We start from the raw sequence: 57671 nt of genomic DNA on the forward strand, positions 1-57671 counted from the left end.
GCGCTGGTGCGACGCCCACCACATCCACCACTGGGCCAACGGCGGCACCACCAATCTCGACAACGCCGTCCTGCTCTGCGGCCACCACCACCGACACCTCCACCACAGCGACTGGACCGTGCGACTGGCAGGCGACGGCCACCCCGAGTTCGTACCACCGGCCTGGCTCGACCCCGAACAACTCCCCCGCCGCAACCACTACCACCGACGAACATAAGAGCAGCCAGCCGAGAACGATCACCGCCTGCCAGGTCGGCACGCCAGAAGCGAGCGGAAAGACCGAAGCGCCGACCGACACCCGCCTGTACGCCTGCCGACCGGGCCGAACAAAGAGCTGCCGGTGGTGACTCACGAGGGGCGGAAAGACCGAACCGCCGAGCGACACCCGCCCGTACGCCTATCGACCGGGCCGAACAAAGAGCTGCCAGTGGTGACTCACGAAGGTTTGCCGTGCCGGTGCGCGACCGGCTCGCGGGCGGACCTCCATGCACCAGTCCTCCGCGAACGCTAACGCGAGGGCGTGGCGGTTGGACGCGGTGCCGGAGGTCATCGACGGCACCGATGCGTACCTGACATGACGGCTACTGTCGGTAATCCAGTTGACCTCAAGCTTGGGTGAGGTCCTAGCCTCCGGTATCGGAGGTAATGCATGAGCATGGAAGTTACCGCGTGGATGTCTCTGCACCACGCGATGAACGCGCAGGATGAGCGACCGCTGTCCCGCGCGACCTTGAAACGGATCGCGGAGTTCGCGCGGCCACACCGCGCTCTGATCATCAGGTTCCTGCTGCTGAGTGTGGTGACGGCGGTTCTCACCGTGGCGGCGCCGGTCCTCGCGGGTCGGGTGGTCGACGCGATCGTCGACGGCGCCGAGAGTGGCGTCGTGATCCGGTTGGCGGTACTGATCGCGGTGATCGCCCTCGCCGAGGCCGGGCTGGGTCTGGTGACGCGGTTCCTCTCCGCCAGCATCGGTGAGGGGTTGATCGTCCAACTGCGGACGGCTGTCTTCGACCACGTTCAGCGCATGCCGGTGGCGTTCTTCACGCGGACCCGTACGGGTGCGCTGGTCAGCCGCCTGAACAACGACGTGATCGGTGCGCAGCGGGCCTTCAGCGACACCCTGTCGAGTGTGGTCGGCAACGCGGTCACGCTGATGCTGACGTTGGGCGTGATGCTCACCTTCTCCTGGCAGATCACGTTGCTGGCGCTGGTCCTGCTGCCCATCTTCGTTCTCCCGGCCCGCCGGATGGGTTCGCGGCTCGCCCGGTTGCAGCGGGAGGCCGCCGAGCACAACGCGGCGATGAGCACCCGGATGACGGAACGCTTCTCCGCACCCGGGGCCACCCTGGTCAAGCTGTACGGGCGGCCGGCCGAGGAGTCCGCGGAGTTCGCGGCGCGGGCACGTCGGGTCCGGGACATCGGCATCCGCGCCGCGATGCTGCAGTGGGTCTTCATCACCGCCCTCACCGTCGTCGGCTCGCTGGCGCTGGCCCTGGTCTACGGGTTGGGCGGTCTGTACGCGTTACGGGGCAGCCTCGACGCCGGAACGGTGGTCGCCCTCGCGCTGCTGCTGTCCCGCCTGTACGCCCCGCTGACCTCGCTGGCCAGTGCCCGCGTCGAGGTGATGAGCGCGCTGGTGAGCTTCGAGCGGGTGTTCGAGGTGCTCGACCTCAAGCCGCTGATCCTCGACAGGCCCCATGCCCAACCCCTCCCGGAAGGGCCGGTCGCTGTCGAGTTCGACGACGTCCGGTTCGGCTACCCCGCAGCGGACAAGGTGTCGCTCGCGTCCCTGGAGGACGTGGCGAAGCTGGACACGCGCGGCGGTGAGGAGGTGCTGCACGGGGTGTCGTTCCGCGCCGAAGCGGGGCAGATGGTGGCGCTCGTCGGCTCCTCCGGGGCGGGCAAGTCGACGATCGCGCAACTCGTGCCTCGCCTGTACGACGTCGAGGACGGTGCGGTGAAGCTCGCCGACGTCGACGTACGCGAACTGTCGGCCGAGTCGATCCGGACGGCACTGGGCGTGGTGACCCAGGACGGGCACCTCTTCCACGAGAGCATCCGCGCCAACCTGGCGTTCGCCCGGCCGGACGCGACCGAGGACGAGATGTGGGAGGTGCTCCGGCGCGCCCGACTCGACGACCTGATCCGCTCCCTTCCCGACGGGCTCGACACCGTTGTCGGCGAGCGCGGATACCGGCTGTCCGGCGGGGAACGGCAACGGCTCACCATCGCGCGACTGCTGCTGGCCCGTCCGCGCGTGGTCATCCTCGACGAAGCCACCGCGCACCTCGACTCCACCTCGGAGGCGGCGGTTCAGGAAGCCCTCGCCGAGGCCCTGACCGGCCGGACCAGCGTGGTCATCGCGCACCGGCTCTCCACCATCCGGGCAGCCGATCAGATCCTCGTCGTGGAAGCCGGGCGCATCGTCGAACGCGGGCGACACAGTGACCTGCTCGCGGCCGGCGGTCGCTACCACGAGTTGTATCGCACCCAGTTCGCGGACCAAACGACGGCCCAGGAGGACCCGCCGGCCTCGCAGCACCCCCCGGCCCAGGAAACGCCGGCCCTGGAGCAACCGACGGCCCCGAACCAACCGACGGTCCAGGAGCAGCGCGTCGGGCTCTGACGGCCCTCGCCCACCTGAAACAGCCGCGGCAGCCCGCCCCTCAAGGACGGTCTGAAACAGCCGCGGCGGTCCGCCTTTCAAGGACGGCCTGAAACAGCCGCGACAGCCGGCCATCCGTCACGGACAGGCCGGAACGCCTGGGTCGCGAGGCGCCGGGTGAATCGGCAGCGCCGCCCGACCCGGAAGGCACTCCGGGTCGGGCGGCGGCCGATCGACCGTCGTCTCAGTCGTTGTCGTTGCCGTCATCGTCGTCGTTGTCGTCATCGTCGTCGGCGTCGTCGTCGGCGTCGTTGTCGTCGTCGTCGGCGTCGTTGTCGTCGTCGTCGGCGTCGTTGTCGTCGACCGGCTCCTGCTCGGCCTTGATCACCGACCCGTTGTCCCGGTCGACGTCCACCTCGTGCTCGGTGTCGCCCGCGACGATCTCGACGCTCCACACCGGCCGGCCGTTCTCCTGTTCGGCTTCGACCTCGACGATCTGGCCGCCGCCGGCCTTGGCGAGCGCGATCTCACCGGCACGCGTCTCGTCGACCGCGCTGCCCGCCGGCGCGCTACCGGTCGACGGCGTACCGGCCGACGGCGTACCGGATGGGGTACCGGACGACGGCGTGCCGCTCGACGGCGTACCCGACGGGGCCGACGGGGTGTCGGTGGTCCCCGGCGCGTCGGTGGTGCTGGGTGCGACGGTGCCCGTGGGGGCGACGGTTGCCGCGGCGAGCGCCGTGCCGCCGGTCCGCGAGTCGTTCGCGGCGGTGACGCCGAGCGCGACCCCGGCCACCGCCAGCACCGCCGACCCGCCGACCGACGCCAGAAGCAGATTGGTGCGCTTCATCGTGGTGTCCACCTTTCCTCGGTTGTCGACTCCGAGGATCGGTCAGGTTGGGATAGCACCGCGCTGTCCGGACGCTAAGGCCGGGTTAAGCCGAGGATCCCGTACCGCCCTCTCGGGACTGCGCGTCGGCTTCGAGCGGTCAGAGCGCCATCCGCATGAAAACGTCGGCGCGGGCGTACGGCGGCAGCGGGATCTGTTCCGGATCGACGTGCTGGAAGCCGACACTTTCGTAGAGGTGCACGGCGTTCGCAAGCTTGGTGTTGCTGCCCAGGAACAGGGTGGCCGCGCCGAGCTGGCGGGCGCGCGCGATCGCCAGCTCGATGAGCTGACGGCCGATGCCCCGGCCGCGGGCCGCCGGGGCCACCGCCATCTTCGACAGTTCGAAGACCTCCGCCGAGCTGCGGATCAGTGCGACACAGCCGACGATCTCCCGGCCGTCCCGGACGATCAGCACGTCACCACCCGGGTCGACGATGGCCGAGAACGGGTCGTCGAGCGTCTTGCGGTCAGGCTCCTCAAGGGCGGCGAAGAAGTGGGAGATCCATTCTTCGTTCAACGTCCGGAAGGCCGCGGCCTCCTCGGCGGTCGTCATGGACGTGACGGTCAGCGTGCTCGGATTCATGGTTCGATTCTCTGAGCCCGCTATCCGAACGTCCAATATCTTGTTCCGAACAATCTATATCCTTGGCATATGGATCCTGAACTGCGCCATCTGCGGTACTTCGTCGCGGTCGCCGAGGAGCTGCACTTCGGTCGGGCCGCGGCACGGCTGCGGATGGCCCAACCGCCGCTGTCGCAGCAGATCCGCCAGCTGGAGGCGATGATCGGTACGCCGCTGTTCGCTCGTACCTCCCGGTCGGTGACGCTGACGCCGGCGGGTGAGGCGTACCTGATCCGGTGCCGGCGGGTGCTGGCCGCCGTCGCCGACGATGTGCACGAGGCGGGCCGCATCGGCCGTGGCGAGCAGGGACGCTTCGACATCGGCTTCGTCAGTTCGGCGATCCAGCTCGGACTGGCCGGGCCGATCCGTCGGTTCCGGGAACACCATCCGGCCGTTCACCTGCGTCTGCACGAGGCGTTCACGGCGCAGATCGTCGACCGGCTGTTGACCGGCGAGATCGATGTCGGCGTGGTCCGGGACGCGGACGACCACGACGACCTGGTCGGCACCACATTCGCCACCGAGACCTTCGTCGCCGTCCTGCCGGCCGACCACCCGCGCGCGAAAGACCCCAGCATCGACGCCGCGCTGCTGCGCGACGACCTGTTCGTCTTCTTCCCCCGGGTGGCCGGCGAGCGGGCCTACCAGCGCAACCTTCGACCGTGCCTGGACGCCGGCTACACACCGCGCGTCGTCCAGGTCGCCAGCAGTTGGAACACTCTGGCGCACCTGGTCGCAGCCGGCCTCGGGGTCACGATCGCGCCGGCGAGCATCTCCGCAGTGGTGCCCCCGCCGGTGGCGGTACTGCCGTTGACCGGCACCGGGGCCACCACGGAGATGCGGATCCTGCGCCGCCGGGATGACGACCGGATCACTTCGACGAGCTTCGGGGCCGTAGGGCAGGTGCCCTGACCTCGACGGCACAAGAGCAGCGTCGACGGCACGGCAGGGGCGGATCCGCCCCTGCCCGGCTACCCTCGCCGGTTGAGCTCCGCCTCCAGTCGCTGGACGAGCGTCTTGCGGTCCTTGCTGGCGCGCTCGTTACGCAGCGCGGTCTTCAGCTGTCGCGTGTCGAGGCCCCGGACCAGCTTGGTCGCTTCCGCGACCGACATCTCCGACATCCGGCCGGCCGTGGTGGCGTCCCGACGGGCGCGTTTCGCCGGCCCGGTGTTGGCGACGTACTGCCTGCCGGATCGGGACGCCTCGCGCTTCTTCGTGTCGGTCGCGCGTCGCTGGCTCTCCGACATCTCCTCCCAGGCCTTCTTGGGCAGGTAGCGACTCGTCGTGCCGTCCTTGCGCGCCCGGGTGTCGCCCTCCTTCGTCTGCCATTTCTCGTTGCCCCAGCGCTGGAGCGACTTCTGCCGCTCGTCCTTTTCGCCCAGGAATCCGCCGCCGCGTTTCTTGTACTCCTGAGTGACCAGCTGCGACTTGCGCGCCGACCACTGCCCCGGCCGGCCGCCCTTGTCGGAGGCCTTGATCTCTTCTTTGATCTGCTCTCGGAGCTCGGGTTTCGTGTACCGCGCCATGACTGGCAGCTACCCGGCGCCGCACCGGCTATGCGTCCCGCGGCGACGCCGGAGGCCCGAGTCGGAGGAGCACCTGGGCGCCGCCCGTCGGTCCGGTGCGCACCTCCAGCCGACCGCCGGCGGTCTGCGCGGCACGCCGGGCGATGTCCAGGCCGAGGCCGGTGGACCCGGCGGCGCTCGCGCCCCGCCGGATCGCCCCGGCGGGCATGCCCGGGCCCTCGTCGGCGACGGTGAGCACCACCTCGCCCGCCTCGCGCGCGAGCCGGACGGCGAACGGCGTGCCGTCGGGGGTGTGCGCGAAGACGTTGCCGAGCAGGGCGTCCACGGCCGCCGTCAGGTTGTCGGCGGCCACACCGACGGGAAGCGGGCCGGGCGTCAGGTCGAGGGTGACGGCCCGGCCGGTGTCCTCGGCCAGCACCGACCAGAACGCGACCCGGTCGGCGACGATCGCCGCCGCGTCCGAGGCGGCCGGCTGCGCCGCCGGGTTGTGCCGCCACCGGGCCTGCCGGATCAGCCCGGTCACCGCGCGTTCGAGCCCGTCGGCGGCGGCGGTGATCCGGGCGGCGTCGTCCGGGTCACGCAACGACTCCGCCTCCAGGCGCAACGCCGTCAGCGGCGTCCGCAGCTGGTGCGACAGGTCGGCGACCTGTTCGCGTTCCTGCACCAGGAGCACCTGGATCCGGCTGGCGAGATGGTTGAGCGCGCCGGCCACCTCACGCAGTTCGGGGGGACCGGCCGGCGTGACCCGGGCGTCCAACTCGGCGTTGGCGAGCCGGTGGGAGACGGCCGAGAGGTCGCTGATCGGCCGGACCAGGGTGCGCGCCAGCCGGTCGGCGACCGCCAACCCGATCAGCACGAGGATCACGCCGAGCAGCGCCAGCACCAACCAGGCCCGGGTCACTCCGGCGGTCAGCTCGTGCTGCGGTACCGCGATCCGGATCACCCCGGTGCCGTCCGCCCGCCCCTGCACGGCGATGACCACCTCCCGGCCGGCCGCCGACTCCCCGGTGAGGCTCTGTCCGCGCGCGGCGAGGGCCACCGCCGGGGTACGCGGTGTCTGGGCGCCGAGCACCGTGCCGTCGGGCAGGAAGACGCTCACCGGTCGCCCGGACTCGGCGGCGAGCTGCTCGACGGTGAGCCGGATGGTCGCCGCGTCGGCGGTGCCGACCACCGGCACCAGGCTCTGCGCGTCGGCGGTGGCCCGAACGGTGGCCCGGTCCTCGGCGACGGTGCGGACCAGCAGCGCCAACGGCACCAGGAACGCGATGAGGGTGAGGACGCTGACCGCGGCGACCAGCAGCGCGAGGCGGGCCCTCACGGCTGCGCCGCCGGGGCTTCCAGACGCACCCCGACACCCCGCACAGTGTGCAGGTAGCGAGGCTGCTGGGCGTTCTCCCCCAACTTGCGACGCAACCAGGACAGGTGCACGTCGACGGTCTTGTCGGCGCCGCCGTACGGGATCTGCCAGACCTCGGTGAGCAGTTCGCGTTTGGTGACCACCTGGCCGGGTCGGCCGGCGAGGTGGTGCAACAGGTCGAACTCGCGGGGTGTCAGCTCGACAGCGGTCCCGTCCAGTGTGACCTGCCGGGCGCGGGGGTCGACGCGGAGCCCGCCGACGACCAGCGTCGGGTCCTGCCCGTCGGCGCCGGAGGGGCCCCGGCGCAGCACCGCGCGGGCGCGGGCGTCGAGCTGCGCCGCCGTGAACGGCTTGACCACGTAGTCGTCGGCGCCGGCGTCGAGCACCCGGACGATCTCGGCCTCGTCGTCGCGGGCGGTGGCCACGATGACCGGCACCGAGCTGACCGCGCGCAGCATCCGCAGCAACTCGCGGCCGTCCAGGTCGGGCAGGCCCAGGTCGAGGACGACGAGGTCGGGTCGGTCCTCCAGCGCGTCGCGGAGCCCGGCCATCGCGGTCGAGGCCGCGGCCACCGCGTGGCCGCGTTCGCGCAGGGCCCGGATCAGCGGGGTACGGATCGTCAGGTCGTCCTCGATGAGCAACAGGCGGGCCACAGCTGGCAGGCTAACCGCTGTCAGTGGCAGCGAGGCGCACGTTAACCGTGCCTTAGCGTTCGGATGTGCCAACCACAAGGCCGGATCGGGGATAGTCAGGCAATGGGCCGTCGTTCGATCCTCATCGCCACCGGGTGGGTGGCCACCGCCGCCGTGGCCACAGTGATCGGGTTGGGCGCGATCCGGTTGGTGGGTGAGAGCATCACCGGCACCCCGGGTGGGGTGCGCAGCGCGGCGGAGATCGAACGGGCGCTCGCCTCACCAGAGCCGGCGCCCACCGGCGCGACGGGCAGCGCCTCGGCCGCGCCAGGCACGACAGGCCCCACGCCCAGCGCCAACTCCGGGGCCCGTCGGGGGTTCGCCACCGACGGGGGCACGGCCGTGGCCGAGTGCGGCCCCGGCGGCGTACGCCTCGTCTCCTGGGCGCCCGCTCAGGGTTACCGGGTCCGCGACGTGGACCGGGGCCCGGACGACGACGTCGAGGTCACGTTCCAGGGGGCGGCCCGGGAGTACGAGTTGAAGGTGCGCTGCATCGGCTCGGAACCGGTGGCTGTCGCCGACGAATGACGACCGGCGAGCAGTCATGGTGCGGGGCACGGCGGGCTCACCGGCGTTGCAGGGCGTCCACCAACCGTCGGAGGGTCGCGCGGGCGTCCTCGAGATCACTGAGGCTGAGGCCGGCCCGGTCCACGGCGTCCCGGCGGTCAGCGTCCGAGCGTTCCAGTAGGCCGGTGAGTGTGGCCCGGCCCGCTTCCGTGAGTGTCACGAGTGGCGCTCGGCGGTGATCCGGGTTGTCGTGCAACTCCACCATTGCGGCACGGGCCAGGTCGTCGACCACCCGCTGCACGCTCTGTCGGGCCAGGCCAAGTCTGCGCGCCGCGCTGGCGACGGTGCGGGAGCCGTCGGAGAGCACGCTCATCACGTGCCATCGCGCGGCAGTTTGCCCCTCTGCTCGGGCGAGCTGCTCGCTTGAGCGCCGAGACTCGCCCGCCAGTTCGTACACGTCCGCCATCAGCAGCCGGTACGCGTCGACCCGTTCCCGATCCGTCACGGACGGCATAGTACCAAACATTGACAGCCTACTACCCGAATGACAGCATGCTGTCATGATTCTTCGACTGTGGAGCGGATGGACCGAGCCCGCTCACGCCGACGCCTACGAGCGGTTGCTGACACAGGACATCGCGCCCGCGATCCTCGCCCGGGGCGTGGACGGGCTTCGGGAGCTTCGGGTTCTGCGTCGCTCGCCGCAGGAGCTGGACCCCGCCACGGGCAGCGAGTTCCTCACCGCCATGACATTTTCCGACTTCGCCGCGGTGTCAGCCTTCACCGGTGGCGATCCGTCAACGTCCGTCGTCCCGCCAGCCGCCCGCGACCTGCTCGGGCGCTTCGATCGGCGGTCCCGGCACTATCTGAGTCGTGCGGTCTTCCGCGACGGCGCCGGGAGCACCACGCTCGGATGAGCTGTCCGTCGCCTCACTGACCCGTTGGCTGCTCGCGGTCGGCGTCTCGGCCGAGGGCGACCATGCGCAGGGTCTCCTCTCGGCGACGCACGAGCAGCACCCCGGCCAGGAAGGTCACCGGCCCGACCAGCACCAGCATCGCCCACTGCGCCGGCACCAGGGGGATGGCATGTCCCATGTGCATGGTCGAGGTGACCCAACCGGCGAGGGTGCTGTCGATCACCAGGGCGAGGGCCGCCACCGGCAGGAGCATGACGACGATCCGCCGGCGCACCCCCGGGCTGAGCGTGGCCACCGCGACCACCATGGCCAACGCGGCGAGCGCCAGGCCCGCGACGTAGAGCCAGAGCACCAGCTCACTGCTCGACTCAAGGTCGTAGAAGACCTGGTAGGACACCCCGCCGACGACGCTGAACGCGGGACTGGTCACCCGGTTCGTCACCAACAGGGCGACCACCGCGACTGGCGCGAGCAGCAGCGCCAGCAGTCGGCGTACGCCCAGCACCGCGATCGCCCGGCGACGCGGCACCGGGACGGTGAGCGCTGCGGCAGCCACCACGGCGAGGGCGAACTGCGGCAGCGTGTCCACCACGTACGTCGGGTTGTCAGCCGTCTGCGGGGCGACGAGCGCGCCCCAGCCGACCACGCCGGCCCAGGCCAGACCGGCGGCGACCCAGCGCCACCCGATCAGCACCGCCGCGCAGACGCCCGCCCAGCCGGCGACGCGCAGCCAGTCGACGAGATCCGGGCGTGCCGACCCGAACCCGGGCGGCAGGCTCCGGGTGAGGACGAGCTGGTCGAGCAGCGCCTTTGCGGCGAGGGCCAGCAGCACGACCCCGACCAGCAGGCCGGTCACCGTCGCCGCGTCCGCCCAGCTCGGCTCGGTGAACCCCCGTGCGCCCACCCGCAGCCGCGCCCGCAACCCCGCCCCGACCAGATTCCGCGCCTCGGCGGCGGCGGGTCGCCGCTGGCCCGGCCGCGCGCCGGCGAGGAGCACGGCCAGCATCTCGTCCTCGTACAGCCGGCGGTGTTCCCATGGGTAGACGGCCAGCAGCCGCCGGTAGCGGCGCTCCAGATCGTCGCCGCTCACGCCGCGCCCCCGTCGGTGAGCAGGCCGCCGCGGCGCAGCCGCACCCGGGCGGCGTCCGCGTTGTGTCGCAGCCGGGACGCCTCTTCGCTGAGCCGCCGCGCGCCCAGCGCGGTGAGGCGGTAGTAGCGGCGCAGTCGTGACTGGACCACCTCTTCGCGCTCGACCTCGATGAGACCGTCGGCGCGGAGCCGATCGAGGACGGCGTAGAGGGTGCCGGCGCGCAGCCGCACCCGGCCGTCGGAGATGCGCAGCACGTCCTCGGTGACGGCGTACCCGTGCAGGGGCGCCTCGGCGAGCGCGGTGAGCACCAGGAACGTCGGTTCCCGCAGTGGAGCCTCAGCCATGCCAGGAGCATATACAGATTGCCGGTATATACAAAAGGGAGACAGGACGTGGCCGGCACGGATCACCGTGCCGGCCACGTCACCGATGGTGGTTCAGCTGGTGTACGCCTCCACCTCCCAGAGCGAGTGGCCGTAGCCGGTGCCCCGGGCGGTGCCGTAGATCCGCAGGTAGCGGCCGTTGGCACCGAGACCCGCGTGCTCGTCCACCCCGCCGTCGGCCCCGGTCACCGTCTTCACAGTGGTCCAGGTGGTGCCGTCGTTCGAGGTCTGGATCTGGTACGCGCTGCTGTACGCGGCCTCCCAGCTCAGCTTGACCCGGCCGATCGCGGTGGCGCTGCCGAGGTCCACCCGGATCCACTGCGGGTCGGAGAACGTGCTCGACCAGCGGGTGCTGAGGCTGCCGTCGACGGCCTGGGCGCCGGAGACGTCGGCCCCCTCGTTGCTGGACGTCGTCGTCGGCTTGTTGCGCAGCAGGTTGCCGCCGGTCGGGCTGCCGGTGCCGCCGTACACCTCGAACTCGAACAGCGAGTAGCCCCAGGCGGTGCCCCTCGTGGTGCCGAGCAGGCGGACGTACCGGCCGGACCCGCTGAGCCCGGTCAGGTCGTCCACCCCGCCATCGCCACCGGTCACCGTACGGATCGTGGTGAAGGTGACACCGTCCGGCGAGGTCTGGATCTGGTATCCGCTGCCGTACGCCGCCTCCCAGGTCAGCTTGACCCGGTTGATGGCGTACGTGGCACCGAGGTCCACGTCGATCCACTGCGGGTCGCCGAAGGCGCTGCCCCACCGGGTGCCGGCCACGCCGTCGAACGCGTTGCCCGCGACGAACGCGCCCTCGAAGCTGGACGCTCGCGCCGGCTTGCCCCGGGCCAGGTTGGTGCCCGGCTCAGGGTCCGGATCCGGGTCGGGGTCCGGGTCCGGCCCGGGACCGCCGGGGCTGGTGGACAGGGTGAACTCGTCGATGTCGAAGTACGGGCCGGTGCCCTTGAAGACCAGGAACAGGGTCCGGGTGCCGGTCACGGCAGTGATCCCACCGGTGACAGTGGCGAAGGTGGCGTACCCGCCGGTGGGTGTGACGGTGGCCGAACCGACCAGCGGGCCGGTGGGCGAGTCGACCCGCAACTCCAACGTGCCGCCACCGCCGGCCGGTGCGCCGACCCGGGCGCTGAACGACTGGACGCCGGTCAGGTTGTACGGGCGGAACGAGATCCAGTCGTTGTTGTCGACGTAGCCGACCGCCGCCCCGCCGTGCCCGGCCGCCCCGGCGACGATCTGGACGCCGGACGAGTCACCGAAGTGTTCCGCCTGGCGGACCCGGGGTTGCAGCACCGCCTGGGTGTGCGTGGTCAGCGCCGGCTGGCCGCCCCCGCCCAGGTCGGTGTATTCGGCGTCGATGATGCCGAAGATGTTCGCCGCTGTGTCGTGCTCGCCGTCGGCCGAGGTCTGGATGACCCCGGTGCAGCCCTGCACACTGCCCAGTTGGTGGCCGTGCGAGTCGTGGCCGAGCACGTAGTTCACCTTCACCCGGGCGCAGTTGACCGCGCCGTCCTGGGCGTCGGTGACGGTGACGGAGAACGGCACCGCGTCGCCGAAGGTGAAGGTCTGCCCGTTCAACGGGGTGTTCACGGTGACCACCGGGGCGCTGTTGCCGACCGTGACGACCACGCTCGCGGTGGCCGTCTTGCCGGTGGTGTCCCGGACCGTCAGCGTCGGGCTGCGGGTCCCGTTGGTGGTGTACGTGAAGCTCGGGTTCGCGGCGGTCGAGTCGGTGGTGCCGTTGTTGTCGAAGTCCCAGGCGTAGGTGAACGGGTCGCCGTCCGGGTCGAGGGTGCCGGCCGAGGAGAACGCCACCGTCAGCGGCGCGGTGCCGCTGGTCGGGGTCGCGGACACCTTCGCGACGGGCGCTCTGCCCTCACGGGCGTACTCGATGCGGTAGAGCGCCGAGTTGGCGTCGCCGTTGAACCAGCCGGTGCCGTAGTCGAGCACGTAGAGCGCGCCGTCCGGGCCGAACTCCATGTCCATGACCTGCGTGCCGGTCCACGGGAACGGATTGATCTTCAGCGGTTGGCCGGACGCGTCGAGCTTGATGTTCTTGATCCAGCGCCGGCCGAACTCACCGGCGAAGTAGGTCCCGTCGTAGTACTGCGGGAACGCCACGGGCGAGGTGTTGTTCGGGTCGTACCGGTAGACCGGCCCGCCCATCGGCGACAGGCCACCGCCGGTGAACTCCGGCGGCGACCCGGAGCCGCCGTACGGCAGCCAGGCCGGGATGGCCGGCGGCAGCTGGGTGATGCCGGTGTTGTTGGGTGAGTTGTTCACCGGCCCGCCGGCGCAGTCGAACTTCGGCCCGGACGGCCCGGACGGGAAGGTGTAGTCGTTGTAGGCGTCGTTGCGGGCGGTGCAGTACGGCCAGCCGTAGAAGCCGGGTCGGTCGATGCGGGCGAACTCGACGTTGCCGGCCGGTCCCCGGTTGGGGTCGGCGGTGCCCGCGTCGGGGCCGTAGTCACCGAGGTAGACGATCCCGGTGGCCTTGTCCACGCTCATCCGGAACGGGTTGCGGAAGCCCATCGCGTAGATCTCCGGGCGGGTCCGCGCGGTGCCCGGGGCGAACATGTTGCCGGCCGGGATGGTGTACCCGCCGGCCGCGCTCGGCTTGATCCGGAGGACCTTGCCGCGCAGGTCGTTGCTGTTGGCCGAGGTGCGCTGCGCGTCGAACGCCGGGTTGCGCCCGGCCCGCTCGTCGATCGGGGTGAAGCCGGCCGAGTCGAACGGGTTGGTGTCGTCTCCGGTGGACAGGTAGAGGTTGCCGGCCGCGTCGAAGTCCATGTCACCGCCGACGTGGCAGCACATCCCCCGGCTGGTCGGCACGTTGAGGATCAGCGTCTCGCTGGCCAGGTTGATGGTGTTGTCGGCGTTCACGGTGAACCGGGCCAACCGGTTGACGCCGTCCCAGGCGGCGAACTGGGCCGGGGTGCCCTCGGCGGGCGCGCCGCCGCCGGGGGTGCTCAGTGGTGGCGCGAAGTAGGCGTACACCCAGCGGTTGGTGGCGAAGTTGGGGTCGGCCTTGATGCCCTGCAGGCCCTCCTCGTCCCCGGTGTAGACCGGCAGGGTGGCGGCGATCTTGGTGTTGCCGGCGGCGTCGGTGTGCCGGATCACGCCGTTGCGGCTGGTGTGCAGCACGCCCCGGTCCGGTAGGACGGTGAGACTCATCGGCTCACCGGTCTCGGCCGCCCCCTTGGCCAGCTCCACCTGCTGGAAGCTGCTGGTGACGGTGGGGCCGCAGTCGGCGTCGACAGCGCCGGCGGCGGTCCGGATGCCGCCGAGCAGGTGCTGACGGAAGGCCGCCTCGGTGTACGACGCGTCGGTATGCCCCAGGCCGGTGTACCAGGCCCGACCGCCGGAGTAGTTCTGGCACCAGGAGATCGGGTGGTCGGCGCCCATGCTCCCGCCCGAGTAGGTGCTCTCGTCCAGGGTGGCCAGCACGTGCGCGTTGCCCCGGGGGTTGGTGCGGTAGTTGTACAGCTCGTCGAACCGGCTCCACCGCTGCGGCAGCGTGGCGGTCGACGGGTGCACCTGGTCGGCGACCTTCACGGTGACGGTCTGCTCGGCCGGGTGCGAGGCGAAGTACGCCCCGACCAGCCCCCCGTACCACTGCCAGTCGTACTCGGTGTCGGCGGCGGAGTGCACGCCCACGTACCCGCCGCCGCCGGTGATGTAACGCTCGAACGCGGCCTGCTGGGCGGCGTTGAGCACGTCGCCGGTGGTGGACAGCCAGATCACCGCGGCGAACCGGTCCAGGTTGGCGTCGGTGAACTGACCGGCGTCCTCGGTGGCCTCGACGGTGAAGCCGTTGGCGGCGCCGAGTTGCTGGATCGCCGCGATGCCGGGGGTGATGGATCCGTGCCGGAAGCCGGCGGTCTTGCTGAAGACCAGCACGGTGAAGGGCGCGGCGCTGGCCGTGGGTGGCGCGGCGACGATGCCGCCCGCCACGAGGATCGCGCTCAGCGCGAGGCCGAGCCACGATCTCAGGGATCTGCGCACGGTGGGGTCCTTTCGCGGTGCGGGGACGGCGTGCGCCGATCACGCCTGGCGGTGGTGGGACGAGACATGCGAATGCATCGTTGCGTCCGGATCACTGGCGCGTCAAGCACTTCAGCAGCATCCGTGAGAGCGTTATCTCCGCAGGTCAGCCGCGACCGTACGGAGTGAGATCGAATAACGGTTTTCCGGCCGCGAACCGCACCCCGGCTCGTCGGCGACGGTCGCGATGGAGGCCGCAACAGTGCTGTGGTCACGCGGTTTAGGCAAGGCTGGCCTATCCAGAACATCCCGAAAAGGGACAGCTGACAGGGAGTTGTCATGTCGAGGCCGGGTATGGGGATGACCACCGACGAAAGGGACGCCGCCATGACCGACATGCTGGAGATGCCGCGGGTACACGAGTGCACGGTCACCGACTGCGGTTACAACCACGACGGCTGCCACGCGTTCGCCATCACCATCGGGCAGCAGAACGCCAGTTGCGCCACCTTCATCGACACCTCGGCCAAGGGTGGGCTGGACCGCGTCATCGCCCAGGTCGGCGCCTGCAAGCGGGCCGACTGCCAGCACAACGCCGAGCTGGAGTGCCACGCACCGTCCATCCGGGTGGGTCCGGGCCAGGACATCGCGGACTGTCAGACGTACCAACCGCGCTGAGACGACCACCACCGCGGGCGGGGGCGGCCGGCGAGACTCAGCGGCCGCCCGCCACCAGCTCGGCGATCATCCCCTCGCAACTGCGGACGACGACCTGAGCCCCGCGCCGTTGCGCCAGCGGGAGCAGCGGATCCTCCGCGCGGTCCCGCCATCGCCACTGTGCCTCCGAAGCGACCTCCCAGAGCCGGCGCACATCGGCCTCATGCTCGACACCGAGCCGGGCCGCGAGGCCCACCCCGTCCCCGCCGACCAGCCGCTGCGCCTCGGCGGCCAGCTCCGCGTCGAACCCCAGCCGGGTGTTGCGCAGCGCCACCAGCAGGCGCAGCTCCCGGAACTCGTGCGCACCGGCGAGGATCTGCTCCACCGCGCCGACCAGCTCGGCGGATCCCCGGGTGGGCTCGGACCGCAGCAGCGCCTCCACCGCGGCCAGCGCGGACCGGGCCTTCAGCGCGTCGCGGCGATCGATGAAACACCGGGTCACCGACTCGCGCAGCTCGGTCAGACCACTACGCCGAATCAGTTCGGCGGACAGCTTGACCCGGCTGTCGAACCCGCTGCGCACCAACGTGGCCGCCAGCCGGACCCCGAAGACCCCGAACCGACCCAGCAGCGCGGCGCGCACCTCGGTGTCCAGCCGTACCGGCAGCTCGCCGTGGAGAAAGCGGTCGGCGGAGATGAGGTGGACGTCCAACTCCGCCCGGGGCACCTGGGCCACTGTCGCGAGCGCGGCGAAGTCCGACTCACCGAGCATCCGGCCCGCCAGGCCGATCATCGCGCTGCATGCCACGACGTTGACGCTGAGCGCGTTGACCCTCGGGTCACGGTGGTGCCGCCGGGCCAGCTGCCGGGCCGTGAGCAGGCCGTCGATGCGGCCCCCGCCGGTCTCGTCGGCCCGGGACAACACCATGATCACATTGACCGGGGCGGACTGACCGACAGCACTGTCGCGTGCGGACTCCAGCACCCGCAGATCGCTGTCGCGACAGTCGCGGGTCAGGTACAACACCGCGTCCGAATCCCGCAGCACCCGCTCCAACACCGGCGACCGGTCCTGCTCGGCGCCGCTGCTGACCGCCGGGGTGTCGATCAACGTGATCTGTCGCAGCGCCCGCGTCGGCCACCGCACCACGATGTCCCGGACCTCGCCCGTACCCCAGCCCAGATCCACCCGCAGCCCGGTCGCCGACTTCACCACCGCCAACTCCTGCGGTGGCTGCCCGACCGGGTACGCGATCGCCCGCGGCGCTTCGCCGTCCTCGTACCAGGTGAAGGCGCCGTCCGCCCGCTCGACCGGCGCGACCTCCTCGCCCATCAACGCGTTCAGCACCGTTGACTTGCCCGATCGCCACGGGCCAACGACGGCGATCCGCAGCGGTTGCTCCAACCGGGCCACCTGATGCCGAAGCTCCGCCACGGCCCGGGGATTGTCCTGGTACAGCTCGATGGCCTGGTGCAGCAACCCCCACGCCGCCTCGTCCAGGCGCACCCCCACCGTCATGCCTGCGGCTCCAGCAGCAGCGGGGCCGAGCGGGCGCCGGTCAACTGCTGGGCCTGCTCGTAGAGCGCGGCCAACCGGGTCATCTTCAGCCGGATCTCGCGTTGCCGCTGCTCGCGCACTGAGGCATCGGTGTCGGCCTCCTGCTTCGCGCTGCGGAACGACTGCACGATGGCCTCCTGGAGTTCCTCGGTCAGCCCCGTGAAGTGATCCCGCAACATCCGCTGCACCTGCCGGGCGGCGTCACGGCAGTCCCGGACGATCCGGACGAAGAAGTCGTCGACATGCCGCTGGATGGCCGTCTTGACGGTGGCCTGCCGCCGACGCAGCAACTGCTTGCTCTCGTCGCGGATGCTCTTGCCACCGAAGAGCGCCCCGATGCCGACCGAGACCGGGTTGATCATCGGCATCCCGGCCAGGGTGGTCGCCAGCCCGAACATCAGCATGCCGCCGTACGAGCCCTTCATGCCGGTGAACAGCTTCTGGCCGGTGGTGAACCGGTCGATCATCGGCCGTTGCAGCTCGGGCAGTCGCTCGCCCATGTCCTCCGGCATCGTCATCGACCAGGGCGGCAGCACGTCGTAGCCGTACCTGTCGAAGTTGGCGGCCACCCGCCGGGCGATCCAGTCGCAGCGCTGGATCAGCCACTCGTGGTTCGTCTCCGCCGCCTCCACCAGACTTCGCTCCAGCCACTCCTGGAACGTGTCCCAGGCGACCAACGGGTCCGCGGTGTCGAACGCCTCGTCCACCGCGCGCAGGATCTGACGGGTCCGGTCGCGCAGGTCGTACTCGAGGTCGGCGAGCAGGTCGGTGATCTCGTCGGTCAGTGTGTTCTGCCACCGGGTGGAGCACCGGCGCAGTTCGTCGACCTCGCGCTGCGCCGCGTGCAGCCGGGCGATCGGCCCGGACTGCTCCTCTTCCTCCTGGGTCGCCAACTCGGCGCGCAGCGGCGCGGCCAACTGTTCCACCACCGTGCGGGCCACCGTCTGCACCGCCGCTCGGGCCAGGTGGTCGGCCTTGCCGGCCCGGTCGCGTTGCAGGCGGGCGATCAGCGCCGGGAAACCGGACTCGGCGTTGAGCGCGTGGTCCTCGGCCGCGGCGGCGCGCAGTCGCAGCGCCGCGGACACCGGGATCAGCGTTGCCGGCACCCCCGCCTCGGCCAGGTGCTGCCGGTTGCGCTCAGCGACCGTACGCCAGTCCGCCACCAGGTCGGTCTTGCTCTGCACCACCACCACGTTCGGATGGGACCGCATGATGTGCAGCAGCATGTTCAGCTCGGCGACGGACAACTCCCGGGTCGAGTCGGACACCAGCAGCACGGTGTCCGCGCGGTTGAACGCGGCGACCGGGGCGGCGGCGCCGAGACCGGCGACCTCGTCGGTGCCGGGAGTGTCCACCAGCACCACCCCGGCCCCGAGCAGGGCTCGCGGCAGCCCGATCTCGACGTAGGCCGGGCCGCCGCCGGGCCGACGCCCGACCAGGCCGGCCACGCTCGCCGCGACCTGGTTGAGCGCCACCGGGGTCCGCTCGATGGTGACCGTGGCGGCGCCGGTGGCCTGGCCCGGGGTCGGTGGCGGCGCCTGGGCCACCGCCGCGGCGGGGGCCTCGGCGTGCCGCACCACTGTCGGCAGGACGGTGGTCCGGCCGTCGCCGACCGGGCAGGCCGGAGCGTTGATGATCGCGTTGATCAGCTGACTCTTACCCTGGTTCGGCTCGCCGATGACCAGGACACGCAGTGTCGGATCCAGCAGTTGCGCACGCTTCTGCCGCACCGTCTGGAGCAGGTCACCGCGACCGTGTGCAGTGCACGTGCGGGCGATCTCGTCCAGCACGTCCAACCAGATCCCGGCCATCACCGCACCAAGTGTGCGGATTTCGGCTCAATTATCAAGAGGGACCGGATGTGGAACCGGAAGGGGCCGGATCGCCCGAGACGATCCGGCCCCTCGCTCCGCCCGGAGATCCGGGTCAGAGCAGACCGCCGGTGATACCCAGCAGCCCGTGATCGGACGAGGCGTGCGAGTCGCCGCCGAGCACACCATCGGTGACCCCACCGGTCACGTCACCGACCGTGTCGGTGACACCGGGGAGGAGGCTGTCCACCTGGTGCGTCACGCCGCCCACCGTCGACGGCACGTCAAGCGGCGGGACCCCGCCGACGACACCGTCGCCGTGCCCGAGGCCCAGCCCGTTGAGGGTGTCGTCGACACCCAGCGAGCTGACGACCCCGCCGAGCTGACCGTGGGTGCCGGAGAGGGCACCACCGGTCAGGTCGCCGCCGATCAGGTTCGAGTCGGTGACGTCGAGCAGACCGGTCGGGTCACCGACGGTGCTGGTGACGTCCCCGAGCACCGGGTCCGCGATGGCGTCCACCGGCTGCACCACGTCCGCGTCGAGCGTGTGCGCCACGTCGGAGACACCCGCCAGGTCGGTGTCCAGGCCGGACGGACCGACGCCCAGACCGATGCCGGGCAGCACGGTGACCCCGGCGGCGGCGGTCGACGGGTCGACAGCGATGGCGCCGAGCACGCCGGCCTTGACGTCCACGCCACTGGGCGAGCTGGTGACGCTGATCTGCTGCGCCACGCTCTGCAACTGACCCACCACGTCGGTGGTGTCGGTGAGCAGCGGGTCCAGCCCGAGCTGCCCCACCGGCGAGGCCAGCGGCGCGAGGCCCGCCCCCGGCGCGTAGTCGACGACCAGCGGTACGACGTCCTGCACGTCAGCAGCGGTGATGTCGGTGAGCCCGGCGCCCCGCAACGCACCCTCCGGGTCGAGGTCGAAGGCCGACCGCGCGTCCGGGTTCGTCAGTAGGTCGAGCACGAAGTCGTGGAGCGTCTGCTGCGAGTCCATGTGCCGGTTCTCCTCGGATCTGGCGTTGGGCGGGGTGTCGTACGTCGACAGTGACGACGCTATTGCCGGGGGTGGCCCCCGGGCATCGGGGCTCAGCCCGCATCCGGGCCGGTTGAACTAGGGGCTCCGCCACCTCGTACGTTAGGGGGACAGGGGGAAACCGTCCCGACGAGATTAGGGTCCCGACCAGGGACTGATCTCTGGTACGAACGTAGGAGCCCGCGGGGTTCGCCGGGGGTGCGTCGTCGGGCAGCCGGCGCCATCGCCACCGACCGGCCGACTCACGGGGAGAGACAGAGACGATGCCGTACGTCCTGGGGATAGACATCGGAAGCAGCAACACCGCCGCGGCCGTCGCACGACGACGCGGCGCGACCTGGACCCGCCCCGAGGCAGTCCCGCTCAGTGCCGGCTCACCTCTCATGCCCTCGGTGCTGTGCCTGGCGGAGGACGGTTCGCTGCGGGTCGGTGAGCCGGCGACCGACGACGGCAGCCGCACCACCCGGGACTTCGTCCACCGGATCGGCGACGACGTGCCGGTGCTGCTCGGCGGCGAGCCGTGCGCGCCGCAGACGCTGACCGCCGAGTTGGCGGCGTGGGTGGTGGAGCGGGTGCACGCCCTGGAGGGCGGGGCGGCCGAGGCGATCGTGCTCAGCCACCCGGCCGGCTGGCGCCCCTACCGGCGGGAGGTGCTGCACCGGGCGTTGTCGGACCTCGGCCTGCGGCACGTGACACTGCTGCCCCGCACCGTCACGGTGGCCGAGAGCCACGCCGCTCGCGGGTTCGCGGGCAGCACGGCTGTGGTCTACGCCCTGGGCGGCAACAGCTTCGAGGCGGCCCTGGTGCGCCGCACCCCGCGCGGCACGTACGAGACGTTCGGCACCCCGCAGGGTCTCGACTCGATCGGTGGCGCCGACTTCGACGAGGCGCTGGCCGAGCACGCTCGTACCGTGCTGGCCCGGGAGTTGGCAGCGACCGGACGTCGCGGGGCCCAGGCCGCGCTGCGCGGGCTGCGCGCGGAGTGCGACCGGGTCAAGCGGGTGCTGACCGTCGACCTCACGGCCGACGTGGTGCTGACCCTGCCCAACGGCCCGGTCCGGGTGCCGGTGACCCGGGCGCAGTTCGAGGCCATGATCCGCCCGACGGTGCAGGCCACCGTCGACCTGCTGCTGCGGGCCGTGCGCAGCGCCGACCTGACTGCGGCGCAGCTCGACGGCGTCCTGCTGGCCGGCGGCTCGACCCGGGTCCCGCTGGTGACCGAGCTGATCGGCGCGGCCCTGCCGGTGCCGGTCGAGGTGGAGCCGGACGCACAGTTGACCGCCGCCACCGGCGCCGCGATGGCCGCCTGTCAGGTGGTGTCGCCACGCCCCCGCCAGCCGGCGCCGGCCCGCGTCCCGGCCCCGGTCAGCGGTGCCGGGCGGGCCACCATCCCGGCACAACGCCGCCCCCAGCACACCGTTCCGGGCGATCCGCCACCGCGGCCCCCGGTCCGACTCCTCCCACTGGAACTGCCGAAGCCGTCCCGCCTGGCGCTGGCCCGCGCCCGGGGGCGCGAAGGATGACCCCGATGATCATGAATGACCTCGCCGTACCAGGACTGACAGTGGACAAGGGGTTGCAGGCCCTGTTGGACACCGTCGCCCAGAATCCGGTCGGCCCGCTCGCCGTCGGCATCGCCGGCCCGGCGGGCCACGGTAAGACAGCGCTCCTCGCCGAGCTGGAGCGCGTTCACCGGCGCGCCGGCATCGCCGTCCAGACGGCCGCACCGGAGCCGGGCGCGCCGGTCGACCCCGACACGGTGCTGCTGGTCGACGACGCGCACCTGCTCGACGACGCCCGGATCGGGGCGCTGCTGCGTCTGGTCGCCGGCCGTCGACACCGGCTGGTGGTCGCCCACCGCCCGTGGCCGCGGTCGGCGGCGTTCAGCGAGCTGGTCGACGCCCTGCGACGCGACGGGCAGGCCGTTCTGCTCACGCCGTTCACCCGGGAGCAGACCGCCGCCCACCTCGCCGCCACACCCGAGCTGGGTCGCCCCGCCGACCTGGTCGACTTCGTCCACACGCAGACCGCCGGAGTCCCAAGGGACGTCGAGCGGCTGGCCCGAGGTCTGGCCGGCGCGGAGATTCGGACCGGCGCGATGGTCGACCCACCCCGGTCCGTCGTCCTCGAATTCGCCCCGGACCTGGACGTCCAGCCCACCGAGGTACGACGACTGCTGCTCGCCGTGGCCGCCGGCGGCACGCTGCCGGTCAGCATGCTCGGCGCGCTGCTCGGCCGGGACCCGGCCGGGGTCGACGAGCTGATCGCCACCACCAGGGCGGCCGGGCTGCTCGGCGCGGACGGCCGGCTCGCGCCGATCGTTCGGCGGGCCGTCGCCACGCTCAGCCCCACCACCGAGCGCACCGCCGTCTGGCGTCGGCTCACCGAGTTGCAGCTCGCCCGGGGCGGCGCCGTGCTGCCACTGGTCCGCTCCCTGCTCGCGGTCGGCGCGCTCGGCGACTGCCCGGCCGCGACGCTGGCCGCCGCCGCCGGCGAGGCGCTGGCCGACGAACCGGCGTTCGCCGCCGAGCTGTACGCGGCGGCCACCGCCGCCGGACGACCGCCCAACGCCCAGCAGGCGCTCGCCGCCGCGCTCGCCGGTGACCTCGACGACGCGCTTCGGCTGGCGGACCGGCTGCTGGCCACGACCGCTCCCCCGGACCGCTCCGAGGCGGCCATGGTCGCCGCCACCGCACTGGCCCACCGTGGGCACGTCGGTCGCAGCGTCGAACTGTTCCGGTGGTCGGGCACCGCCTCGGCGAGGGCGTTCGCCATCGTCGGCGGGATCGCCACCGGCGACCCGGCCGCCGGCACCGAGTCACCGGCGGGTGACCCGGCTGGCGAACCACCCACTCTGCACGCCAGCGCCGCCCGACTGATGGCCGACGGCGTACGGGAGAGCGTGACCGGCCCACCGACCGCCGCGCTCTCCGCGCTCGTGCAGGCCGCCGCGCTGCTGGAGCCGGACGGCCGGGCGGTGCTCCTGCCGGACAGCCCGGCCGCCCTCGCCGCGTTGACCGCGATGCACTGCGGCGAGCTGGAGATCGCCGAGCGGGTGCTGCACCGCGCCCTGGCCGCTGGTGTCGGCGGCCCGCTGATGGCCCGCCGGCACCGGCTGTTGCAGGCCTGGATCCTGATGGTCCGTGGCGAGATCCACGCGGCCGGCGAGCGCCTCGCCACGGTGACCCTCGACGGGCGGCACCTGGAGTCGCGCGACCAGCTCTTCGCCGCCGCCATCCGGATGGGCATCGGCCGGCGCAACAGTGACCTCGGGGCGCTCAAACGGGGTTGGGGGCAGGCGCTGGAGGCCGTGGTGCGCCACCCCGTCGACCTGTTCACCCTGCTGCCGCTGGGTGAGCTGGCCATCGCGGGCGCGCGGCTGGGTGACCTGGCCCGGCTGGAGCCGTACCTGCAGCAGGGGCGTTCACTGCTCGCGGGCCTCGGCGACCCACCACTGTGGAGTGTGCCGTTGCACTGGAGCGGCCTGCACGCCGCCATCCTGACCGGTGAGCCGACGGTCGCCGACGACCACGTCGCGGCGCTGCTCGCCGCCGCCGGCCACAGCCGGTACGCGGCAGTGGTCGCCGCCGCCGCGGAGAGCTGGGTGGAGGTGCTCCGGGGAGTCGTCGACCCGACCCGGGTGGAGGCCGCCGCGCGCGGGCTGCACGACACCGGGCTGTGTTGGGACGGCGCCCGCCTCGCCGGGCAGGCCGCCATCCGTACCGCCGACCGGCGGGCGATGACCACCCTGCTGGAGTGCGCCCGAGCGTTGCAGGGGCGGCCCTCCGGTGGGCCGGCCGGGCAGACACCGCCGGCCGGTGCGAGCACGACACGGGTCACCGGGCCCACCCAGCACGGGCTCAGCGACCGCGAGTACGAGGTCGCCGAGCTGGTGCTGGCCGGGTTGACCTACCGGGAGATCGGTGACCGGCTCTTCATCTCGGCCAAGACCGTCGAACACCACGTGGCGCGGATGCGTAACCGGTTGAACTGCGCCAACCGCACCGAACTGCTGGCCCTGCTGCGTACCCTGGTCGCCGACCGGGCCAGCGACACCGCCGGGCAGCCGTGGCCGCAGCGGGCGGGCCGATGACCCACAGCGATGTCCGGCTGATCCGGACCAGGCTGGCCGTGCTGGCCGCCGTGCTGATCACGCTCTGGTCGTACGCGGCCTACGTGTCCAGCCAGGACGCCGTCGACCTGCTGCGCGTCCGGGCGCTGGCGGACACGCTCGGACAGCCCATCGACCGTCTGATCCTGAGCCTGCAGACGGAACGCCGGATCACCGCCGAGACGATCGCCGGGGCGGGTGGGACGACGCCGGAGCTGGTCGGGGCCCGCGACGCCACCGACCGGGCCGCCGCCGAGATCCGCGAGTTCACCAAGGGGCGCGACCTTCGGCTGCTCACCGCCGGCGCGGTCCGCGACCGGGCCGGTGAGCTGGTCCGACGGCTCGACGGCCTCGGCACCACCCGGTCCCGGATGGACACCGGGCGACTCGGCCTGGCCGCGGCGATCGACGGGTACGACGAGGTCGTCGACGTCGCCTTCCGGGTGTACGGCCCGGAGTGGGGCGCGTACGAGAGCGGGTTGGCCGCCGACACCCGCGCGGTGATCGCGCTGGCCCGCGCCCGGGAGTTGCTGGCCCGGGAGGACACAGTGGTCAGCGCCGCCCTGACCGGCGCGCGACTCGGCGCCGACGAGCGGCGTCGGCTGACCGCCCTGGTCGGCGTCCAGCGGTACGCGAACGCCGAGGCCGCCGCCGGTCTGCCGTCCGACGGTCGGGCCGAGCAGCAGCGCCTCGCGACCAGCCCGGCGTTCACCGCTCTGCTCGCCCTGGAGGACCGGCTGCTGCTCCAGTCCGGCACCGGCAACGCCCTGGCCGGCGTCACCGTCGGGGATTGGCGGGCCGCGGCGGACACCACCCTGGGTGCGCTGCAGACCCTGGTGACAGGCACCGCCCGTAGCAGCGTCGAGCGGGCCACACCCGGTGCCGCGGTGCTGATCGCGCGGACCGGAGCCGTGGTGGGGCTCGGCCTGATCGTCGTGCTCGTGCTCCTACTGAGCTGGGCGGGCACCATCCGGCGCCTGACTGAGGAGCTGACCGGGCCGAAGGCCGCCGCCCCGGCCCCCCAGGATCCGCCTGCGCCGCCGGACGCCGCGCCGTCGGGGGGTGCCGCCGAGCGGGAGCTGTTCCTGGGGCTGACCCGACGCAACCAGGTCCTGCTGCGGGACCAACTCAGCGTGCTGGACCTGATGCAACGTCGGGAGCGGTCCACCGAGGAGACCGGCGAGCTGTTCCAACTCGACCACCTCACCACCCGGGTCCGCCGCAACGTGGAGAAACTGATCACGCTGGCCGGCGCGACACCCGCCCGCCGCTGGCGACGCCCGGTGCCACTGCTCGACGTGGCGCGCGGCGCGGTCGCCGAGGTGCCGGACTACCACCGCGTCCTGATCGCGCCGCACTGGCCGTGGTCGCTCGCGGGGCCGGCCGTCACGGACGTCATCCACCTGCTGGCGGAGCTGATCGAGAACGCGTTGGTCTTCTCCGGTGCGGACACCACCGTCCGGGTCAGCGGCGAGCACCGACCGCAGGGGTGCGCGGTCGTCGTCGTCGACGACGGGCCTGGCCTGGACGCCGCCACGCTGGCCGAGGCGAACCACCTGTTCGGCAACCCGCCACCCGACGGCCCGCCCGCCGGCCGCACCGGTTGGTACGCCGCCGCCGTCCTGGCCGGCCGCTGCGGCGCCCACGTCTCGCTGCGCCCCAGCCGGCGCGGCGGAACGGCCGCGATCGTGCTCCTACCCGCCCGGCTGGTCACGGTCACCGACACCGGCCGCGCACCGGCCGGCGCACCACCTGACACCCCGTACCCACCAGCCCGCACCGACACCGACCTGCCCGGCCCGAGCGGCGACGGGGCGTTGCCGACGCGGGTCCGCCAACCCGGGCCGATCGGCCCGGAACACGGCAGGACCAGCCTCGACACTGTCGAGATGCCAGTCGCGAGAACAGCAAGGAGACATCAATGACGTCTGCAGTGGTCACCGAGGACGGCCTGACCGACGCCCTGAACAGCCTGGTCGACCGGGTGCACGGCGCGGAGTTCGCCGTGGTGCTCTCGCCGGACGGGCTGCCGCTCGGCGGCTCGCGGCGGGTGGGGGACAAACTGGCCGAACAGATCTCCGGCGTGGTCGCCGGCCTGATCGCGTTGGGGCTGGCCGCCACCCGCACCTGCGACGCGGGTCGGCTGCGCCAGGTCGTGGTGCAGATGTCGCGGGCGTTCCTGTTCATCGCCACCATCCCGAACGGGACCATCCTCACCGTGCGGATCGCCGGTGACGACGTCGAGGTCGGCGACATGGCGTACGAGGTGGCGCTCTTCGTGGGGCAGGCCGAACGGCACCTGCCGATCACTCTGGGGCCGGCCTCCTCGGTGACGATCGGGGACACTGGTGCACACCAGCGGCGGCACTGACGAGGCGTGGTACGACGACGACGCGGGCCCGGTCGCCCGGCCGTACACGATGACCGGGGGGCGCACCGCGCCCGCACGCGGCCAGTTCGACCTGATCTCGCTGGTGGTCGCCCGGCCGGGGGTCACACCCCCCGCCCCGCTCTTCCCCGAACAGGCGCGGATCGTCGAGTTGTGTCACCATCCAGTGTCGGTGGCCGAGGTCGGTGCCGAGTTGGACCTTCCGCTGGGGACCGTCCGGGTGTTGCTCGGTGACCTGCTCGGGGCCGGGCTGATCGAGACGCACGAACCGCCGATGCTGTCGGAACTGCCGACCGAGGATCTGCTTGAGGCGATCCTCGTCGGGCTTCGCGCGCTGTGACCGGGCGGATGCCGCCCGGTACCGGGGCGGATCGTGGGCCCGTACCCGGCGACGAACTGAAGGAGAGACAGGCAGTGCCGGCAACACCACCCCAACCACGCCGTACCGTGGCGATCATCCTGCTGGACAAGGTCGTGGCCCTCGTCACTGCCGCACGGCGGGTGCTCACCGGTCGGGAGGACGTCTCGCGGGCCACCTGGTTGGCCGTCATCGCGGCGCTCGGGGTGCTGGTCGCGACGGCAGTGTCAGTGGTCGGGGTGCTGCGTACGCCGGAGAAGTTGACGCCGGTGACCCTCGACCCGCCGCCGTCCGTGCAGCAGGTGGGCGCCACGCCGTCCGATACGCCCCGGGCGCAGGCGCGACCGGCGCTCACCAGCCCGACGGTGCCCACTCCCCCGCCCACCTCGGCCTCCTCGGCCCCACCGACCGAGGCGTCGACCCGGCCCACCCCGACCGGCGCGAGCGCCGAACCCACCGCGGCGGCCCTGAGCGCCGACTTCGCCATCACTGACAACGCCCTGCTCAGCTATGGCGCGACGGTGACGATCAGCAATCCGGGCACGGTCGCGGCGCCGCAGTGGACGCTGGTGGTCACCCTGCCCCGCGAGTCGCTGAGGATCAGCGGGGTCGAGGGCGCACAGGCCAGCCACGACGGTGCCGTGTGGACGTTCGTGCCGGACAGCGACACCGCTCCGGTGCCCGGGAGCGCCTCGATCCAGGTGACGTTCCGGGTCAATGGTTCGTTGACGGGTTCCGCCCCCGAGGCGTGCACCATCGACGGGGTCGCCTGCGCCGGCCTGTCCGACTGAACGTGTCAGTGACGTCCCGATCGAGCGTGGTACACCCGACGTTCCGGCGGCAGCCACGCTTGATTGATCATTAGTTCGGGCACGCTTCGTACCGTCCCGACCATGACTGTCCTACCCGCATCACCGTCGCTTCGCCGCGCCGGGTCGCGCCTCGGTGCGCTGCGTACCCGGGTCGCTGCCGGCGTCGCCGCCCTCGCCGTCACCGGCGCGACCGTCGGGGTCGCCGTCGCGACCTCGTCGCCCGCCACCGCCGAGCCCGGCCACGTGGTCGTCTCGGAGAACTTCTCGACCGGGTCACTGCCCGCCGGTTGGAACGCGGTCGACGGCACCTGGAAGGTCGAGAACGGCCGACTGTACGGAACCTCGGCCAGCGCCAGCGCGAACAACAAGATCACGTTTGGTCGGCACCTGAACGACTTCCGCCTCGAGGCGACCATGCGCTTCGAGTCGGTCTCGGCCGCCACCCGCTGGGCCTCGCTCGGCATCGACGTCCCCGCCAACGGCGCCACCCCCTGGTGGATCGCCACCATGCGCAGCGGCACCACCGCCGCCAACGGGCTGGAATTCGCCCAGCGGACCACTGCCGACGCCTGGGTGGTGACGAACACCGCCTCCGCCCCGTCCGCCGCCGGCACCGGCCGGGACGTCCGCGTCGCCGTCGAGGTGCACGGCAACCAGGCCCGCTGGATCTTCGACGGGCGGGAGGCGATGCGCACGAGCAGCCTCCAGCGCTCCGCCGACGGCGTCCAGGGGCTCTTCGTGAACGGCGCGACCGTGTCGTACGACGACGTCACCGTCACCGAGCTGGCGCCGAACGGCTACCTCCGCCCCGAGGGCAGCCCGCTCACCGTGATCGCCCACCGGGGCGCGTCCGCCGCCGCACCGGAGAACACCCTCGTCTCCCAGGAGATCGCCCGCAAGGGTGGCGCCGACTGGATCGAGAACGACGTCCAGCCGAGCAAGGACGGCATCCCGTTCATCCTGCACGACGGCACCGTCGACCGGACCACCGACGGCACCGGCAACATCCGGGACCTGACCGCCGCGCAGATCAAGGCACTCGACGCCGGTTCCTGGTTCGGCCCGCAGTACGTCGGCGAGCGGGTGCCCACCCTCGCCGAGCAGCTCGCCGACCTGCGGACCCGGGGCGGCAACCTGCTCGTGGAGATCAAGGGCAAGCACACCCGCGACGAGGTCGCCACGATCATCCAGGTGATCCGCGACGAGCAGATGATGGGCCGGGTCTTCATTCAGAGCTTCGAGGTCGACGCCCTGAGGTACACCTACGAGATCGCCCCCGAGCTACCACTCGGTCTGCTCCGCAGCACCCTCGACGCCGACCCGGTGGCGATCGCGAAGGAGCTGCACCTGACCGCGTACAACCCGGACGGCAACGCGCTGCTGGCCAAGCCGGAGGTCGTCGCCGCGCTGCACACCGCCGGGGTCGCCGTGATGGCCTGGACGATGGACTCGGCCGCGCTGTGGCAGCGGCTGGAGCGCATCGGCACCGACGCGGTCATCACCAACCGCACGGCCGAGCTGGTCGGCTGGAACGCGGCCTTCCTCCAGCGGCCCTCCGCCGACCCGACAGTGCAGATCACCTCGCCGGCCAACGGGGCCCGGCTGGACCGGGCGCAGTCCCCGGTGATCGCCGTCGCCGCGACCAACGCGGAAACCGTCACGGTCAAGCTGGACGGTAAGACGTCGGCCGCCGGGCGCGCCCTCGACCTGGCCAGGCTGACCGCCGGCCGGCACACCCTCACCACCGAGGCCACCGGGCCCGCCGGCACCGCCACCGCGACCAGCACCTTCACCGTGACGGTGAGCCAGGCCGGCCTCGGCTACCTGATCCTCACCTCGGGCGCCGATCCGGCCGCCGTCACCGCGATGACCACCAAGCTGGCCCACGCCCAGTACGCCCAGCTGGCCAGCTACGTCGACCGGCAGGCCGGCAAGCAGGTGCCGGCCGAGACCGCCAGCGTCATCGCCGCCGACGCCCGCACCCTCGCCCTGAAGTGACGGTTCGCCGGGTGGCGCTGGTCCGAGGCCAGCGCCACCCGGCGTCCTCAGCGGACGGCGACGGGCGACTCGGCCCGCTCGCCCCGCTGCCGGAGAAGCGGCAGCGCCGGCGCCAACGCCAGCGCCATGCACAGGCCGCCGATGGGAAGCAGGTCGAGATTGACCGCCGGTAGGACGATGCCGACGAGCAGCACCGGCACGCTCCACCACGGCAGCCGGCGTCGGGCGGCGAGCATGCCCACGAGAACGAGCAGGCCGAGGAAGAAGAGCTGGGGTACGACGTCGTAGAAGGCCACCTCCACGCCGGGGATGTCCTTGAAGCTCGCGCCGAGCCGGGACATCTCCGCCCGGTCGTCGGCCAGCAACCCCTCCACGATGTCCGCGCCGAACTGCACCATCGTCGCGACGAGGCCGACCAGTGTGCCGGCCACCACCCCGGTGCGCCACGCGGAGCGGGGCAGCAGGTGCGACAGCGCGAGCACACCCGGAACGAAGCACACCATGCCGGCGAGGGCGACCAGGTGGGCGGCCTGCCAGTCGAACCCGGGGCCGTACACCCCGTCGGATCTTCCCCACAGACGAACCAGGCCGTAGGTGGCGATGCCGACCGGTCCGGCGATCACGAAGAGCGCTGCGCGTTTCATGCCAGCCATCATGTGACCGCCGACGCCTGGCGACCTCCGGGTACGTCCCCCGGTTGGCCCTGGATGTCGTATCAGGTGTTTCACCGAGCCGTGGTCAGGGGCCGAACGGCTTGCCCGTCAGCGCGGATTCATCCGGGAAGGCCAACGAGCTGAAAAACTTCTCCGTCTCGGCACCGCGAATGCTTTCGATCTTCGCCAGCAGTTCCTCTGTCGCCGCGTAGGCGCGCTGCTCCCGCTCGGGGGGATCAGCTGTCGCCTCGGCGCGACCGAACGCGAGCCGCCAGTGGTTGCTCGCCTCGATGAGCGCGAAATGGGTACGTCGCAGCAGCGCCCACATCTGATCCCACTGATAAAAGGTGCGTAACGCGGTGGCCACCGCGATGACCACACCCGACACCGCAATTACCAGGTTCTTACCGGGGTAGCTGAAGCCGGCGAGCAGTGGCAGCGACGCACTGATGACGATGACCAGGATGCCGGTAAATCGGAACAGTCGACGGTGCCATTTGGCCCGCCAGTCGTATTGGTCCCTGAGCTTGTTGATGCTGTCTTCCGCCAACGCGCGGTAGACCTGCAACGGATCGCCGGGGGGCCCGTTCTGCGACTCGGCGAGCAACCCGCTCTGTCCTTGGTCAACAGACACGTCACGATGCTAGACGCTGCCCATGCGACGGTCTATAGCCCGAGAATACGATGTTGTCGGAGTATTGACGGGCAAACATCTCCCGTTCCGGTGATGCGACCGGCCAGGCAATCACCGGAACACCACGTCGACGCCACCACGCCGTCAGACCGGAAGGAAATGCGTCCACCTCGTAGGCCAGGAAATCGGGTCGGGTGACCAGATTGCTGACCATGCTGCGACCCACCATCCGGGTCAGTGGCCCGGCGGTACGCAGTAGCCCGCCGATGCGCCCCACCGGCACCCGCTGGCGCGGCGGCAGTTTGCGCACCGCGACCCGCAGCGCCGCCACGAGCAGCGGATCGAAGGATTCGACAGCGTACCGCCCGGGATAGTCGGCCGTCTGCCGCAGCACCTCCTCGACGAGATCGAAGTTGAGGGTGAGCGCCGGCCGTTTCAGCTCGATCAGCAGGGGCACCCGTCCGGCGACCCGTTCCAGCACCTCCGACAGCGTGGGGATGCGCTGGTCGGTGCCCTGCAACCGGAGTCGCTGCCGGTCGGCCGGGGTCAACTCCGCGGTGGCGATCTCCGCACCGGTGAGGGTCGCCAGGTCGTAGTCGTGGACGACGACGAGTTCGCCCGCGCGGGTGAGCTGCACGTCCAGTTCGCAGGCGTAGCCGGCGTCGGCGGCTGCCTCGAACGCCGCGAGGGAGTTCGCCGGTCGATTGTGGCCGGTCAGCCCCCGGTGTGCGATCGGGGTGTCGAGCAGCCAACCGTCATCGGACGACACACGATCCTCCTGAGCTTCGCAGAACCGGGCTACCGCACGCCGTGCAGGGGTTGCGGGTACCTTACCGGGCGCCCGGGTGGTGAGCATGCTTCATGCTGGAGTGGTGATTCGATTCGTACTGAATGTGCTGTGGCTCGTCTTCGGCGGTGGCATCGTGCTGGCGGCCGGCTACGGCATCGCCGCGCTGATCTGCTTCGTCCTGGTCATCACCATCCCGTTCGGCGTCGCGTCGCTGCGCCTCGCGGTCTACTCGTTGTGGCCCTTCGGACGCACCCTGGTGCCCAAGCCGGGCGCGGGCGTCGGCTCCGGCCTGGCGAACATCCTGTGGGTGGTGCTGGCCGGGTGGTGGCTCGCGCTCTCCCACATCCTCGCCGGCATCGCCCTCTGCGTCACGATCATCGGGATTCCGTTCGGCATCGCCAACTTCAAGCTCGTTCCGGCCGCGTTCTGGCCGCTCGGCCGCGAGGTCGTCGACGCCCCGTGACGGCACTGCGCGTCGGTCGGCAACGAAAAACGGGAGACCCCTGGTCTCCCGCCACTTCTAACTTATAGCGCACTGGGGGGCTTGCGGCAAGACCCCGTTTATGACGCAGAATCGTCGGCCGAGGCTTGAATCTGCCGAAATGGACGTCATGACATGAATTCCTTGCCTACCTCCGTGTTCGCACTACCCGGTCACCTCGCCCCCAAGGCCGACCCGGCGCTCATCGCCCAGGACGAGCGGCACTTCGCGGCCATGGCGCGGAACCTCGCGCAGCTGACCGCCGAGCTGTCCGACCGCCTGGACGCCGCGCGCCGGGCACCCGGCGGCAAGGGCCGCCAGGCCGTCGACCGGGACGAGGAGGTTCGTCGGCTGACCGCCCGTCTGCGCTCACTGAGCCGCTACGGGCTGGACCTGTGCCTCGGTCACCTGGTCGAGGCGGACAGTCCCGAGCCGGTCTATGTCGGGCGTCGCGGCCTCACCGACAGCACCGGTCGACGTCTGCTGCTCGACTGGCGCTCACCCGCCGCCGAGCCGTTCTTCGGCGCGACCCACGCCAACCCGATGGGCCTGGCGAGCCGCCGCCGGTACCGCTGGACCCGCGGCCGGATCAGTGACTACTGGGACGAGGTGTTCACCCCGGACGGGTTGGTGGGGCACGCCGCCGCGCTCGACGACCAGTCCGCGTTCATCGCGAGCCTGGGCAGCGCCCGATCGGCCCGGATGCGTGACGTGCTCAGCACGATCCAGGCCGACCAGGACGCCATCATCCGGGCCGGGTCGGCCGGGGCCCTCGTGGTCGACGGCGGTCCGGGCACCGGGAAGACCGTCGTGGCCCTGCACCGGACCGCGTACCTGCTCTACTCCGACCCGCGCCTCGGTCAGCGCCGGGGTGGGGTGCTCTTCGTCGGGCCGCACCAGCCCTACCTGGCGTACGTCGGCGACGTCCTGCCCAGCCTGGGTGAGGAGGACGTGCAGACCTGCACGCTGCGCGACCTGGTCCCCGAGGGGGCGACGGCGACCGTCGAGGCCGACCCGGAGGTGGCCCGGCTGAAGTCCTCGGCCGAGCTGGTCCGGGCGATCGACGCGGCCGTCCGGTTCTACGAGGACCCGCCGGTCACCCCGATGACGATCACTGTCGGCGACTCCGACCTCCGGCTGAGCGCCGACGACTGGGTCGACGCGTTCCGGGCGCCGGGCCTGGGCACCCCGCACAACGAGGCGCGCGAAGAGATCTGGGAGGAACTGCTCGCCATCCTCACCGACAGGTACGACGGCGACGAACCGGACGACGTGCTGCGCGACTCGCTGCTGCGCAACCGGGACCTGCGGGCGATCGTCAACCGCGCCTGGCCGCTGCTCGACGCGGCCGATCTCGTGAGTGATCTGTGGTCGGTTCCCGCGTACCTGCGCACGTGCGCGCCGTGGCTCAGCCCGGCGGAGGTCCGCAAGCTGCAACGCGACGAACCCCGGGCGTGGACCGTGTCCGACCTGCCGCTGCTGGACGCGGCACGGCAGCGGCTCGGTGACGCGGAGAGGTCGGGGCGCACCCGTCGGCACGACCCGGCGGCAGCCGTCGAACGCGACCACATGGCCCGGGTCGTCGACGAACTGCTCGCCGCCGACACCTACGACGACGGCGAGGGCCTGCTGACGATGCTGCGCCAACCCGACCTGCGCGAGGTCCTGGTCGACGACTCCGGCCTGCCGGACGCTGAACCGGACCTGCTGGCCGGCCCGTTCGCGCACATCGTCGTCGACGAGGCGCAGGAGCTGACCGACGCCCAGTGGCAGATGCTGCTGGCGCGGTGCCCGTCGCGCAGCTTCACCATCGTGGGCGACCGCGCCCAGGCCCGGCACGGGTTCACCGAGTCGTGGCAGGAACGCCTCAAGCGGGTCGGGTTCGACCGGATCACGGTGACCTCGCTGAACGTCAACTACCGCACCCCGGCGGAGGTCATGGCGCAGGCCGAGCCGGTCATCCGGGCCGTGCTCCCGGACGCGAACGTGCCGACCTCCATCCGGGGCAACGGGCTGCCCGTCGTCCACGGGTCCGTCGCCGACCTGCTGTCGATCCTCGACAGCTGGCTCGCCGCGCACGCCGAGGGGATCGCCTGCGTCATCGGTGACCCGACCTTCCCGCCCACGGACCGGGTCCGGTCACTGAGCCCGGAGCAGGCCAAGGGGCTGGAGTTCGACCTGGTCGTTCTCATCGACCCGGAGACGTTCGGCGCCGGCATCGAAGGGGCCGTCGACAGGTACGTCGCGATGACCCGGGCCACGCAGCAACTCGTGCTCCTGAGCAGCGGCTGAGGGCGCTGCGCCCAGCTGGTCGCGGGGCGTTGCGGGGGCGCTGTCCACTGGCGCGCCGCCACCCCGACCGGTAGCGTCGCGCTCTTCGGCCGCGACGCGCCGCCGGAGTCCGGGAAGGCACCTCTCCATGACCCAACCCACGCCCGCCCGAGGCCGGCTCGACGCCAGTCTGGCCCGACTGGCCTGCGCCTTCCGCGGCATGGTCGCCCACCCCGACGACAGCAACTGCGAGTGCCACTGGGGCAGCGCCGAGGAACTTGCCCTGCTCAAGACCCCCGACGTCGAGGTGGACCCGGATCTGCTGCGCCGGACCTACTGGACCGGCGACTGGGACTTTCCCGCCGAGATGCTGCGTCGGATCCTGCCGCAGCTCGCCACCGCTCTGACCAGTGGTGAGGTGGAGCGGCTCGGCGGGATGGATCATGCGGGACGGACGTTCGCGCTCGGCGGCTGGCAGCGGTGGCCCGCCGAGCAGTCGACGGCGATCAGCGAGTTCCTGGACGCCTGGTGGGCCGTCACGCTCACCGATCCGGACGCCGAGGTGCCGGCACACGTGGTGCTGGCCATGCTCGTGGAGGCATCCGGCGCGCTCGGCAGGTGGCTTGACGCCTGGACGACGGCAACCACTGCCCTGGCCCACCAGCGGCTCGCCGAGGCTTTCGGAGAGTGGGAGTACGACCTGCTCCGCGATGACCTGCCGTGGCACACCTGGACGTTGACGGACGACGAGGAGGAGGTCCTCCGCACGGAGCTCACCGCCTGGCTGCTGCAGCACGCCCCGACCCGGCTGCGGATGGCCGACACCGACCCGGAGCTGCCGCACCGGCTGAGGCTGCTCGGCCTCACCGGCCCGGCCCGCTGGGACGACCCGCACTGGCCCGACCTCGCCTGAGCAGGCGCCCGTTCCAACTCGCACCCGGTCCTCCCATCGACACCTGTCCAACCGTTTACTCCACTTCGGACGTTTGTCGCCCAGCGGGCCTTTTCGGGGTAGATGGAGCTGTCGGACCAGCGATCGACAACCCACCTCCGTCACCTACCCGGTGTCCACCTAAGGTGATTCACTGGCTCTCCTGAGTAAGCAGCCGAGCGGACGGACGGCAAACGTTGAGGGAATCAAGGGCTGCTGGGGAACGCGACAAGGGTGCCGGAGACGCAACGCGCCGCAGTGACCTGACGGGTTCCGAGGCACTACCGCCTGGATGCCGGCCGGCAGAGTTGCTGCCGACCAGGACGGTCGAGGTCAACGGTATTCGCATCGTGGTGTTCTCGTGCTGGGCGGCGCTGATCGGTCTGACGCTCACCATGGTGGTGGTGCGCGGGGTGTGGCACGTCTTCGCCGGTGCGTCGGAACGGTTCGCCGTCACTTTCCTGGCCATGACCGCGTTCGCCATCGCGGCCGTCTCGGTGGGCATCGTCGCCGCGCATCGACGGTTGCTGCCGTGGCTGATGCTCACCACGGGCACCATCGTCGTCCTGGGTCTGGTCATCCTCGTGGTCACGGCGGGCTGACGGATGTCCACCTCGCCGCGACGGTTCTTCATCGGCTGCGGGACAAGCGTCTACTCGTCGGAGTCGGGTTTCGAGGATCGACCCGAGCTGGTGGACGAGATCCGGCGCATGAGCGATCTGTTCACCCGCTACCTGCCGTACCAGTCGGTGCCCGGCTTCGAGCCAAACCTGTCCCGGCAGGAACTCACCGGCCAGCTCAGCCGTTTCCTGACCGCCGCGGACCGGCACCCCGACGACATCGTCGTCTTCTACTACACCGGTCACGGTGAGACCGACGGCGGGGACCTGATCCTCCCCTTCCCGGAGACCACGTCGGACCTGTCCCGGACCGGCGTCTGGGCCAGTGAGCTCACCAACTGGTTGATCCGTGGGACCGTCGTGCAACGGTTTCTGGTCATCCTCGACACCTGCTTCGCCGCGGCGGCCACCCGGGATCTCGGCAAGGGCGCACTCGATCGTCTCGACCTGCTCGGCGGTCGGGCCGTCAACCCGAGCATCGCCGTACTGGCCGCCGCCCGCCCGCACGAGAGCGCCAGGTCGGGCGCGTTCAGCCGGGGACTTGATGCGGCAATCCGGAACCGGGCCAGCGGTGGTCACGAACCTCGCTATCTGGCCCTGAACTCGGTGTACAACGTGGTCCGCCACGAATTGCCGCAGTGGCAGCGGGCCCGGATCCTGCAGGCCGACGACGGTGACACGGTCACCGAGTTCCTGCCGAACCCCCGGTACAACCAATCCCTGCACGGCCTGAACCTCCGTGCTCAACGCGACCACGAGCAGCAGGTAGCCCGGCGGGCGGAGTTCCTCAGCCACGTTCTGCCCCGGGCACAGGGCCTCGATGTCGTGGTGGAGGGCGTGTGGCTGTTCACCGGGCGTACGGCGGCCCTGCGCAGCTGCGCGGCCTGGCTGCGTCGGCCGCCCGGCACGCCCAGCTCGACCCTGGTGGTGACCGGGAATCCGGGGTCCGGCAAGTCGGCTCTGCTGTCCCGGCTCTACATGCTGGGGAGCCGACGGCTGCGCAGCCGTATTCCGATGACGTCCGGCAACGACGAGGTGGACGTCCCGGAGAACGTGCTGACCTGCTTCGTGCACGTACGCGGTCAAACTGTCGGCCAACTGCTCGCGGCCCTCTGCCAGGCGCTCGACGTCGACGAGGCAGCGAACGTGGAGGAGTTGCTGTCGGAGGTGGCGTCCCGGGATCAGCATCAGGCGATCATCCTGGACGCACTCGATGAGGCGGCAGACGTCGAGAGCGTCATGCGGGAGGTCGTGCAGCCGTTGGTGCGGGGCGCCGGGAAGACCAACGTGCGAATCCTGATCGGCACCCGACGACACCTGGTGGACCGACTGGGCCGGGACGTGGTCGTGCGCAATCTCGACGATCCGGAGTACGCCGACCAGGAGAGCGTCCGACGCTACGCCGAGCGGTGCCTGCGCGAGTTGGGGAACCCGAGCCCTTACCTCTCTGTCGCCGAGAACCTCACGCACGAGGTGGCCACCGCCGTCGGCAACGCGGCCGGTCACTCGTTCCTGGTCGCGCTGATCTCCGCCCGGAGCCTCGCGCTGCGCGACTATGTCGTCGACCCGGGCGACGCCGCCTGGCGACGCGCGCTGCCCCGGTTCGCCGCCGAAGCGATGCGCCGCGACCTTGAGGACCGGTTGGGCGAGTCGGCGAACAAGGCCCGCGACCTGCTCCTACCCCTGGCGTACGCGGACGGTGCCGGGCTGCCCTGGGAGGACATCTGGGCACCGCTGGCCACGACGCTCAGCGGCGAGGTGTACACCGACGCCGATATCGACTGGCTCATCGAGCACGCCGGCTACTACGTCGTCGAGGCCCTGGCCAACCAACGCTCGGTCTACCGGCTCTATCACGAGGCGCTCGCGTCGTACCTCCGCTCGAACAGGTCGAACCGGTCGATCCAGCAGACGATCTTCACCTTCTTCGAGAAGCGGTCCCAGGTCCCGACGACGACGGGTCGGGCACGCTGGTCGGAGGCCCACCCCTACGTCCTGGCCAACCTGGCCAGCCATGCCGCCGCTGGCGGGAACCTCGACCGACTTCTGCTCGATCCGGCCTTCCTGACCGAAGCGGACCAGAACCGGCTGCTCGCGGTGTGTGACAGCGCCATGACCGAGGAGGGTCACGCGGCCGGTCGTGCGTACCGGGAGGCTGTCCACCACTTTGGTCGGGCCGAGCTCTGGGAACGACTCAGCTATCTCGAACTCGCCGCGCGGCAGCATGACGCGAGTGCGTTGGCCGAGCGGATCGTGGCTCAGGCGGTGCAGCGACCCTGGCGGGCGCTCTGGGCCTCGTGGACAGCGCCCCACCCACATCGAATCCTGGGCTCGCCTGTCGACGGAGTGACCGCGTTGGCAGTGGTACCCGGCAAGGAAGCGGACCTCGTGGTCGCCGGAACCCGACAGGGAGCGTTGCACTGCTGGGATCCGCTCAGTAACCCGTCGCAGGTGCAGGTGTACCGACCGCACACGTCCGGAGTCACCGGCCTGGATGTGGTCGAGTCGGACGGCACGTGTCGCCTGCTGGTCAGCGAGACCCACGGGACCATCACCCTGCATGAGCTGCCCACCCTGCGCCCGGTGGCCCACAAACGACTCGCCTGGCTGAGCTCCATTCAGACGGCAAGCACCCTGCGCGCCGGCCGAACGCTGCTCGGCGTCGCCGCGCTCGGGCGTCGGATCCGCGCGGTGCGCATCGCGACGGAAGGCTCGACGCAGCCGCAGATGCAGACGATTGACCGGCGCAGCCCCAGACGCATCCCCCGGATGCGACGCGAGTCACCTGACGTACCAGAGTTGGTCAAACCATTCCAGCACCCGCACAAGCTGACCGCGATTGTCACGACCCACCTCGCCGGCGATCCGGTCATCGTGACCGGCACATGGAACGGTTACAGCTATCTCTGGGACGCGCTCACCGGAGCGCAGATCGCCTCGCTGCGCGATGACGACTCGCTGATGTCGGACAAGATCGACCTGAGGTCGGTGCCTCCGGCGGTCACGGCTCTGCTTGTCATCGACCACGGCGACGTCAAGGTGGTGGTGCGAGGGCTCGCCGACGGCCGTATCTCCAGCTCGCGCCTGGAGAGGTGGGGCCATCGGGTGCTCTGGACGGGGCCGGTGGCGACCCGGAACGCACACGACAAGGCCGTTCATGCGATGACCGCGTTGCGGGTCGAAGGCGAGGACATCGTGGTCACCGCTGGCGGGGACAACCTTCTCCGCGCGTGGTATCTCGAGTCGCTGCGCCCCTTTGGCCAGCCCTGGCGGGGGCACACCGGCCCGATCCGCGCGGTGACCACGGGAGCGGTCGAGGAGCGGCAACTGATCATCAGCGGCTCGTCCGACGGCACGGTGCGGATGTGGGACCTGGACGCACGACCGAGGGTCACCGGTGCCTGGCAGGGACACACCAGAACCATCACCGACATGGTGACCACCATCGTCGACGGGCGCACCGTCCTCGTCACCGCGAGCAGCGACGGGATCGTGCGGATCTTCGATGGTGAGTCCGGACACATGTTGCGCAGCTGGTTCGCCCACACCGGTGGCGTCAGCTGTCTGACCATCGGCCAACGAGCCGGCCTGCCTGTCGCCCTCACCACCGGCCGTAACGGTGGCACCCGGGTCTGGGACCTGTCCACTGCCGATCTGGTCGCGGAACCGTTCCTGTTGGAGGGTCTGACCGTGACGGCCCTGACCGCCGGAACATCGGACGAAGGGGACTTCGGCTGCGCCGGCGACGCGGATGGGACCGTGCACACCTGGCGCCTGCACGACGGCCAGGCACTGAAGAGTCGACCTCTCCCCAGAGCAGCCCGGGTCGAGCGGCTGGCCGTTCTGCCCACGGCGGACGGGCCGATGGTGCTCGTTGGTGACGCTGACGGTCGGGTGACCGTCTTCCGCGGGCAGCGACTCGAGTCAATCGCATACGTCGATCAGGTCGCCTCTGGCCGGATCACCGCGCTCAGAATTTTGGACGACGACACGGCCTTCTCTGTCCTGGTCCTCGCGGGCGAGGAGCTGACCATCTGGGACGTGGCGAGCGGCAAGGGATACCGCCGCCGCGTTCCGGGCGTCACCTGCCTGACGGCCGGCATCGGCGGTCGTGTTCTGCTGGGCTACGCCAGTGGTGTGGTGGCGGAGCTGCGGCAGGCGACCGACCAGGCCAGCGTCCGAAAGTCGTCGGTCGAGGCTCGCATCGACGCCATCGCGGCCTTCGACGCCGGGGAGGGCTTGACCATCGTCGTCGCGACGGAGGAGGCGACGCTGGCGGTGTGGCGGACCACCAACGCGGACGGACCGGCGTCGGGGGCCGGGCCCCGCCTAGGCGGCGTGCAGGCGATGGCCCGCGTCCAACTCGGTGAGGATCCGGCGGTGTTGACCGTCGGTGAGTTCGGCGAGATCCGCTTCTTCCGGTTCTCCGACGGCATCGAGGTGAGGCTGCCATGGGAGGCGCACAACGGCTGGATCCGCGCGTTAACGGTGCATCGGATCGACGGCGTGACACACGCTGTGACCGGTGGCGACGACGGGTACGTACAGATCTGGGATCTGGATCGCCGGGTCCGCCTGCGCCGGTTCTCCCACAGCTCGACCCAGCCGCAGCTCACGGCTGACCTGGCCGTCGTGGACGGGCAACGCGTGCTCGTCTGCCCGGCGGCCGAGCTGGGGTCGCCCTGGCTCGGCATCATCGAGTACGCGATCGAGGCGTGGAACATCGAGGGCGCACCTCGACGGCTCGGCCGTCCGTGGCGGCACCGGGATCCGGTTCTGGCCGTCCGGGTGGTGACTGGGGAGGACGTCACCATCGCATTCACCGTCAGCGCGGGCGCCATGGTCCAGTGGTGGGATGTGCCCACCGGCCGTCGCCTCGGCGGGCTTCGCTTCGACGCGCCGGTGACCTGCCTCGCTGTCGACCCCGCCCTGGGCACCGTCTACTGCGGCAGTGGCCCGGCGCTGTATCGGTTGCGGCTGAGCGAGTGCCGCGGCGGACGGGTTCGCCGGGGTCGGGGCGGCTTCCCGGAGCCCTGGCGGATCTTGAACGAACTGGTCACGGCCGTTGGCGTCGAGGCCGAGACGTCGACGATCGCCGTCGGTCTGCAGAACATCGTGGTGGTCCTGTCGCCCGAGGGTGATGAGCGGCACCGCATCGAACTGAACTCACCCATCGCGGCTGTCGAGTTCGGCGGGCCATCGACAGTGCTCGTCGGATGCGCGGCAGGCGTTGTCGCGTTCGCGTTGACGCCCGCGTGATCGGGTTTCCTGAGCCGGAGGAACCAGCGTGCCACTGATCGTCGGGGTGCACGGGATCGGGCACCAGTACGCGAACGCCGGCACCATGCAACAGGAATGGTTGCCGGCGGTCCGGCACCTTCTGCCAGGGCCCGCGGACCTCGCCTGCGCCTTCTACGGGGATCTGTTCCGCCGACCGGGGCGGCTCCTCGGCGGGACCGCAGTGGATGTCGGTGGTGTGGTGGAGAGCGGGTACGAAGCCGAGCTTCTCCACGCCTGGTGGCGCGAGGCGTCGGTGGTCGACGCCGCCGTCGTGCCCCCCGACGCCCGAACCCTGGCACGGACGCCCACCGGAGTGCAGGCGGCGTTACGCGCGTTGAGCAACTCGCGCTTCTTCGCCGACGCCTACCGTCGGATTCCGGCCGCGCTCGACAGCCTCCTGGTGGCTGATCTACGTCAGGTACGCCGGTACCTGCTCGAACCGGATCTGCGGCGGGAGGTGATGTCCCGGGTCGAGGCAGTCGTCGCGCCCGACACCAGGGTGGTCGTGGCGCACTCGCTGGGCAGCGTCGTCGCCTACGAGGCCCTCTGCGCGCACCCGGAATGGCAGGTCCGGGCCCTTGTCACGCTGGGCTCACCCATCGGGGTCCGCCAGTTGATCTTCGATCGGCTGTCGCCGCCGCCGCGCACCGATGATCACGGCAGGCCCCGTGGCCACTGGCCCGGATCGGTGCGGGTCTGGACGAACATCGCCGACGCGGGCGACGTGGTGGCACTGACCAAGGACCTGCGGCCGCTGTTCGGCCCGGCGGTGCGGTCCTTCCTCGTCCACAACGGGGCACACGCGCACGACAGCATCCGCTATCTGACCACGGCGGAGGCGCAGGATGCCATCGCCGCCGGATTGACCGAGAGCTAGCGCCACCGCGTGCCTGCGGGACCATCGGCGCAGCCGCCCCTCCTCCTCAGGTCGTAGGCGCAGTGCCGTCCTGCGCCAGATGGCGGGGGCCGATCCCTCGAACAGGCTTGTTCCATGGCTTCGGGTGACGCCGTACGGACCTGCTCCGGACACCCGTTAGCCAGGAAAGGCACTGGCAGACGATGCGATCACGTCCTCTTCCCGCCCCCGGCTCACCCCGGTCGGGGCGACCTTTCGTCCGGCTCGGCGCGGTGGTGGCGGCCACCGTCGTCATCGCCGTGAGCGTCGCCGGCTGCGGCGCACCGCAGCACAATCCCGCACCGCCCATCGCCGCTCCGGCGGCACCCGCGGCCAGCGGCGGGGCGGGTTCGGCTCTGACCGACACCGACGTCAACGCCTGGCTCGACGGCCTGCTGCCGGCGGCGCTGGACCGCACCGGCATCGCCGGCGCCACGATCGCCGTCGTGCACGACGGCAAGATCGTCACAACCCGGGGGTACGGGTACGCCGACACCGGTGCCGACGGTGACCCGGCCGTGCCGGTCGACCCGGACCGGCACCTGTTCCGGATGGGATCGGTGTCGAAGCTGGTCACCGCCACCGCCGTGCTGCAACTCGTACAGAGCGGGAAGCTCGACCTCGACGCCGACGTCGAGACGTACCTCGATTTCGACCTGCCGCGCCACTACGAGCGGGCCGTCACCCTGCGGCACCTGCTGACGCACACCGCCGGCTTCGAGGAGCGGATCGCCGGCCTCATCGGCACCGAGGGCGGCACCGTCGACCTGCGCAAGGCCCTGGCGACCGACCCGCCCGAGCAGATCTACGAGCCTGGCACCGTCCCCGCCTACTCCAACTACAGCAACGCCCTCGCCGGGTACATCGTCGAACGGGTCAGCGGGACGCGCTTCGAGGAGTACGTCCAGCGCAACATCCTGGACCGCGCGGGCATGCCGTCGTCGACCTTCGAGCAGCCCCTCCCGGCGGCGCTGCGCGACCGGATGTCCAACGGGTACGACACCTCCGCCGGGCCCGCCGCGCCGTTCGAGATCGTCGGCACGCCCCCGCCCGGTGCGTTGAGCGCCCCGGCGACGGACATGGCGCGATTCATGATCGCCCAGCTCGGCGAGCCGGTGGGCTTCGCGCCCCTGCTGGACAAACCCACCCGCGACCTGATGCAGCGGCCGGCACTCGACTCGACGGCGCTGGGCACGCTGGCCGACGGACCCCGGATGACCCTCGGCTTCTTCACCGAGGACCGTAACGGCCACCGGATCCTCGGCCACGGCGGCGACACCAAGTACTTCCACTCCCACCTGCAGATCTACCCCGACGACCGGGCCGGCATCTTCCTCTCCCTCAACAGCAACGGCTCCGGCGCGCTCGACAGCCAGGAGCTTCGCGAGTCGATCGTGAACGGCTTCGCCGACCGCTACTTCCCCGCCGGTGACGACCAGCCGGGAACCACTGTGGACCCGGAGACCACCGCCACGCACGCCGCCCTGGCGGCCGGCACGTACGAGTCCTCACGAGCGATCCGGAGCAACTTCCTGACGGCGATCGGCCTGGTCGGTCGGACCACGGTCAGCGTCACCGACGGTAACCGGTTGCTGATGGTGCCGGGTCCGCTCTCCGACTCCCCCGCCCGCTACGAGGAGGTGGCGCCCTGGGTCTGGCGTGAGGTCGGCGGGCAGCGCACGATCGCCATGCGGGCGAGCGACGACCGGGTCGAGGCGATCAGTTTCGACTCCGCGTTCACGTTGCTGCCCGTCGAGCCCGCCCGCGCCTCCGCGTTGGCTGTCCCGGTGCTGGCCGTGTCGACAGTCGTGCTGCTGCTAACCGTGCTGTCCTGGCCGGTCGGCGCGATCGTCCGCCGTCGACTGGGTCGCGCGCCCCGGGACCGGGCGGGGCGTACCGCGCGGATCCTGAGCCGCCTCGCCGTCGCCGGCACGCTGCTCGCGTTCGCCGGTTGGGTGCTGAGCATCATCAGCATCATGAGCCTGCAGGACGTTCCCGGTGGCGCCCTGCGCACCATCCAGGTGCTGCAGCTGATCGGCCTGCTCGGGGTGCTGCCCGCCACGGTCCGGCTGGTCGACGACGTGCGACGCCACGTCGGCTGGCGGCGGATCGCCGGCAGCGGGCTGACAGTGCTCGCGCTCGCCGCCGCGGGCTGGTTCGCCGTGGAGTTCCAGCTGCTCGCGCCTAGCATCTCCTACTGACCCGCCCGACCCGGGACGATCCGGAGCAAGGATGCGCACCGCATGAGGGATCACACCGACACCGAACCCGGCACCCACCGACTGACGAAGTGGCTCGACGGACGGCTCACCCGGCTCGGGTTGACCGGAGTGTTCCCCCGCGACTGCCTGCTGGCGGCGACGCTGACCGTCTCGACGTTCGTCCTGCTGACGGTGCTGTTCCGGTTCGTGGCACCGGCGGAGGGGGTGACGTTCGACCCGGCGCGGGCCGGGCTGCTCATCGCCGTGTGCAGCGCGCAGGCGATGCTGCTGTGCCTGCGTCGGGTCCGGCCACTGCTCTGCCTCGCGCTCATCGTCGGCCTTCAGCTGCCCATCATCGGCGTCTCCCTGCCCGAGGAGGCGACGATCCGGGGCATCGCCCCGTTCATCGCGGCGTACACCGTCGGGTCGTTGCTGCCGGTTCGGCGTGCGCTGCTGGCCGTCGGGGTGGCCGTGGCGGTCGAGTCGATCGGGGTGGCCGTCGTGGTGATCCCGGACGTGCTGACGGCACTCGCGTACGTCTCGGCGAGCGCCCTGACCTACGCCAGCGCGACCTTCGTCGGCGGTTACGTGGCCACCCACCGCCGCTACGTCGAGTTGGTCCGGGTCCGCGCGGACGAGGCGATCCGGGAGCAGCACACGAAGGTCCAGGCGGCGATCGGTGCGGAGCGATCCCGGATGGCCCGCGAGTTGCACGACGTGGCGGCCCACCACCTCTCCGGCATGGTCGTGCAGGCCGCCGCGGTCGAGCGGCTGATCGACCGGGACCCGGCGGCCGCGAAGGCCGGCGTGGCCTGGATCCGCAGTCAGGGCAAGGAGACCCTGGACAACCTGCGGCTGGTCGTCGGTGTGCTGCGCGGCAGACCGGGGCACGAGGGCGGCGACGGTGCCGCCCCGGTCCCGGGGCTGGGCATGCTCGACGACCTGGTGCGCACCGCGGGCAGCCTCGCCGGCCCGGTGGAGTTCGTCCGGGAGGGCGAACAACGCGAGGTGCCGCCGATCGCCGACGTCGCGCTCTACCGGATCGTGCAGGAGTCGCTCAGCAACGCCCGCCAGCACGCCCCGGGCGCCGCGGCACGGGTGGTGCTCCGCTTCGCGCCCCGCTCGGTGTCGCTGGAGGTGGTGAACGACCCGGCCGCGCCGCGGCGCGTGCCGGCGGCGCGAACCGGTGGTGTCGGCCTGGTGGGCATGCGCGAGCGCGCCCAGCTGATCGGGGCGACGTTCGCCGCCGGGCCGACGGCTGCCGGTGGCTGGTCGGTCACCGCGACACTTCCGACGAACGGTCCCGCCACCTCACGGCCGAAGGAAGAGGCCCCAGCATGATCAGAGTGATGCTCGTCGACGACCAGGCCGTGGTCCGCGCCGGCTTCCGCGTCATCCTGGAACAGGACGGTGAGATCGAGGTCGTGGCGGAGGCGTCGAGCGGGTCCGCAGCTGTGGAACTGGCCCGCCGGCTGCAACCGGACGTCATCTGCATGGACGTCCGGATGCCGCACGGCGACGGGCTCACCGCTACCCGGCGGATCGTCGCCGAGGCGACCGGGACGCCACCGGCGGTGCTCGTCGTGACGACCTTCGACCTCGACGAGTACGTCTTCGGCGCGTTGGAGTCCGGCGCCAGCGGGTTCATCCTCAAGGACTGTGAGCCCGAGGACCTGATCGAGGCGATCCGTCGCCTGGCCAGCGGCTACGGGCTCGTCGACCAGGCCGTCACCCGCCGGGTGATCTCGGAGTTCGCGAGGCGTACGCCCGCTCCCCGATCCGACGCCGCGGCGGCGCACCAGTTGACCGCGCGGGAGACCGAGATCGTGGAGTTGCTCGCCCAGGGCCTGTCGAACGTCGAGATCGCCGAGCAGCTCTTCATCGAGACCAGCACGGTCAAGTCGCACCTCGGGCGGGCGATGGCGAAGATCGGCGCCCGGGACCGGCTGCAGACCGTCGTGTGGGCGTACCAGAACGGGGTTGCCCACCGGTGACAGCGGCCCCGATCCGCAGGCCGACGGCGCGTCCTCCCCCGGTCGAGTGTGGACACCCGCGGAGTACGATCCCGGTCGTACCGCCGTGGTGACCTCCAGCTGACGACCCCTCGATAGGAGCCAGGCATGGCCGGCCCGGACCCCGAACTCGCCGCGAAACTTCAGCCCGACGTGCCGCACGCGGCACGGATCTGGAACTACTGGATGGGTGGCAAGGACAACTTCCAGTCCGACCGGGCAGCCGGCGACGCCGTCGCCGAGGTCTACCCGGAGATCGTCCTCATGGCACAGCAGTCCCGCGTGTTCCTGGTGCGGGCGGTCCACCACCTCGCGGCCGAGGCGGGCATCCGGCAGTTCCTGGACATCGGCACCGGCCTGCCCACCATGCAGAACACGCACGCGGTCGCCCAGGCCGTCGCGCCCGACTCGCGCATCGTCTACGTGGACAACGACCCGATGGTGCTGGTGCACGCGCGGGCGCTGCTGGCCAGCACGACCTCGGAAGGGGTCACCACCTACGTCCCGGCCGACTACCACGACCCGGAGAAGATCATCGCCGAGGCGGCGCAGACGCTCGACTTCGACCAGCCCATCGCCGTGATGTACATGGGCGTGATGGGCTACGAGCCCGACCTGGACGTGGTGCGCTCGATCGTCGGGCGCACGATGGACGCGGTGCCGTCCGGCTCGCACCTGGTGCTCTGGGACGGCACCAACACCAGCCCGGCGGTGGTCTCCGGAGCCGAACGGCTGGCGCAGAGCGGCGGGGTCCCGTACATCCTGCGCAGCCCGGAGGAGCTCGAAAGCTGCTTCGACGGGTTGATGATGGTGGAGCCGGGCCTGGTGCCGATCCCGCTGTGGCGGCCGGAGACTCCCGACGCCGTGGGGATCGACGCCTACGGCGCGGTGGCCCGCAAGCCCTGACCGGCACGACGTCCGCCCCGCTCCCGCCGTCGCGCCGGAGCGGGGCGGACGTCGTTCACCGCTCACACGTCAGGGTCAGGCCGTCGGGCACCGCACTGGTCGCCACGAGCAGACCGAAGGTCGTCGCCGTGTCCAGCGCCAGCGCCCCGTTGTACGACGCGTTGCGCACCGTGACGTCGGTGCCGGTCGTCTCGGCCACCCCACCCCAGGCCGCCTGGACCCGCTCGTCACCGGACCACCGCCAGGAGACGCGCCACCGGTCCAGCGGCAGCGTCCCGGTGTTGCGGACGGTGACCGTCGCGACGAAGCCGCCGCCCCAGTGGGTGTCGATCGTGGCCGTCGCACGGCACGAGGTCAGCGGGGCGGTGCGCCCCGAGGCGATCACGTACGGGTCCCGCCGGCCCTCCACGTCGGTGAACCGGTACCAGTACTCGGTGCCGGGCGTCAGCCGGTCGATGGTCACCGAGCCGTTGCGCTCCGGCCCGGAGACACCCTCGGCGACGACGGCCCGCCACTGTTGGGCGTCCTCGCGGCTGGTGAAGAGGCTGACGGTCATCGGCGGGTCGTAGCCGCAGGGCGGGCGGAAGAAGATGGAGTACGAGATGATCAGGCTCGTGGTGGTGGCCCCGGCCACGCTCGCGCTGATCGGCAACGCCGGCGGGCAGGTCGGCGTCGGTGTCGGCGTCGGCGTCGGGGTGGAAGACGGCGTGGGCGTCGCCTCGGCGGCGGTGGTCGTCCCGGCCCAGGCGGCCAGCGCCATGGTCGTGACAGCGAGGAACATGCGAAGCATCGGTACCTCCGTGGTTGCCGGGCACCGATGACCGAGGGGGTGGCCGGTGCCGCGCTCGGTTTCCGGTCGCCGACGAGGCTGCCCGGCACGGGTGACGTGGCCACCTCGTGCGCCCTGTGGACCGGAGGAGAACTGGTGCGCGCTGGCTCCCCGCGCACTACCGAACCACAGCATGGCAGTCGACAGGAATCGATACAACACGATCCCATCGTCCGTCGTCAGGGACGATCCCATCGTCCGTCGTCAGGGAGACGGGTCGACCCGCACCCGGTCGCTCTCGTGGTCGGAGAGGAAGGACGCGAGTGCCTGCCCCTGCTCCCCCACGGCCTCCCGTTCGGCCCGGGAGAGCCCTCGCAGTGGGCTGACGGTCACCGTGCCCGACTCGACGGTCCAGGTCGCCGCGACCCGACCGTCGACGAGCACCACGCGCTCGCCGGCCACCGAGAGGAGACGGTGCGCGTCGTCGATGATCCGGCTGCGGTCGTCGTAGCCGAGGATCGCGTTGTCGAACGCCGGCAGGAACCGCACCGGGGCGGGCGTGTCCGGGTCGGGGCGCGGCGCGTCGGGGAGGTCGATCAGCTTCCGGCCGCGCTCGTCGCGGAAGGTGACCAGCTCGTCGCGCATCGCGGTCACCGAAGCCGGCAACCCGGCGAGGCCGCACCAGGCCCGCAGGTCGGCCGAGGCAGCCGGGCCGAAGGCGGCCAGATAGCGGCGTACGAGCACCTGACCGACCGGATCGGCGCTCTGCGCGCTCGACGGTTCGAGCTCCCGGTCGAGCCACGCGGCGAGCAGGACGTAGCGCACGCCCGCCTTCGCCCGCCACACCCCGCGCGGCGGCAACTGCGCCATCGGGAGCAGTGCGACAGCCATCTCGCCCAACGCCCGTGGCTCCGACGTCGGCCAGTGCTCGCCGAGCGCCCGCCCGATCTCCGGCATCGAACGCGGCTCGCCGTCGGCCATCAACGCCCGGGCAGCAGCGGTGAGGTCGTCGAGATCCACCCCGTCGAGCTCGCCGCGGTAGACCCCGAGCACCCGCTGTCGCAGCATGGCGTCGTGGCGGGGGCGCCAGGCCACGGCGTCGTCGGCGGTGAGCAGGTGGACGGTGCGGCGCATGAGGTGCGTCCGCACCACGTGTCGCTCGGTCAGCAACGTCGACAGCACCGTCGGATCGAACGCGCGCAGCCGCGACCAGAGCCCGATGAACGGCTCCTGCGGCTCCTGGGCCTGGAGGCCACCGAGGTGGGCGACGGCGTCGAGCGCGGGCAGGTCGGCGCGGTCGAGCAGCAGCTGCCGGGCGAGCGTCGCGCGGTTGAGCGCCCGGGTGTCGAGAACTGTCATCGGGTCCCTTCGGTCGACCTGATTGTCCGACCGGGGGTGACAGTTGCGGGTGCGCCGCCGGCGCGTGGCCGCCGCTGCGCACGTGGCGGGTACCGTGGCGGTCCCGGCCGGGGTGGGTCGGTGGAGGTCGACGCCCTCCCCGGGGACGCCAAAAAGTTTTGTGCACTTCCTACAACTGAGCGACTGTTGGTTCGGTGGTTGCGCCATAGCGCTGGCCGCCGCCACGCGGAAAGGTGATCACTGCGGGGAGCCGTCGTCTCGCGGCATGCAGGTCGAGGTCTAGCTAAGGGGTCTTTCGGGTGTTCAACCGTGTCGCCATCGTCAACCGTGGTGAAGCCGCCATGCGGCTCATCCACGCGGTCCGCGAGTTGGCCGCGGAGACCGGCATCCAGCTCGAAACGGTGGCTCTCTACACCGACGTCGACCGCAACGCCACATTCGTCCGCGAAGCGGACATCGCCTACGATCTCGGCCCGGCGTCGGCGCGCCCCTACCTCAACCTGGCGGTGCTGGAGCGCGCACTGACCGAGACCGGGGCCGACGCCGCCTGGGTCGGCTGGGGCTTCGTCGCCGAGGACCCGGCGTTCGCCGAGCTGTGCGAGAAGATCGGCGTCACCTTCGTCGGGCCGAGCGCGGACGCCATGCGCCAGCTCGGCGACAAGATCGGCTCGAAGCTGATCGCCGAGAAGGTCGGCGTGCCGGTCGCGCCCTGGAGCCGTGGCGCTGTCGAGACCCTCGCCGCCGCCCGGTCCGCGGCAGCCGAGATCGGCTACCCGCTGATGCTGAAGGCGACCGCCGGGGGTGGCGGGCGCGGCATCCGCGTGATCAGGAACGAGGCCGAGCTGGTCGACGCCTACGAGCGCACCAGCCAGGAGGCGGCACGGGCGTTCGGCAGCGGCATCGTCTTCCTGGAGCGCCTGGTCACCGGGGCCCGGCACGTCGAGGTCCAGGTGATCGCCGACGGGCAGGGCACCGCGTGGGCGCTCGGTGTCCGCGACTGCTCGGTGCAGCGACGCAACCAGAAGGTCATCGAGGAGTCGGCGTCGCCGGTGCTCGACCCGGCGCAGGCCGCCGAGCTGAAGACGTCGGCCGAGCGGCTGGCCGTGGCGGTCGGTTACCGCGGCGCGGCGACCGTCGAGTTCCTCTACCACCCCGGTGACCGGTTGTTCGCGTTCCTCGAGGTCAACACCCGCCTGCAGGTCGAACACCCGATCACCGAGCTGACCACCGGGTTCGACCTGGTCAAGGCACAGCTGCACGTCGCCTCCGGTGGACGCCTCGTCGGTGCGCCGCCGGCCGAGCGCGGGCACGCCATCGAGGCGCGGCTCAACGCCGAGGACCCCGACCGTGACTTCGCGCCGTCGCCCGGCCGCATCGCCCGGTTGGACCTGCCCAGCGGCCCCGGCATCCGGGTGGACACCGGCGTCAGCGAGGGCGACACCATCCCGGCCGACTTCGACTCGATGATCGCGAAGATCATCGCGTACGGCCGCGACCGTGACGAGGCGCTCGGCAAGCTGCGCCGGGCCATGGCGAACACCACGGTGATCATCGAGGGTGGGGCGACGAACAAGAGCTTCGTGCTCGACCTGCTCGACCAGCCCGAGGTGATCGACGCCAGCGCGGACACCGGCTGGATCGACCGCGTCCGCGGCGAGGGCCGGCTCGTCACGCACCGCCACTCCGCTGTCGCCCTGGCGGCCGCCGCCATCGAGGCGTACGAGGAGGAGGAGCGCGTCGAGCGGCAGCGGCTGCTGTCGACGGCAGCCGGCGGACGCCCCCAGGTGCAGCACGCCAGCGGCCGGCCGTTGGACCTCAAGCTGCGCGGCGTCGGGTACCGCACCCGGGTGGCCCGGGTCGGCGCGCACCGCTTCCGGGTCGGCATCGAGACCGGTCCGGTCGTGCGCACCGCCGACGTCGAACTCGACCGCTTCGACCGGCACACCGGTCAGATCGTCGTCAACGGCGTCCGATACCGGCTGCTCACCGGCACGTACGGGCCGACCCACCTGGTCGAGGTGGACGGCGTGACGCACCGGGTCAGCCGGGATGAGGGCGGTGTCCTGCGCTCTCCGATGCCCGCGCTGGTCGTCGCCACGCCACTGGAGATCGGCGCCGAGGTCGAGGCGGGCGCGCCGGTGCTGGTGCTGGAAGCGATGAAGATGGAGACGGTGCTGCGGGCGCCGTTCAAGGCGCGGCTGAAGGAGTGCGCCGTCTCGGTGGGCAGCCAGGTGGAGGCGGGCGCGCCGCTGCTGCGCCTGGAGCCGCTCGCGGACGACGCCGAGGAGACCGCCGGCGACCCGACCGCCGACACCGTCGAACTGGACCTGCCCAGCGCCGCCACGGACGTCCCGGCGTCCGAGCGCAGCAGGCGCGGTCAGGAGGACCTGCGCGGTCTGCTGCTCGGCTTCGACGTCGACCCGCACGACGACAGCCGGGTGCTCGACGGCTACCTCACCGCGCGGCGGGCGGCCATCGAGGCCGGCCAGTCCACGTTGGCCGCCGAACTCGACCTCATCGAGGTGTTCGCCGATCTCGCCGAGCTGAGCCGCAACCGGCCGACGGGCGAGGACGGCGGCGCCGCGCACGTCCACAGCGCCCGGGAGTACTTCCACACCTACCTGCAGAGCCTCGACGTCGAGCGGGCCGGGCTGCCGGACGCCTTCCAGACCAGGCTCGGCAAGGCGCTCAGCCGCTACGGCGTCACCGACCTGGACCGCACCCCCGCCCTTGAGGCCGCCGTCTTCCGGATCTTCCTCGCTCAACAACGCGCGTCCGCGGACGCGCAGGTCATCGCGGCACTGCTGCGCGCCTGGCTGCGGGAGACCCCGCCGGACGAGACGCTGCGCGAGCCGGCCGGCCTCGCCCTGGAGCGGCTGATCGCCGCGACGCAGGTCCGTTTCCCCGTGGTCGCGGACCTCGCCCGTGGCGTGGTGTTCGCCTGGTTCGCCCAGCCGCTGCTGCGCCGCAACCGCGCCCGCGTCTACGCCGAGGTCCGTGGCCACCTGCGGCACCTGGACGCGCAGCCGGACGCGCCGGACCGCGCCGAGCGCATCGCCGAGATGGTACGCAGCACCGAGCCGCTGGTCCGGCTGCTCGGCCAGCGGCTCGTTCGGGACCACCTCGACAACGCGGTCATGTTGGAGGTGCTGACCCGGCGGTACTACGGCAACCGGTCGCTCACCAGCGTGCGTACCCGTGCGGTCGCGGACTGCACGTTCGTGGTCGCCGAACGCGCCGACTCGAGCGTGGTATCCGCCGCGGTGCGCTTCGACGCGCTGGGCAGCGCCCTGCGCGGGCTGGCCGAGCTGGCCGCCGGCGAGGACGCCGTCGACGCCGACATCTACCTCGGCTGGGAGAACCAGCCGGAGGACTTCGACGCGATGGCGGCGGCGCTGGCCGAGGTCATCGCCGCGCACCCGCTGCCACCTGAGGTCCGGCGGGTGACCACCACCGTCGCGGGTCGCGGCGGTGCGGTGATGCACCACCACTTCACCTTCCGCCCGTCGGGCGACCAGTTGACCGAGGACCGGCTGATCCGTGGGCTGCACCCGTACATCGCGCAGCGGATGCAGCTGGAGCGGCTGCACAAGTTCGACCTGACCCGGCTGCCGTCGTCGGACGAGGAGGTCTACCTCTTCCAGTGCGTCGCCCGGGAGAACCGGGCCGATGAGCGCCTCGTCGCGTTCGCGCAGGTGCGTGACCTCACCGAACTGCGGGAGCAGGACGGCCGCCTGGTCGCGCTGCCGACCACCGAGGACGCCATCGCCGCCTGCCTCGACTCGATCCGCCGCGCCCAGTCGCGGCGGCCGTCGAAGACGCGCTTCAACACCAACCGGATCGTGGTCTACGTGTGGCCGCCGAGCGAGCTGACCCGCGAGGAGATGAAGATGATCGCCGGGCGGGTGCGCCCGACGACAGCGGGTGCCGGCCTGGAGGAGATCCTGTTCATCGCGCGGCAGCGCGACCGCCGCACCGGTGAGCTGACCAGGATCGCCGTACGGATCTCGTTCGACGCCGCGGGCGGCGCCGACCTGACCATCGGGGAACCGCCGGTCGAGCCGATCGAGCCACTCGACGAGTACCGGCTCAAGGTGCTGCGGGCCAGCAGCCGCAACACCGTGTACCCGTACGAGCTGACCGGCCGGCTCGGTGACTTCGTCGAGCACGACCTCGACGACGACCACGTGCTGACGCCGGTGGACCGGCCGAAGGGCCGCAACGCCGCTGCCATCGTGGCCGGGGTGGTCACCACGCCGACCGAGCGGCACCCGCAGGGCGTCACCCGGGTGGTGCTGCTGGGCGACCCGACGAAGTCGCTGGGCGCTCTGTCGGAGCCGGAGTGCCGGCGCGTGATCGCCGCACTGGACCTGGCCGAGCGGATGCAGGTGCCGCTGGAGTGGTGGGCGCTGTCCGCCGGGGCGCGGATCTCGATGACCTCCGGCACGGAGAACATGGACTGGGTGGCGGCGGCCCTCAAGCGGATCGTCGAGTTCACCCAGGCCGGCGGTGAGATCAACATCGTGGTCGCGGGCATCAACGTCGGCGCGCAGCCGTACTGGAACGCCGAGGCGACGATGCTCATGCACACCAAGGGCATCCTGGTGATGACGCCGGACTCGGCGATGGTGCTCACCGGTAAGCAGTCGCTCGACTTCTCCGGCGGCGTGTCGGCCGAGGACAACTTCGGCATCGGCGGCTACGACCGGGTGATGGGGCCGAACGGGCAGGCGCAGTACTGGGCGCCGAACCTGACCGCCGCCCGCGACGTGGTGATGGCCCACTACGACCACACGTACGTCGCGCCCGGCGAGGACGCGCCCCGACGGGCGGTCACCGCCGACCCGACCGACCGGGACATCTCCGACTTCCCGCACGACGTGGCGGGCAGTGCCTTCGCCACCGTCGGGGAGATCTTCTCCGCCGAGTCCAACCCGGACCGCAAGAAGCCGTTCGACATCCGGACGGTGATGCGGGCCCTCTCCGACCAGGACCACCCGGTGCTGGAGCGCTGGGCCGGCATGGCGGACGCGGACACCGCCGTCGTGCAGGACGTCCACCTCGGTGGTATCCCGGTCTGCCTGCTCGGCATCGAGTCCCGGTCGGTGCCGCGGCACGGCTTCCCGCCCACCGACGGTCCGGACACCTACACGGCGGGCACGCTCTTCCCCCGCTCGTCGAAGAAGGCCGCGCGGGCGATCAACGCGGCCAGCGGCAACCGACCGCTCGTGGTGCTGGCGAACCTGTCCGGCTTCGACGGCTCACCGGAGTCGATGCGCAAGCTGCAACTGGAGTACGGCGCTGAGATCGGCCGGGCGATCGTGAACTTCCGGGGTCCCATCGTCTTCTGCGTGATCTCGCGCTACCACGGCGGTGCGTTCGTGGTGTTCTCGAAGGCGCTGAACCCGAACATGACGGTGCTGGCGCTAGAGGGCTCGTTCGCCTCGGTGCTCGGTGGCGCACCCGCCGCCGCTGTGGTGTTCTCCGCCGACGTCAACGCCCGTACGTCGGCCGACCCGCGGGTGCGGGACCTGGAGGCCCGCGCCGCCGCCGCGGCCGGCACCGAACGCGCCGCGCTGACGGCGGAGCTCGACGAGCTGCGTTCGTCGGTGCGCGCGGAGAAGCTCAGCGAGGTGGCCGCCGAGTTCGATCGGGTGCACAACATCCACCGTGCCGTCGAGGTCGGCTCGGTGGACGCCGTCATCCGCGCCGCCGAGCTGCGTCCACGCATCATCGAGGCCATCGAGGCCCGCCTGGGGTGACCCACCGAGACCGGGCGGGGTGGGCTCGGTTCCTGGACGACCAGGAACCGGGCCCGCCCCGTTCAGGTGGCGTGGCGCAGCAGTTCGTGAAGGAACCCGACGACCTCGTCGGGGCTGAGGTCCATGGCGTTCTCGCCGACGCTGACCTCGAACGAGCACCGGTCCGGTGCCGGCGCCGAGCGTACGCGGCCGAACAACTCCACCCCGTCGGCGGCGAGCAGCGCGTCGGCGGCCCGCGTCGCGGCGTCCGGCCCGACCGGGAGGTGGACGTGGAACAGGGGCGTCTGCGGTGGGTCCGGGTAGGCGCGGGCCACCCCGTCGGCGTTGATGGCCGCCGCGATCGCCACCGCGTGCTCCCGGTGCGCCGGTAGCCGGGGCAGCAGGGTGTCCAGGCCGTGCAGCGCGGTGAGGGCCAACGGCCACGCGTCGTAGACGTCGCCGCCGAGCCGACGACGCCACACCCGGGCCTCGGCCACCAGTGCGGTGTCCCCGGCGAGCGCGGCACCGCCGGCGCCCTGCAGTCCCTTGTAGAACGAGACGTAACCGGTGTCGAACAGCGCGGCGATCTCGGCGAACGGCCGCTGGTAGTACGTCTGCGCCTCCCAGAGGCGGGCGCCGTCGAGGTGGATGGCGGCGCCGCGTTCACGCATCGCCTCGGTCTGCGCGACGAGGTCGTCCCACTGCGGCAGCAGTCCGCCGATGTCCCGTTGCGGCAGCTCCCACAGCACGGCAGCGAGCGGTTCGGCGACGGCGGTGAGGTCGGCCAGGGTCATCAACCGGTGGCGGTCGCCGACGGGTTGGAAGCGCAGCCCGTGCACGACGGCGTACCCCTGCTGTTCCCAGACCTCCAGGTGACACTGCGGGTGGGCGGCGAAGGCCCGCCTGCCGCGCCGGTCGGCGTGGATGCGCAGGGCCACCTGCTGGGCCATCGTCCCGGTGGGGAAGAACAGCGCTTCGTCGGTGCCGAGCAGGGAGGCCAACCGCCGTTCGAGGGCGGCCACCGGCCCGTCCGGTCCGTTCGGCGGCGTGGCCGGGTCGACCTGGGCCAGCATCGACCGCAGGAGGTCGTGCGGCCGACGGCGCAGCTCCGAGTGCAGGAACAGGGAACGCCGCACAGTCATTGCGGCAGTATCCACCCTCAGCCGGTTCGTCGCTCGTGGCCCGGGTCGGTGTCGGCGCGCCAGGCGGCGGCGAGATCCTCGCGCGCCCGGGCGACCCGGGAGCGGATCGTGCCGACCGGGCACTGGCAGACGTGCGCCGCCTCGGCGTAGGACAGGCCGAGCACCTGGGTGGCGACGAACGCCTCACGCCGCTCCCGGGTCAGGCCGGCGATCAGCTGGTGCAGCGTCACTTCCTCGTCGGCGTCGGTGGTGATCGCACCGGCGGCCTCGGCCGCCGCCTGCCAGTCCGGCACCGACGCCGTCCTCGGGCGGGCCACCGCCGTCCGGACGTGATCCACGGCGACGCGCCGGGCGATGGTGAACACCCAGGTGCGGGCCGACGAGCGGCCGGCGAAGCCGGGCAGGTTGCGAAAAGCTCGCAGGAACGTCTCCTGGGTCAGGTCGTCGGCCTCCCCCGGCCCGGCCAGGTGCGACAGGAACCGCCAGACCTGGTCCTGCAGTGCCCGGATGAACGCCGTGGCGGCCTGCCCGTCACCCTGACCCGCCTGCCGCGCCCACCGGGTCACCTGGTCGTCGTCAACGACACCGTTGCGCACCGACCACCGTCCTGTGTGCCACCGGGCGCTCCTTCATGCCGAGATGCCGTCGTCGGAACGCCGCCGATCGGCCGCGCACTCTGGTGGTCGCCGCCGGAGCCGGAAAAGTTCCCGGGCGTCCCACCTTCGACTGATCTGGCGGATGTCCGACGCGACGAGCGCCGGCGGGCCGCTCAGCGCGGGACGGGTTGGTCCGCGCTCTCGCGTTCTCTCGGCACCGCGAGGTCGGGCATGCGCCACGACCGCCACAGCTGGCTGTATCCGCCCCCGGCGCTGAGCAGCTCGGCGTGCGTCCCGTGCTCGGCGACGCGCCCGTGGTCCAGGACGACGATGCGGTCCGCGGTGGCCGCCTGGCTGAGACGGTGGGCGACGACCAGCGTCGTACGGCCCTCGGTGGCGGCCACCGCGGCGCGGTCGAGGTCCCGGGCGCCCGCGCTGCCCGCCTCGGCGGTGGCCTCGTCGAGGACCGCCACCGCCGGATCGGCGAGGACGAGGCGGGCCAGCGCGAGCTGCTGGGCCTGGGCCGAGGTGAGCTGCCGACCGCCCTCCCCCACCGGGGTGTTGAGGCCGTCCGGCAGTCCCCGCACCCACTCGGTGGCGCCGACCCGGTCGAGGGCGGTGGTGATCTCGGCGTCGGTGGCGTCCGGGGCGGCCAGGCGCAGGTCGTCGGCGAGCGGCCCGGCGAAGACGTGCACCTCCTGGCTGATCAGGGCGATCTCGCGACGGAGGCGGTGCTCGTCGAGCTGGGCCAGCGGCACGCCGCGCAGGGTGACCGCACCGTGGGTGGGCGCGATGATGCCGGCGATGATGCCGGCCAGGGTGCTCTTGCCCGCGCCGCTCGCGCCGACGAGAGCGACGCGCTCCCCGGGGTTGAGCCGCAGGGTGATGTCGCGCAGCACGACCGGCCCGTCGTCGTAGCGGTGCTCCGCGACGGTCACCTCCAGTGCCGCCGGTTCGGCCCGATCGCGGCGGGTGGGCTCGGCGTCGCTGGGGGCCGCGGTGTCCGGCAGGGTGGTGACCCCGACGAGTCGGGCCAGGCTGGCCCCGGCCTGCAACACCGAGTCCGACTCGAACAGCAGCAGGCCGAT

At 71.6% G+C, this 57671-nt stretch carries 43 protein-coding genes and 1 pseudogene (1 of these 44 running past the window's edge); 24 read left to right on the plus strand and 20 right to left on the minus strand.

Annotated features, from left to right (window positions below):
- Together IF22_RS35345 and IF22_RS0109565 are read left to right on the plus strand one after the other, a co-directional pair.
- Positions 1-217 (plus strand): annotated as a pseudogene (locus IF22_RS35345) (HNH endonuclease); the annotation flags it as partial.
- A gap of 432 nt (positions 218-649) precedes the next feature.
- Positions 650-2626 carry an ABC transporter ATP-binding protein gene (locus IF22_RS0109565; protein WP_425339843.1) on the plus strand — a complete coding sequence of 659 codons (1977 nt, stop codon included), beginning with the start codon at positions 650-652 and terminating at the stop codon, positions 2624-2626.
- Between the two features lie 223 nt (positions 2627-2849).
- On the opposite strand, the gene IF22_RS0109570 is transcribed toward IF22_RS0109565, so the two are convergent.
- Both IF22_RS0109570 and IF22_RS0109575 read right to left on the minus strand, forming a co-directional pair.
- Positions 2850-3455, minus strand: a complete 606-nt coding sequence (locus tag IF22_RS0109570) for a PepSY domain-containing protein (RefSeq protein WP_051708358.1) — start codon at positions 3453-3455, stop codon at positions 2850-2852.
- A gap of 139 nt (positions 3456-3594) precedes the next feature.
- On the minus strand, positions 3595-4077 hold the full coding sequence (locus tag IF22_RS0109575) for a GNAT family N-acetyltransferase (protein ID WP_030330434.1): 483 nt from the start codon (positions 4075-4077) through the stop codon (positions 3595-3597).
- Between the two features lie 69 nt (positions 4078-4146).
- Here IF22_RS0109575 and IF22_RS0109580 point away from each other — a divergent pair, with 69 nt between their 5' ends.
- Positions 4147-5028 carry a LysR substrate-binding domain-containing protein gene (locus tag IF22_RS0109580; RefSeq protein WP_030330435.1) on the plus strand — a complete coding sequence of 294 codons (882 nt, stop codon included), beginning with the start codon at positions 4147-4149 and terminating at the stop codon, positions 5026-5028.
- Between the two features lie 59 nt (positions 5029-5087).
- On the opposite strand, the gene IF22_RS0109585 is transcribed toward IF22_RS0109580, so the two are convergent.
- The 3 genes from IF22_RS0109585 to IF22_RS0109595 are packed head-to-tail and all read right to left on the minus strand — an operon-like array spanning position 5088 to position 7652.
- Positions 5088-5642, minus strand: coding sequence for a DUF5872 domain-containing protein (locus IF22_RS0109585; RefSeq protein ID WP_030330436.1), 555 nt, complete (start codon positions 5640-5642; stop codon positions 5088-5090).
- Between the two features lie 28 nt (positions 5643-5670).
- Complete coding sequence (locus IF22_RS0109590; RefSeq protein WP_030330437.1) at positions 5671-6960, minus strand: sensor histidine kinase; 1290 nt, start codon at positions 6958-6960, stop codon at positions 5671-5673.
- Positions 6957-7652 (minus strand): response regulator transcription factor, encoded by a 696-nt coding sequence (locus IF22_RS0109595; protein WP_030330438.1) that lies wholly within the window; start codon positions 7650-7652, stop codon positions 6957-6959. The genes IF22_RS0109590 and IF22_RS0109595 overlap by 4 nt, the downstream gene beginning before the upstream one ends.
- 102 nt (positions 7653-7754) lie before the next feature.
- Here IF22_RS0109595 and IF22_RS0109600 point away from each other — a divergent pair, with 102 nt between their 5' ends.
- A complete protein-coding gene (locus IF22_RS0109600) occupies positions 7755-8219 on the plus strand; it encodes a hypothetical protein (RefSeq protein ID WP_030330439.1) in 465 nt (154 codons plus the stop codon).
- A gap of 37 nt (positions 8220-8256) precedes the next feature.
- Here the strand turns inward: IF22_RS0109600 and IF22_RS0109605 are convergent, their stop codons facing one another.
- Positions 8257-8703, minus strand: coding sequence for a MarR family winged helix-turn-helix transcriptional regulator (locus tag IF22_RS0109605; protein ID WP_209444520.1), 447 nt, complete (start codon positions 8701-8703; stop codon positions 8257-8259).
- Positions 8704-8758: 55 nt separating this feature from the next.
- Here IF22_RS0109605 and IF22_RS0109610 point away from each other — a divergent pair, with 55 nt between their 5' ends.
- Positions 8759-9115: a hypothetical protein gene (locus tag IF22_RS0109610; RefSeq protein WP_030330441.1), complete on the plus strand. Its 357-nt coding sequence runs from the start codon at positions 8759-8761 to the stop codon at positions 9113-9115.
- A gap of 13 nt (positions 9116-9128) precedes the next feature.
- Here the strand turns inward: IF22_RS0109610 and IF22_RS0109615 are convergent, their stop codons facing one another.
- The 3 genes from IF22_RS0109615 to IF22_RS0109625 all read right to left on the minus strand — a co-directional run bounded on the left by IF22_RS0109615 (position 9129) and on the right by IF22_RS0109625 (position 14590).
- Positions 9129-10205 (minus strand): hypothetical protein, encoded by a 1077-nt coding sequence (locus tag IF22_RS0109615; RefSeq protein ID WP_030330442.1) that lies wholly within the window; start codon positions 10203-10205, stop codon positions 9129-9131.
- On the minus strand, positions 10202-10549 hold the full coding sequence (locus IF22_RS0109620) for a PadR family transcriptional regulator (RefSeq protein WP_030330443.1): 348 nt from the start codon (positions 10547-10549) through the stop codon (positions 10202-10204). The genes IF22_RS0109615 and IF22_RS0109620 overlap by 4 nt, the downstream gene beginning before the upstream one ends.
- A 93-nt stretch (positions 10550-10642) precedes the next feature.
- Positions 10643-14590: a ThuA domain-containing protein gene (locus tag IF22_RS0109625; RefSeq protein ID WP_030330444.1), complete on the minus strand. Its 3948-nt coding sequence runs from the start codon at positions 14588-14590 to the stop codon at positions 10643-10645.
- Positions 14591-14956: 366 nt separating this feature from the next.
- Between IF22_RS0109625 and IF22_RS0109630 the strand changes: the two genes are divergently transcribed.
- Positions 14957-15247, plus strand: a complete 291-nt coding sequence (locus IF22_RS0109630) for a DUF1540 domain-containing protein (protein WP_030330445.1) — start codon at positions 14957-14959, stop codon at positions 15245-15247.
- 37 nt (positions 15248-15284) lie between these two features.
- Here the strand turns inward: IF22_RS0109630 and IF22_RS0109635 are convergent, their stop codons facing one another.
- The 3 genes from IF22_RS0109635 to IF22_RS33665 form a co-directional block, all read right to left on the minus strand.
- A complete protein-coding gene (locus tag IF22_RS0109635) occupies positions 15285-16745 on the minus strand; it encodes a P-loop NTPase family protein (RefSeq protein WP_030330446.1) in 1461 nt (486 codons plus the stop codon).
- A complete protein-coding gene (locus IF22_RS0109640) occupies positions 16742-18595 on the minus strand; it encodes a dynamin family protein (RefSeq protein ID WP_030330447.1) in 1854 nt (617 codons plus the stop codon). The genes IF22_RS0109635 and IF22_RS0109640 overlap by 4 nt, the downstream gene beginning before the upstream one ends.
- Before the next feature lie 115 nt (positions 18596-18710).
- Positions 18711-19595, minus strand: coding sequence for an IniB N-terminal domain-containing protein (locus tag IF22_RS33665; RefSeq protein WP_030330448.1), 885 nt, complete (start codon positions 19593-19595; stop codon positions 18711-18713).
- A gap of 302 nt (positions 19596-19897) precedes the next feature.
- Between IF22_RS33665 and IF22_RS0109650 the strand changes: the two genes are divergently transcribed.
- From IF22_RS0109650 to IF22_RS0109680, 7 genes are all read left to right on the plus strand, one after another.
- Positions 19898-21157: an Hsp70 family protein gene (locus IF22_RS0109650; protein ID WP_081883769.1), complete on the plus strand. Its 1260-nt coding sequence runs from the start codon at positions 19898-19900 to the stop codon at positions 21155-21157.
- A 5-nt stretch (positions 21158-21162) separates the two neighbouring features.
- Entirely contained in the window at positions 21163-23727 is a 2565-nt protein-coding gene (locus tag IF22_RS0109655; protein ID WP_081883770.1) for a LuxR C-terminal-related transcriptional regulator, read from the plus strand.
- Positions 23724-25670, plus strand: a complete 1947-nt coding sequence (locus IF22_RS0109660; RefSeq protein ID WP_156057414.1) for a sensor histidine kinase — start codon at positions 23724-23726, stop codon at positions 25668-25670. The genes IF22_RS0109655 and IF22_RS0109660 overlap by 4 nt, the downstream gene beginning before the upstream one ends.
- Positions 25667-26116, plus strand: a complete 450-nt coding sequence (locus IF22_RS0109665) for a roadblock/LC7 domain-containing protein (protein WP_030330457.1) — start codon at positions 25667-25669, stop codon at positions 26114-26116. The genes IF22_RS0109660 and IF22_RS0109665 overlap by 4 nt, the downstream gene beginning before the upstream one ends.
- A complete protein-coding gene (locus IF22_RS0109670; RefSeq protein ID WP_030330459.1) occupies positions 26094-26474 on the plus strand; it encodes a DUF742 domain-containing protein in 381 nt (126 codons plus the stop codon). Before IF22_RS0109665 ends, IF22_RS0109670 begins: the two co-directional genes overlap by 23 nt.
- Before the next feature lie 74 nt (positions 26475-26548).
- A complete protein-coding gene (locus IF22_RS0109675; protein WP_156057416.1) occupies positions 26549-27283 on the plus strand; it encodes a cellulose binding domain-containing protein in 735 nt (244 codons plus the stop codon).
- Between the two features lie 102 nt (positions 27284-27385).
- Positions 27386-29302, plus strand: coding sequence for a glycerophosphodiester phosphodiesterase family protein (locus IF22_RS0109680; protein WP_030330463.1), 1917 nt, complete (start codon positions 27386-27388; stop codon positions 29300-29302).
- Between the two features lie 47 nt (positions 29303-29349).
- Here the strand turns inward: IF22_RS0109680 and IF22_RS0109685 are convergent, their stop codons facing one another.
- The 3 genes from IF22_RS0109685 to IF22_RS0109695 all read right to left on the minus strand — a co-directional run bounded on the left by IF22_RS0109685 (position 29350) and on the right by IF22_RS0109695 (position 31358).
- The gene (locus tag IF22_RS0109685; protein ID WP_051708284.1) at positions 29350-29946 is read right to left on the minus strand and encodes a hypothetical protein; all 597 of its coding nucleotides are present in this window, start codon (positions 29944-29946) and stop codon (positions 29350-29352) included.
- A 94-nt stretch (positions 29947-30040) separates the two neighbouring features.
- Positions 30041-30589: a DUF4231 domain-containing protein gene (locus tag IF22_RS0109690; protein WP_081883771.1), complete on the minus strand. Its 549-nt coding sequence runs from the start codon at positions 30587-30589 to the stop codon at positions 30041-30043.
- A gap of 1 nt (position 30590) precedes the next feature.
- Complete coding sequence (locus tag IF22_RS0109695; protein WP_030330469.1) at positions 30591-31358, minus strand: glycerophosphodiester phosphodiesterase family protein; 768 nt, start codon at positions 31356-31358, stop codon at positions 30591-30593.
- Between the two features lie 103 nt (positions 31359-31461).
- Here IF22_RS0109695 and IF22_RS0109700 point away from each other — a divergent pair, with 103 nt between their 5' ends.
- The 10 genes from IF22_RS0109700 to IF22_RS0109745 all read left to right on the plus strand — a co-directional run bounded on the left by IF22_RS0109700 (position 31462) and on the right by IF22_RS0109745 (position 46976).
- A complete protein-coding gene (locus IF22_RS0109700; RefSeq protein ID WP_208648924.1) occupies positions 31462-31842 on the plus strand; it encodes a YccF domain-containing protein in 381 nt (126 codons plus the stop codon).
- 153 nt (positions 31843-31995) lie between these two features.
- A complete protein-coding gene (helR, locus tag IF22_RS0109705) occupies positions 31996-34152 on the plus strand; it encodes an RNA polymerase recycling motor ATPase HelR (protein ID WP_030330473.1) in 2157 nt (718 codons plus the stop codon).
- Positions 34153-34279: 127 nt separating this feature from the next.
- Positions 34280-35044: a hypothetical protein gene (locus tag IF22_RS0109710; protein ID WP_030330474.1), complete on the plus strand. Its 765-nt coding sequence runs from the start codon at positions 34280-34282 to the stop codon at positions 35042-35044.
- Between the two features lie 368 nt (positions 35045-35412).
- Positions 35413-35664, plus strand: coding sequence for a hypothetical protein (locus IF22_RS0109715; protein WP_156057418.1), 252 nt, complete (start codon positions 35413-35415; stop codon positions 35662-35664).
- A 3-nt stretch (positions 35665-35667) separates the two neighbouring features.
- On the plus strand, positions 35668-40941 hold the full coding sequence (locus tag IF22_RS32955) for a P-loop domain-containing protein (protein ID WP_036411131.1): 5274 nt from the start codon (positions 35668-35670) through the stop codon (positions 40939-40941).
- A 28-nt stretch (positions 40942-40969) separates the two neighbouring features.
- Positions 40970-41839, plus strand: a complete 870-nt coding sequence (locus tag IF22_RS0109725) for an alpha/beta hydrolase family protein (RefSeq protein ID WP_156057420.1) — start codon at positions 40970-40972, stop codon at positions 41837-41839.
- Between the two features lie 251 nt (positions 41840-42090).
- On the plus strand, positions 42091-44058 hold the full coding sequence (locus tag IF22_RS0109730) for a serine hydrolase domain-containing protein (protein ID WP_209444521.1): 1968 nt from the start codon (positions 42091-42093) through the stop codon (positions 44056-44058).
- A gap of 42 nt (positions 44059-44100) precedes the next feature.
- Entirely contained in the window at positions 44101-45399 is a 1299-nt protein-coding gene (locus tag IF22_RS0109735; protein WP_051708286.1) for a sensor histidine kinase, read from the plus strand.
- Positions 45396-46052 carry a response regulator gene (locus IF22_RS0109740; protein WP_030330483.1) on the plus strand — a complete coding sequence of 219 codons (657 nt, stop codon included), beginning with the start codon at positions 45396-45398 and terminating at the stop codon, positions 46050-46052. Before IF22_RS0109735 ends, IF22_RS0109740 begins: the two co-directional genes overlap by 4 nt.
- 126 nt (positions 46053-46178) lie before the next feature.
- Positions 46179-46976, plus strand: a complete 798-nt coding sequence (locus IF22_RS0109745; protein ID WP_030330485.1) for an SAM-dependent methyltransferase — start codon at positions 46179-46181, stop codon at positions 46974-46976.
- Between the two features lie 55 nt (positions 46977-47031).
- Here IF22_RS0109745 and IF22_RS0109750 read toward each other — a convergent pair whose 3' ends face one another.
- Together IF22_RS0109750 and IF22_RS0109755 are read right to left on the minus strand one after the other, a co-directional pair.
- Entirely contained in the window at positions 47032-47766 is a 735-nt protein-coding gene (locus tag IF22_RS0109750) for a cellulose binding domain-containing protein (RefSeq protein ID WP_030330487.1), read from the minus strand.
- Positions 47767-48009: 243 nt separating this feature from the next.
- Complete coding sequence (locus IF22_RS0109755) at positions 48010-49104, minus strand: winged helix DNA-binding domain-containing protein (protein ID WP_030330489.1); 1095 nt, start codon at positions 49102-49104, stop codon at positions 48010-48012.
- A 299-nt stretch (positions 49105-49403) separates the two neighbouring features.
- Between IF22_RS0109755 and IF22_RS0109760 the strand changes: the two genes are divergently transcribed.
- Positions 49404-54866 (plus strand): ATP-binding protein, encoded by a 5463-nt coding sequence (locus IF22_RS0109760; protein WP_030330491.1) that lies wholly within the window; start codon positions 49404-49406, stop codon positions 54864-54866.
- A gap of 62 nt (positions 54867-54928) precedes the next feature.
- Here the strand turns inward: IF22_RS0109760 and IF22_RS0109765 are convergent, their stop codons facing one another.
- The 3 genes from IF22_RS0109765 to IF22_RS0109775 all read right to left on the minus strand — a co-directional run.
- Positions 54929-55987, minus strand: coding sequence for a threonine aldolase family protein (locus IF22_RS0109765; protein ID WP_036411132.1), 1059 nt, complete (start codon positions 55985-55987; stop codon positions 54929-54931).
- 17 nt (positions 55988-56004) lie between these two features.
- Complete coding sequence (locus IF22_RS0109770; protein ID WP_030330493.1) at positions 56005-56583, minus strand: sigma-70 family RNA polymerase sigma factor; 579 nt, start codon at positions 56581-56583, stop codon at positions 56005-56007.
- 173 nt (positions 56584-56756) lie between these two features.
- Positions 56757-57671: the 3' portion of an ABC transporter ATP-binding protein gene (locus IF22_RS0109775; protein WP_051708287.1), read on the minus strand. It continues 912 nt past the right edge of the window; 915 of the gene's 1827 nt are visible here — the last part of the coding sequence; the start codon falls outside the window, past its right edge; it ends in the stop codon at positions 56757-56759.

Source organism: Micromonospora parva (assembly GCF_000718515.1).
Lineage (GTDB): Bacteria > Actinomycetota > Actinomycetes > Mycobacteriales > Micromonosporaceae > Micromonospora > Micromonospora parva.

What these genes read in the sequence shown, in the direction of transcription:
- IF22_RS0109620 (WP_030330443.1), bottom strand. Translation starts at nt 10,549, where the DNA reads ATGGCTGAGGCTCCACTGCGGGAACCGACGTTCCTGGTGCTCACCGCG.
- IF22_RS0109685 (WP_051708284.1), bottom strand. Translation starts at nt 29,946, where the DNA reads ATGAAACGCGCAGCGCTCTTCGTGATCGCCGGACCGGTCGGCATCGCC.
- IF22_RS0109735 (WP_051708286.1), top strand. Translation starts at nt 44,101, where the DNA reads ATGAGGGATCACACCGACACCGAACCCGGCACCCACCGACTGACGAAG.
- IF22_RS0109570 (WP_051708358.1), bottom strand. Translation starts at nt 3,455, where the DNA reads ATGAAGCGCACCAATCTGCTTCTGGCGTCGGTCGGCGGGTCGGCGGTG.
- helR (WP_030330473.1), top strand. Translation starts at nt 31,996, where the DNA reads ATGAATTCCTTGCCTACCTCCGTGTTCGCACTACCCGGTCACCTCGCC.
- IF22_RS0109655 (WP_081883770.1), top strand. Translation starts at nt 21,163, where the DNA reads ATGATCATGAATGACCTCGCCGTACCAGGACTGACAGTGGACAAGGGG.
- IF22_RS0109765 (WP_036411132.1), bottom strand. Translation starts at nt 55,987, where the DNA reads ATGACTGTGCGGCGTTCCCTGTTCCTGCACTCGGAGCTGCGCCGTCGG.
- IF22_RS0109635 (WP_030330446.1), bottom strand. Translation starts at nt 16,745, where the DNA reads ATGACGGTGGGGGTGCGCCTGGACGAGGCGGCGTGGGGGTTGCTGCAC.
- IF22_RS0109610 (WP_030330441.1), top strand. Translation starts at nt 8,759, where the DNA reads ATGATTCTTCGACTGTGGAGCGGATGGACCGAGCCCGCTCACGCCGAC.
- IF22_RS0109745 (WP_030330485.1), top strand. Translation starts at nt 46,179, where the DNA reads ATGGCCGGCCCGGACCCCGAACTCGCCGCGAAACTTCAGCCCGACGTG.
- IF22_RS0109575 (WP_030330434.1), bottom strand. Translation starts at nt 4,077, where the DNA reads ATGAATCCGAGCACGCTGACCGTCACGTCCATGACGACCGCCGAGGAG.
- IF22_RS33665 (WP_030330448.1), bottom strand. Translation starts at nt 19,595, where the DNA reads ATGGACTCGCAGCAGACGCTCCACGACTTCGTGCTCGACCTACTGACG.
- IF22_RS32955 (WP_036411131.1), top strand. Translation starts at nt 35,668, where the DNA reads ATGTCCACCTCGCCGCGACGGTTCTTCATCGGCTGCGGGACAAGCGTC.
- IF22_RS0109740 (WP_030330483.1), top strand. Translation starts at nt 45,396, where the DNA reads ATGATCAGAGTGATGCTCGTCGACGACCAGGCCGTGGTCCGCGCCGGC.
- IF22_RS0109630 (WP_030330445.1), top strand. Translation starts at nt 14,957, where the DNA reads ATGACCGACATGCTGGAGATGCCGCGGGTACACGAGTGCACGGTCACC.
- IF22_RS0109755 (WP_030330489.1), bottom strand. Translation starts at nt 49,104, where the DNA reads ATGACAGTTCTCGACACCCGGGCGCTCAACCGCGCGACGCTCGCCCGG.
- IF22_RS0109665 (WP_030330457.1), top strand. Translation starts at nt 25,667, where the DNA reads ATGACGTCTGCAGTGGTCACCGAGGACGGCCTGACCGACGCCCTGAAC.
- IF22_RS0109750 (WP_030330487.1), bottom strand. Translation starts at nt 47,766, where the DNA reads ATGCTTCGCATGTTCCTCGCTGTCACGACCATGGCGCTGGCCGCCTGG.
- IF22_RS0109710 (WP_030330474.1), top strand. Translation starts at nt 34,280, where the DNA reads ATGACCCAACCCACGCCCGCCCGAGGCCGGCTCGACGCCAGTCTGGCC.
- IF22_RS0109600 (WP_030330439.1), top strand. Translation starts at nt 7,755, where the DNA reads ATGGGCCGTCGTTCGATCCTCATCGCCACCGGGTGGGTGGCCACCGCC.
- IF22_RS0109585 (WP_030330436.1), bottom strand. Translation starts at nt 5,642, where the DNA reads ATGGCGCGGTACACGAAACCCGAGCTCCGAGAGCAGATCAAAGAAGAG.
- IF22_RS0109680 (WP_030330463.1), top strand. Translation starts at nt 27,386, where the DNA reads ATGACTGTCCTACCCGCATCACCGTCGCTTCGCCGCGCCGGGTCGCGC.
- IF22_RS0109640 (WP_030330447.1), bottom strand. Translation starts at nt 18,595, where the DNA reads ATGGCCGGGATCTGGTTGGACGTGCTGGACGAGATCGCCCGCACGTGC.
- IF22_RS0109660 (WP_156057414.1), top strand. Translation starts at nt 23,724, where the DNA reads ATGACCCACAGCGATGTCCGGCTGATCCGGACCAGGCTGGCCGTGCTG.
- IF22_RS0109650 (WP_081883769.1), top strand. Translation starts at nt 19,898, where the DNA reads ATGCCGTACGTCCTGGGGATAGACATCGGAAGCAGCAACACCGCCGCG.
- IF22_RS0109580 (WP_030330435.1), top strand. Translation starts at nt 4,147, where the DNA reads ATGGATCCTGAACTGCGCCATCTGCGGTACTTCGTCGCGGTCGCCGAG.
- IF22_RS0109565 (WP_425339843.1), top strand. Translation starts at nt 650, where the DNA reads ATGAGCATGGAAGTTACCGCGTGGATGTCTCTGCACCACGCGATGAAC.